The 56,026-nt window shown below is 56.2% G+C and carries 57 protein-coding genes (2 of these 57 only partly in view); 45 read left to right on the plus strand and 12 right to left on the minus strand.

Features of this window, described 5'->3' with window-relative positions:
• A protein-coding gene (locus tag HNR64_RS12960; protein WP_204996871.1) for a TonB-dependent receptor crosses the window boundary here: on the minus strand, positions 1-158 show its beginning. 2,314 nt of this gene lie to the left of the window's left edge; 158 of the gene's 2,472 nt are visible here — the first part of the coding sequence; it begins with the start codon at positions 156-158; its stop codon lies beyond the left edge, outside the window.
• A gap of 330 nt (positions 159-488) precedes the next feature.
• Here HNR64_RS12960 and fabV point away from each other — a divergent pair, with 330 nt between their 5' ends.
• The 20 genes from fabV (at position 489) to HNR64_RS13060 (ending at position 21,574) form a co-directional block, all read left to right on the plus strand.
• Positions 489-1,679, plus strand: coding sequence for an enoyl-ACP reductase FabV (gene fabV / locus HNR64_RS12965; protein ID WP_204996872.1), 1,191 nt, complete (start codon positions 489-491; stop codon positions 1,677-1,679).
• Positions 1,680-1,813: 134 nt separating this feature from the next.
• Positions 1,814-3,196, plus strand: coding sequence for an MATE family efflux transporter (locus HNR64_RS12970; RefSeq protein ID WP_204996873.1), 1,383 nt, complete (start codon positions 1,814-1,816; stop codon positions 3,194-3,196).
• A 52-nt stretch (positions 3,197-3,248) separates the two neighbouring features.
• The gene (locus HNR64_RS12975; RefSeq protein ID WP_239547849.1) at positions 3,249-4,082 is read left to right on the plus strand and encodes an MBL fold metallo-hydrolase; all 834 of its coding nucleotides are present in this window, start codon (positions 3,249-3,251) and stop codon (positions 4,080-4,082) included.
• Positions 4,083-4,195: 113 nt separating this feature from the next.
• The gene (gene ald / locus HNR64_RS12980) at positions 4,196-5,305 is read left to right on the plus strand and encodes an alanine dehydrogenase (protein WP_204996874.1); all 1,110 of its coding nucleotides are present in this window, start codon (positions 4,196-4,198) and stop codon (positions 5,303-5,305) included.
• Positions 5,306-5,437: 132 nt separating this feature from the next.
• Positions 5,438-7,090, plus strand: coding sequence for a FadD3 family acyl-CoA ligase (locus tag HNR64_RS12985; RefSeq protein ID WP_239547850.1), 1,653 nt, complete (start codon positions 5,438-5,440; stop codon positions 7,088-7,090).
• Complete coding sequence (locus HNR64_RS12990; protein ID WP_338061854.1) at positions 7,087-7,599, plus strand: Lrp/AsnC family transcriptional regulator; 513 nt, start codon at positions 7,087-7,089, stop codon at positions 7,597-7,599. Before HNR64_RS12985 ends, HNR64_RS12990 begins: the two co-directional genes overlap by 4 nt.
• 3 nt (positions 7,600-7,602) lie before the next feature.
• A complete protein-coding gene (locus HNR64_RS12995; RefSeq protein WP_204996875.1) occupies positions 7,603-8,094 on the plus strand; it encodes an Lrp/AsnC family transcriptional regulator in 492 nt (163 codons plus the stop codon).
• A gap of 137 nt (positions 8,095-8,231) precedes the next feature.
• Positions 8,232-9,107, plus strand: coding sequence for a CoA transferase subunit A (locus tag HNR64_RS13000; protein ID WP_338061855.1), 876 nt, complete (start codon positions 8,232-8,234; stop codon positions 9,105-9,107).
• Positions 9,108-9,128: 21 nt separating this feature from the next.
• The gene (locus tag HNR64_RS13005; RefSeq protein WP_204996876.1) at positions 9,129-9,932 is read left to right on the plus strand and encodes a CoA-transferase subunit beta; all 804 of its coding nucleotides are present in this window, start codon (positions 9,129-9,131) and stop codon (positions 9,930-9,932) included.
• Between the two features lie 75 nt (positions 9,933-10,007).
• Entirely contained in the window at positions 10,008-11,075 is a 1,068-nt protein-coding gene (locus HNR64_RS13010) for an NAD(P)H-dependent flavin oxidoreductase (RefSeq protein ID WP_204996877.1), read from the plus strand.
• Entirely contained in the window at positions 11,075-11,830 is a 756-nt protein-coding gene (locus tag HNR64_RS13015; protein ID WP_204996878.1) for an enoyl-CoA hydratase family protein, read from the plus strand. The genes HNR64_RS13010 and HNR64_RS13015 overlap by 1 nt, the downstream gene beginning before the upstream one ends.
• Positions 11,831-11,876: 46 nt before the next feature.
• On the plus strand, positions 11,877-13,049 hold the full coding sequence (locus tag HNR64_RS13020) for an acyl-CoA dehydrogenase (RefSeq protein WP_204996879.1): 1,173 nt from the start codon (positions 11,877-11,879) through the stop codon (positions 13,047-13,049).
• 10 nt (positions 13,050-13,059) lie between these two features.
• Positions 13,060-14,109 carry an acyl-CoA dehydrogenase family protein gene (locus HNR64_RS13025; protein ID WP_204996880.1) on the plus strand — a complete coding sequence of 350 codons (1,050 nt, stop codon included), beginning with the start codon at positions 13,060-13,062 and terminating at the stop codon, positions 14,107-14,109.
• A 44-nt stretch (positions 14,110-14,153) separates the two neighbouring features.
• A complete protein-coding gene (locus tag HNR64_RS13030; protein ID WP_204996881.1) occupies positions 14,154-15,302 on the plus strand; it encodes an acetyl-CoA C-acetyltransferase in 1,149 nt (382 codons plus the stop codon).
• Positions 15,303-15,498: 196 nt separating this feature from the next.
• On the plus strand, positions 15,499-16,383 hold the full coding sequence (locus tag HNR64_RS13035) for an SDR family oxidoreductase (RefSeq protein WP_204996882.1): 885 nt from the start codon (positions 15,499-15,501) through the stop codon (positions 16,381-16,383).
• A 35-nt stretch (positions 16,384-16,418) separates the two neighbouring features.
• Positions 16,419-16,958, plus strand: a complete 540-nt coding sequence (locus tag HNR64_RS13040; protein WP_204996883.1) for a YfaZ family outer membrane protein — start codon at positions 16,419-16,421, stop codon at positions 16,956-16,958.
• A gap of 34 nt (positions 16,959-16,992) precedes the next feature.
• On the plus strand, positions 16,993-18,144 hold the full coding sequence (locus HNR64_RS13045) for an acyl-CoA dehydrogenase family protein (RefSeq protein WP_204996884.1): 1,152 nt from the start codon (positions 16,993-16,995) through the stop codon (positions 18,142-18,144).
• 85 nt (positions 18,145-18,229) lie between these two features.
• Positions 18,230-19,420, plus strand: a complete 1,191-nt coding sequence (locus HNR64_RS13050; RefSeq protein WP_204996885.1) for an acyl-CoA dehydrogenase family protein — start codon at positions 18,230-18,232, stop codon at positions 19,418-19,420.
• A gap of 70 nt (positions 19,421-19,490) precedes the next feature.
• Positions 19,491-20,279, plus strand: a complete 789-nt coding sequence (locus HNR64_RS13055; protein ID WP_204996886.1) for an SDR family oxidoreductase — start codon at positions 19,491-19,493, stop codon at positions 20,277-20,279.
• Between the two features lie 92 nt (positions 20,280-20,371).
• Positions 20,372-21,574 carry an acetyl-CoA C-acyltransferase gene (locus HNR64_RS13060; protein ID WP_204996887.1) on the plus strand — a complete coding sequence of 401 codons (1,203 nt, stop codon included), beginning with the start codon at positions 20,372-20,374 and terminating at the stop codon, positions 21,572-21,574.
• A gap of 81 nt (positions 21,575-21,655) precedes the next feature.
• Here the strand turns inward: HNR64_RS13060 and HNR64_RS13065 are convergent, their stop codons facing one another.
• The 3 genes from HNR64_RS13065 to HNR64_RS13075 all read right to left on the minus strand — a co-directional run bounded on the left by HNR64_RS13065 (position 21,656) and on the right by HNR64_RS13075 (position 23,681).
• Complete coding sequence (locus HNR64_RS13065) at positions 21,656-22,036, minus strand: rhodanese-like domain-containing protein (RefSeq protein ID WP_204996888.1); 381 nt, start codon at positions 22,034-22,036, stop codon at positions 21,656-21,658.
• A gap of 27 nt (positions 22,037-22,063) precedes the next feature.
• Complete coding sequence (locus tag HNR64_RS13070; protein WP_204996889.1) at positions 22,064-22,717, minus strand: peroxiredoxin; 654 nt, start codon at positions 22,715-22,717, stop codon at positions 22,064-22,066.
• Positions 22,718-22,904: 187 nt separating this feature from the next.
• The gene (locus HNR64_RS13075) at positions 22,905-23,681 is read right to left on the minus strand and encodes an EAL domain-containing protein (protein WP_204996890.1); all 777 of its coding nucleotides are present in this window, start codon (positions 23,679-23,681) and stop codon (positions 22,905-22,907) included.
• 297 nt (positions 23,682-23,978) lie between these two features.
• On the opposite strand from HNR64_RS13075, the gene HNR64_RS13080 reads away from it, so the two are divergent.
• The 11 genes from HNR64_RS13080 (at position 23,979) to HNR64_RS13130 (ending at position 32,450) form a co-directional block, all read left to right on the plus strand.
• Complete coding sequence (locus HNR64_RS13080) at positions 23,979-24,740, plus strand: SDR family NAD(P)-dependent oxidoreductase (protein ID WP_204996891.1); 762 nt, start codon at positions 23,979-23,981, stop codon at positions 24,738-24,740.
• A gap of 14 nt (positions 24,741-24,754) precedes the next feature.
• Positions 24,755-25,906: an acyl-CoA dehydrogenase family protein gene (locus HNR64_RS13085; protein ID WP_204996892.1), complete on the plus strand. Its 1,152-nt coding sequence runs from the start codon at positions 24,755-24,757 to the stop codon at positions 25,904-25,906.
• A 41-nt stretch (positions 25,907-25,947) separates the two neighbouring features.
• The gene (locus HNR64_RS13090) at positions 25,948-27,126 is read left to right on the plus strand and encodes a thiolase family protein (protein WP_204996893.1); all 1,179 of its coding nucleotides are present in this window, start codon (positions 25,948-25,950) and stop codon (positions 27,124-27,126) included.
• Positions 27,127-27,529: 403 nt separating this feature from the next.
• Positions 27,530-28,030, plus strand: a complete 501-nt coding sequence (locus tag HNR64_RS13095; protein ID WP_204996894.1) for an SLATT domain-containing protein — start codon at positions 27,530-27,532, stop codon at positions 28,028-28,030.
• The gene (locus tag HNR64_RS13100) at positions 28,017-28,805 is read left to right on the plus strand and encodes an SMODS domain-containing nucleotidyltransferase (protein WP_204996895.1); all 789 of its coding nucleotides are present in this window, start codon (positions 28,017-28,019) and stop codon (positions 28,803-28,805) included. The genes HNR64_RS13095 and HNR64_RS13100 overlap by 14 nt, the downstream gene beginning before the upstream one ends.
• A gap of 120 nt (positions 28,806-28,925) precedes the next feature.
• Entirely contained in the window at positions 28,926-29,465 is a 540-nt protein-coding gene (locus HNR64_RS13105; protein WP_204996896.1) for a DUF4145 domain-containing protein, read from the plus strand.
• Positions 29,466-29,573: 108 nt separating this feature from the next.
• The gene (locus HNR64_RS13110) at positions 29,574-30,068 is read left to right on the plus strand and encodes a P-loop nucleotide/nucleoside kinase family protein (protein ID WP_239547851.1); all 495 of its coding nucleotides are present in this window, start codon (positions 29,574-29,576) and stop codon (positions 30,066-30,068) included.
• Between the two features lie 209 nt (positions 30,069-30,277).
• Entirely contained in the window at positions 30,278-30,688 is a 411-nt protein-coding gene (locus HNR64_RS13115; RefSeq protein ID WP_204996898.1) for a VOC family protein, read from the plus strand.
• 646 nt (positions 30,689-31,334) lie between these two features.
• A complete protein-coding gene (locus HNR64_RS13120; RefSeq protein WP_204996899.1) occupies positions 31,335-31,715 on the plus strand; it encodes a DUF4345 family protein in 381 nt (126 codons plus the stop codon).
• A gap of 47 nt (positions 31,716-31,762) precedes the next feature.
• Positions 31,763-32,071 (plus strand): DUF1330 domain-containing protein, encoded by a 309-nt coding sequence (locus tag HNR64_RS13125; RefSeq protein WP_204996900.1) that lies wholly within the window; start codon positions 31,763-31,765, stop codon positions 32,069-32,071.
• Between the two features lie 40 nt (positions 32,072-32,111).
• Positions 32,112-32,450 carry a DUF2834 domain-containing protein gene (locus HNR64_RS13130; protein WP_204996901.1) on the plus strand — a complete coding sequence of 113 codons (339 nt, stop codon included), beginning with the start codon at positions 32,112-32,114 and terminating at the stop codon, positions 32,448-32,450.
• Positions 32,451-32,489: 39 nt separating this feature from the next.
• On the opposite strand, the gene HNR64_RS13135 is transcribed toward HNR64_RS13130, so the two are convergent.
• Positions 32,490-32,990 carry a lactoylglutathione lyase family protein gene (locus HNR64_RS13135; protein ID WP_204996902.1) on the minus strand — a complete coding sequence of 167 codons (501 nt, stop codon included), beginning with the start codon at positions 32,988-32,990 and terminating at the stop codon, positions 32,490-32,492.
• A 108-nt stretch (positions 32,991-33,098) separates the two neighbouring features.
• Between HNR64_RS13135 and HNR64_RS13140 the strand changes: the two genes are divergently transcribed.
• A complete protein-coding gene (locus HNR64_RS13140) occupies positions 33,099-33,956 on the plus strand; it encodes a LysR family transcriptional regulator (RefSeq protein WP_338061856.1) in 858 nt (285 codons plus the stop codon).
• Between the two features lie 71 nt (positions 33,957-34,027).
• Positions 34,028-34,471: an SRPBCC domain-containing protein gene (locus tag HNR64_RS13145; RefSeq protein WP_204996904.1), complete on the plus strand. Its 444-nt coding sequence runs from the start codon at positions 34,028-34,030 to the stop codon at positions 34,469-34,471.
• Positions 34,472-34,513: 42 nt separating this feature from the next.
• On the opposite strand, the gene HNR64_RS13150 is transcribed toward HNR64_RS13145, so the two are convergent.
• A complete protein-coding gene (locus tag HNR64_RS13150; RefSeq protein ID WP_204996905.1) occupies positions 34,514-35,578 on the minus strand; it encodes an SDR family oxidoreductase in 1,065 nt (354 codons plus the stop codon).
• 81 nt (positions 35,579-35,659) lie between these two features.
• Here HNR64_RS13150 and HNR64_RS13155 point away from each other — a divergent pair, with 81 nt between their 5' ends.
• Positions 35,660-36,025 (plus strand): MerR family transcriptional regulator, encoded by a 366-nt coding sequence (locus HNR64_RS13155; protein WP_204996906.1) that lies wholly within the window; start codon positions 35,660-35,662, stop codon positions 36,023-36,025.
• Here the strand turns inward: HNR64_RS13155 and HNR64_RS13160 are convergent.
• Positions 36,022-37,062 carry an AraC family transcriptional regulator gene (locus HNR64_RS13160; RefSeq protein WP_204996907.1) on the minus strand — a complete coding sequence of 347 codons (1,041 nt, stop codon included), beginning with the start codon at positions 37,060-37,062 and terminating at the stop codon, positions 36,022-36,024. The genes HNR64_RS13155 and HNR64_RS13160 overlap by 4 nt on opposite strands.
• A 129-nt stretch (positions 37,063-37,191) precedes the next feature.
• Here HNR64_RS13160 and HNR64_RS13165 point away from each other — a divergent pair, with 129 nt between their 5' ends.
• The gene (locus HNR64_RS13165) at positions 37,192-38,847 is read left to right on the plus strand and encodes an AMP-binding protein (RefSeq protein ID WP_204996908.1); all 1,656 of its coding nucleotides are present in this window, start codon (positions 37,192-37,194) and stop codon (positions 38,845-38,847) included.
• Positions 38,848-38,851: 4 nt separating this feature from the next.
• Here the strand turns inward: HNR64_RS13165 and HNR64_RS13170 are convergent, their stop codons facing one another.
• Positions 38,852-39,874 (minus strand): SAM-dependent methyltransferase, encoded by a 1,023-nt coding sequence (locus tag HNR64_RS13170; protein WP_204996909.1) that lies wholly within the window; start codon positions 39,872-39,874, stop codon positions 38,852-38,854.
• 155 nt (positions 39,875-40,029) lie between these two features.
• On the opposite strand from HNR64_RS13170, the gene HNR64_RS13175 reads away from it, so the two are divergent.
• Both HNR64_RS13175 and hrpB read left to right on the plus strand, forming a co-directional pair.
• Positions 40,030-40,905, plus strand: a complete 876-nt coding sequence (locus HNR64_RS13175) for an alpha/beta fold hydrolase (protein WP_204996910.1) — start codon at positions 40,030-40,032, stop codon at positions 40,903-40,905.
• Between the two features lie 46 nt (positions 40,906-40,951).
• Positions 40,952-43,471, plus strand: coding sequence for an ATP-dependent helicase HrpB (gene hrpB / locus HNR64_RS13180; RefSeq protein ID WP_204996911.1), 2,520 nt, complete (start codon positions 40,952-40,954; stop codon positions 43,469-43,471).
• On the opposite strand, the gene HNR64_RS13185 is transcribed toward hrpB, so the two are convergent.
• From HNR64_RS13185 to HNR64_RS13195, 3 genes are all read right to left on the minus strand, one after another.
• Positions 43,468-44,304 carry a sterol desaturase family protein gene (locus tag HNR64_RS13185; protein WP_204996912.1) on the minus strand — a complete coding sequence of 279 codons (837 nt, stop codon included), beginning with the start codon at positions 44,302-44,304 and terminating at the stop codon, positions 43,468-43,470. The genes hrpB and HNR64_RS13185 overlap by 4 nt on opposite strands.
• Positions 44,305-44,306: 2 nt before the next feature.
• Entirely contained in the window at positions 44,307-44,972 is a 666-nt protein-coding gene (locus tag HNR64_RS13190) for a TetR/AcrR family transcriptional regulator (protein ID WP_204996913.1), read from the minus strand.
• Positions 44,973-45,152: 180 nt separating this feature from the next.
• On the minus strand, positions 45,153-46,019 hold the full coding sequence (locus HNR64_RS13195; protein WP_204996914.1) for a TIGR03619 family F420-dependent LLM class oxidoreductase: 867 nt from the start codon (positions 46,017-46,019) through the stop codon (positions 45,153-45,155).
• Between the two features lie 244 nt (positions 46,020-46,263).
• Between HNR64_RS13195 and HNR64_RS13200 the strand changes: the two genes are divergently transcribed.
• The 4 genes from HNR64_RS13200 to HNR64_RS13215 all read left to right on the plus strand — a co-directional run bounded on the left by HNR64_RS13200 (position 46,264) and on the right by HNR64_RS13215 (position 51,487).
• Positions 46,264-47,025, plus strand: coding sequence for an SDR family NAD(P)-dependent oxidoreductase (locus tag HNR64_RS13200; RefSeq protein WP_204996915.1), 762 nt, complete (start codon positions 46,264-46,266; stop codon positions 47,023-47,025).
• Positions 47,026-47,068: 43 nt separating this feature from the next.
• Complete coding sequence (locus tag HNR64_RS13205) at positions 47,069-47,830, plus strand: SDR family oxidoreductase (protein ID WP_204996916.1); 762 nt, start codon at positions 47,069-47,071, stop codon at positions 47,828-47,830.
• Positions 47,831-47,842: 12 nt separating this feature from the next.
• Entirely contained in the window at positions 47,843-48,940 is a 1,098-nt protein-coding gene (locus tag HNR64_RS13210; protein WP_204996917.1) for an aromatic ring-hydroxylating dioxygenase subunit alpha, read from the plus strand.
• A 186-nt stretch (positions 48,941-49,126) separates the two neighbouring features.
• A complete protein-coding gene (locus tag HNR64_RS13215; RefSeq protein ID WP_204996918.1) occupies positions 49,127-51,487 on the plus strand; it encodes a TonB-dependent receptor in 2,361 nt (786 codons plus the stop codon).
• 118 nt (positions 51,488-51,605) lie between these two features.
• Here HNR64_RS13215 and HNR64_RS13220 read toward each other — a convergent pair whose 3' ends face one another.
• Positions 51,606-52,694: an AraC family transcriptional regulator gene (locus HNR64_RS13220; protein ID WP_204996919.1), complete on the minus strand. Its 1,089-nt coding sequence runs from the start codon at positions 52,692-52,694 to the stop codon at positions 51,606-51,608.
• A 132-nt stretch (positions 52,695-52,826) separates the two neighbouring features.
• Here HNR64_RS13220 and HNR64_RS13225 point away from each other — a divergent pair, with 132 nt between their 5' ends.
• The 4 genes in view from HNR64_RS13225 to HNR64_RS13240 are tightly spaced (at most 11 nt apart) and all read left to right on the plus strand, a layout consistent with a single transcriptional unit that may run on beyond the window.
• A complete protein-coding gene (locus tag HNR64_RS13225) occupies positions 52,827-53,333 on the plus strand; it encodes a hypothetical protein (RefSeq protein ID WP_204996920.1) in 507 nt (168 codons plus the stop codon).
• A gap of 11 nt (positions 53,334-53,344) precedes the next feature.
• Positions 53,345-54,109, plus strand: coding sequence for an SDR family NAD(P)-dependent oxidoreductase (locus HNR64_RS13230; protein WP_338061857.1), 765 nt, complete (start codon positions 53,345-53,347; stop codon positions 54,107-54,109).
• A gap of 4 nt (positions 54,110-54,113) precedes the next feature.
• Entirely contained in the window at positions 54,114-55,130 is a 1,017-nt protein-coding gene (locus HNR64_RS13235) for a Rieske 2Fe-2S domain-containing protein (RefSeq protein WP_204996921.1), read from the plus strand.
• Positions 55,123-56,026 carry the 5' end (the start) of an oxidoreductase gene (locus tag HNR64_RS13240; RefSeq protein ID WP_204996922.1) on the plus strand. It continues 1,235 nt past the right edge of the window, so 904 of the gene's 2,139 nt are visible here — the first part of the coding sequence; the start codon lies at positions 55,123-55,125; its stop codon lies off the right edge, out of view. The genes HNR64_RS13235 and HNR64_RS13240 overlap by 8 nt, the downstream gene beginning before the upstream one ends.

The following is a 56,026-nucleotide window of genomic DNA, read 5'->3' on the forward strand; positions in this document are numbered from 1 at the left end:
GCGGTCAATGAGATAGGCGTGTCCTGCAGTGACTCAGCTTTCTTTTGAGCCGTTACAATAACTTCCTCAAGCGCGGCTTGTGCGTATAGCGATGGCGCAAACGCCGACAAGCCCAGCCCGCCCAGTGCAGCGAGGGATTTAAGCTTACTGACTTTCATATATCACCCTTTTTTTGTAAGACGCAATGCGATTGCGTAGTTTCCCTTGATTATTCGGAATTATGGTTGTTTCTTATTGCGCATAAAGCAGATTTTGTGCAATTAGTTACACTATTGTTACTTTTATGAGAGGGATCATAGCACAGCGTTTCCCGGTAGCTGGGTAGTCTGAAACGATTATGTGCCGCGGTCATTGGCTAGAAAAATTGTGCTCGTTGTCGCCTTAGCCAGTGGGGCTTTCAAAGTTGACAGTGCATATTAGTCGCCGACTAAAGCAGGCCGTATAATGCCCCACAATTCAGGGCTAATAACGATGGAGCAGGACAGCGAATGATCATTAAACCCCGTGTGCGCGGCTTTATGTGTGTAACCACTCACCCCGTAGGCTGTGAGGCTAATGTTCGCGAACAAATTGACTATGTGAAGGCGCAGGGGGCTATCGAAAATGGCCCTAAAAAAGTGCTGGTGATCGGTTCTTCCACTGGCTACGGCCTGGCCTCGCGGATCAGTGCCGCCTTTGGTAGTGGGGCGGCCACGCTGGGTATCTTTTTCGAGAAAGAGGGCACGGAGAAGAAGCCGGGCACCGCAGGCTGGTATAACTCGGCGGCGTTTCACAAGTTTGCCGAGGCCGAGGGGCTGTATGCCAAGAGCATCAATGGCGACGCTTTCTCCGATGAAATAAAGCAAAAAACCATCGCGCAAATAAAGGAAGACCTGGGGCAGGTTGACCTCGTGGTGTACAGCTTGGCGGCGCCGCGTCGTCAGCACCCCAAAACCGGTGAGGTCTATAATTCGACCTTGAAGCCCATCGGCAAGGCGGTCAGCCAGCGCGGCGTGAACACCGATAAAGAAGTTATCGAAACAGTCACGCTGCCAGAGGCTTCACAGGAAGACATCGACAACACGGTGGCTGTGATGGGCGGTGAAGATTGGCAGATGTGGATCGATGCCCTCGATGAGGCCGGTGTGCTTGCTGATGGCGCCAAGACGACTGCCTACACCTACCTCGGTGAGCGCATCACCTGGGATATCTATTGGCATGGCACCATCGGTCAGGCGAAAAAAGACCTGGATAAACGCGTGGTCGACATTCGCCAGCGCTTGGCGGCCAAGGGCGGCGACGCGAGAGTCTCGGTGTTGAAGGCGGTGGTGACTCAGGCGAGCTCAGCGATTCCGATTATGCCTTTGTACTTGTCGCTGTTGTTCAAGGTGATGAAAGCCGACGGCAGTCACGAAGGCTGTATCGAGCAGGTATACGGGCTGTTTCGCAACAGCCTCTACAGCGATGCGCCGGTGCTGGACGACGAGGGCCGGCTGCGCGCCGATGGTCTGGAGCTGCGTGAAGAGATTCAGCAAGCCGTGGCTGAGGCCTGGGATCAGGTTACGACAGAAAACCTCCACGACCTCACCGATTTTGCGGGCTACAAGCACGAGTTTTTGAAGTTGTTTGGCTTTGATATCGACGGCGTGGATTACGACGCCGATGTCGACCCCGTGGTGGCGATAAAAAACATGGTGTAAGCCGCTGAATTAGCCGTGCAACGGGAGCATTAGCTCCCGTTTTTATTTGTACAGAAAAAATTGATTCGGGCGGTTTGCGGCGCCGCGTTGGCTGCGTTAGAGTGCAGGCCGAATCTGTCCCACCGAGAGTCTCAATGTCGTCCTCCCAGCAACAGGAATTGCGCAGCCAGCTGCGTATTGCTCTGCCTATTTTTGGTGGTCAGTTGGCCCAGTCTGCCAACGGATTTGTAGACACCGTCATGGCCGGCCGCGTCTCGGCACTGGACTTGGCCGCTGTGGCAGTTGGCGCCAGTATCTGGGTGCCGGTATTTCTGTTTCTGACCGGCTTGCTAATGAGCACGACCTCGGTGCTGGCCCGCCATATGGGTGCAGGCCAGCACCACCGGGTGAGCCCGATTATGCAGCAGGCGGTGATGCTGGGTTTGCTATTTGGGGTACTGGCCTTTTTCCTGTTGCGAAACACGGCCCCTGTGCTGGCCTGGATGGATGTTGATGAGACGATGCGTCCAATGGTGCGAGAGTACCTGCGGGGCCTGAGTTGGGGCTTGCCGGCCATTGCCGTGGTATTGGCGCTGCGCAGTTACACCGAGGCGAGGGGAGACACCCGGCCCGTATTGTGGATTAGCGTGATAGGGTTGCTCGTCAATATCCCGGTGAACTACGTGCTGATCTACGGCAAATTGGGTTTTCCCGCAATGGGCGGCGTTGGCTGCGGGTGGGCCACGGCGGTGGTGATGTGGCTGATGGCGGCGCTGATGATTTTTTACGTATTGCGCCATCCCAGTTATGCAAACTCCGATGACCGCTTCAAACTGAGCCCGTGGCGGCTGGAACCGGCGACCCTGAGGTACTTATTTGGCTTGGGCTTGCCTGTGGCCTTGGCGATATTTTTTGAAGTCAGCATTTTTGCGGTGATAGCCTTGTTGCTCAGCCAGTCCGGCCCCATCATCGTGGCGGGCCATCAACTGACCCTGAATTTCACCTCGCTGGTCTTTATGCTGCCGCTCAGTTTTGCCCTGGCGGCAACGGCGCGCATCGGCCATGCGCGCGGTCGCGAGGACGAACAAGCGCTGCGCACCGCGATAAACGTCGCCTTTCGCATTACGCTGTTTATCGGTTTTGCGGCGGCGAGCTTGCTGGTGCTGACGCGGCAGTGGATTCCCCGCATCTACACCGACAACGCAGAGGTTATTGCGCTGGCCAGTTATCTGCTGCTGTTCGCCGCGCTCTATCAAGTTTCAGACGCTCTACAAGTGACTGCCAATGGCTGCCTGCGCGGTTTTGAAGATACCCGTGTGCCGATGTTACTCACGCTATTTGCCTATTGGGGAGTGGGTTTGCCGGTGGGCTATGTGCTGGCAACCGGGCAGTGGCAGCTGTCGCCGATGGGGCCAAGCGGCTACTGGTTGGGCTTGTGTGCCGGGCTGAGTTGCTCAGCGCTGTTGCTGGGTGCTCGGTTGCTATGGCGCTTGCGCAGTCCACTGCAGGCGGCGCACAACAAGGCGCCTCTGCTTTGACGGCCCGCTGCGAAATCGACACACTTGTAGCGTGAAAAGCGGAGCACAGACAATGCAAAGTGGAATTCTCGAACAATTGCGACCGACGGTGCACCGAGTGATCGCGCCAAACCCCGGCGTAATGACTGGCCCCGGCACCAATAGTTACTTACTTGGTCGCCGCCGTATAACCCTGCTCGATCCGGGGCCGCCAATGGCCGAACATGTGGAGGCTCTGGAGGCCGCTTTGCGCCAAATTGGCGGCGAGCTTACGCAAATTGTTGTGACCCACACCCATCCGGACCACTCTCCCGCGGCGGCCATGCTGGCAGAGCGTTACGATGTGCCGCTGCTTGGGCGGGCCATTGCTGATGATGGTCATCAGGACACAAGCTTTTCGCCACACATTGAGCTGCAGCACGAGCATGATATTGATGTCGATGGCGAGCGCTTAATCGCCGTGCATACCCCCGGGCATGTCGACAATCACTTTTGCTTTCTCCATGAAGCCAGCGGCCTGCTGTTTACCGGCGACCATATTATGGAGGGGTCGACGGTGGTGATCATCCCTCCCGCTGGCGATATGGCCGATTACATTGCGTCGCTCGAACGCATGCTGGAATACCCGCTCCAGGCCCTGGCGCCGGGGCACGGCCGTCTTATTGACGAGCCCCGCGCGGAAATCGAGGCGCTGATAAAACACCGCCTGGGGCGAGAGCACAAAGTGCGCCAAACACTTGAGTCCCAGCAGCGCCCCCAGGCGCTGGATGGCCTGGTGGTACACGCCTACGACGATGTTGACCCTGCCCTGCACCCCATAGCCCAGCTCTCGCTGTGGGCCCATCTGTTGAAATTGCAAAAAGACGGCGAAGCGATAGAGCGCGACGGTCTATGGCAGCGCGTGTAAATCCGTAAGCCGCGATAAGGCCGTTGCCCTTTCGCCAAATTGGTAATCTTGTAGATATCAGCCATATTTCCTGTGAGAAAGCTGCCCTTTGTGCGGTGTAACGGGAGATCGATATGCGTATCGGCGTGCCAAAAGAGCAAAAAGCGCAGGAATATCGTGTGGGTTTGACGCCCAGCGCGGTGCGTCAGCTCACTGAGCAGGGTCACCAAGTCGTCGTTGAAGAGGGCGCAGGTCAGGGATCGGGCTATCTGGATGACGAATATCGGCAAGCCGGTGCTAACGTGTTGTCAGGCGCTGAAGAGGTCTACGCGCAAGCGGCGCTTATCGTCAAAGTGAAAGAGCCCCAGCCTGGGGAAATTGACCTGCTGCGCGCGGGTCAGCACTTGTTCTGTTATCTCCACCTCGCCCCCGACATTGCGCTATGTGGTGACCTGCTTGCCAGCGGCGTGACGGCTATCGCTTATGAAACGATTACCGACGACGCGGGCCGACTGCCCCTGCTAAAGCCCATGAGTGAAATTGCGGGGCGGCTTTCAGTGCAGGCCGGGGCGCACTGTTTGGAAACTGCGCAGGGTGGTCGGGGTGTGTTGCTGGGTGCTGTTGCCGGGCTGCCGCCGGCAAAAGTGCTGGTGCTCGGTGGGGGCGTTGTGGGCAGTCAGGCCATCGACGTGGCGCTGGGAATGGGCGCAACGGTCGCGGTGGTTGAAAAGCAGCGACAGCGCCGGGATCAGTTGGCCGCTCATTACAACAGCGCGCACCTGGCGGTACTGGCCGAGCTCGATTGCGAGGCCGTGTTGCCCAATGTCGATATGGTGGTTGGAGCGGCCTTGGTGCCGGGCGCGCGAGCGCCGCAGCTACTTAAGCGAAGCCATCTCCCACTGCTGAATGCCGGTGCGGTATTGGTCGACGTTGCGGTCGATCAGGGCGGCTGTTTTGAAAGCAGTCGTCCGACCAGTCACCAGCAGCCCACATTTATTGATCAGGGTATTGTCCATTACTGCGTCGCCAATATTCCCAGTGCAGTATCGCGAACGGCGAGCCTGGCATTGAGTCAGGCAACGCTGCCCTACGTGCAGCGCATCGCCAGCAGTGACTTGCCCAGCATTGCGGCAACGCCGGGGATACGCGACGGTATCAATATTGCCGGTGGTGCCGTTTACTGCCCGGCGGTGGCCGAGGCGCAGCAGCGTCCGCTGGCCGATCTGGCGTCACTCACAGCCTAGGTTAACGTCATCCGAAGGGATTAGTTATCAGTGTTATGCGTAGTATTTAATAGATAATGCTACGCAAAGTCTTGTTGTGTTGCGATTCTGCTTCTAGACTCTATGTTTTCGCCGATGTTTAGGGGCTTGAACATGCCATCGTCTAAATCGCCTTCTTCCAATGCTTCTGGCCGCGCTGATCAGCTTGCTGACCTCAACTTGCCGCCGCTGACTGTCCCCCGTTTGATGGGGTGGGCCGCTCAGCAGTACGGTGCAAAAACGGCAATACAGGCAGAAGACGAGGTGCTCAGTTATCGGCAACTCAATGACCTTCGCCGCAGCGCCGGTCGCGCGTTCATGGCGCTGGGGGTTCAGTCGGGTGACCGGGTGGCTATTTGGGCGCCGAATAGTGCGCGCTGGATTATTGCCGCGCTGGGCTTGCAGTCAGTGGGCGCCGTGTTGGTGCCTCTTAATACTCGTCTGCAGGGCCCTGAGGCTGCCGATATTCTCGCGCGGGCCGGAGTGAGTGTGTTGCTGACTGTCGGTGCGCTGGAGGGGGCGGTTCCCGCCGAGGTGGTGAAAAGCGAAAGCCTACCGGCCTTGCGCCACAGTGTTCGACTGGACAGCGACGGCGACAGCGCGGATCAGTTGGGGTGGGCGGCATTTATGGCGAAGGCCAGCGAAGCCGACGACGCTGCCTTCATTGCGCTGGAGCGCGCGATCAATCCCGAAGACAGTGCCGATATGCTTTTTACCTCGGGTACCACCGGCAAGCCCAAGGGGGTGCTGTGTAGCCACGAACAAAACATTCGCGTATTTGCCACCTGGAGCGACACTGTTGGCCTGCGCGCCGACGACAACTACCTGATTATCAATCCCTTCTTCCACTCCTTTGGCTACAAGGCGGGGTGGTTGGCAGCCTTGATTAGCGGGTGCACGATTTTCCCCATGGCGCAGTTTGATCGCCGCCTGGTTATGGAGGCAATTTCTCGCCACCGCATCAGCATGTTGCCCGGCGCGCCCTCGCTTTACGAAATGCTACTGGCCGACCCCGAGCGGGGTAATTATGACTTCTCAAGCTTGCGCCTCGGCGTAACCGGTGCCGCGACGGTACCCGTAAAGCTGGTGGAAGACATGCGCAGCGAGCTGGGTTTTGAGACGGTGGTGACCGCCTACGGTCTCACTGAGTCGACGGGGGTGGTGACCATCTGCCGCCCCGATGATGACCCCGAGACCATCGCCAACACCTGCGGCCGCGCGATGCCCGGTGTGGAGCTTAAATGCGCCGATCCGCAAACCGGTGAGGCGCGCGCTGCCGGCGAAGAGGGTGAGGTGTGGTTGCGGGGCTACAACGTTATGCAAGGCTACTTCGACATGCCCGAGGCGACCGCCGATGCCATCACCAGCGATGGCTGGCTGCGCACCGGCGATATTGGCGTGATGGATGAGCGCGGCTACCTGCGCATTACCGACCGTTTAAAAGATATGTACATCATGAACGGTGAAAACGTCTATCCCGCGGAAGTTGAAAAACTGCTCTACGGTTTGGATGGCGTCGCCCAGGCTGCAGTCATCGGTGTACCCAAGGCCCCACAGGGTGAAGTGGGTATGGCCTTTATTGTGCGCCGCGCGGGCAGCGAGCTGTCGGCTGAACAGGTAAAAGCCTTCTGTGCTGAGCAATTGGCGCGCTACAAACTTCCTTACTACGTGGCATTCGTCGATGCGCTACCAATGAACGCCTCGGGCAAGGTGTTGAAAACGGAACTGGCTGGGCAGGCCGCCCAGCATATTGAGGCCCAGGCGTGAATATTGGCAGCGATGGTGCCATCCCACCGCTAGCGGGGGATGAGTCCAACCAGGGCATGGACGAGGTGGACTTTCGCATTGTTGCCTTGCTGCGCCGCGACGGGCGCATGCCCTACAAAGCCATTGCTGCGGATCTCGGTCTAACCGAAGCCACTGTGCGCTCGCGGGTGCGTCGCATGGAGGAGGCCGACAGCCTGCGGGTCGTTGCTGTTACCGACTACGAAGCGGTGGGCTACAGCATGATGCTGGCGGTCGGTATTCAGGTGGAAGGCCGCGCCGCCGATGAGGTCGCAGAAGATTTAGCGAGTTTTGCCCAGGTTTTCTCCGTGTGCCAGGTGGTTGGCACGTTGGATATTGAAGCGCTGGCGGTGGCGCGTGATCAGGAAGACCTCAACAAGCTGCTCAGTCAGCTGGCTGCCGTGCCCGGTGTGAGAAAGCTGGAGCCATCCGTCGCGCTGGACGTTCTCAAAAATCAGTCAAATTGGGTGCCCTTCGGGCAGGCGGACTAGGTCATGCAGAAGAAACAGCTAGATGAGCTCGATCTGAAGATTCTCGATGGCCTGGCCCATGACGCCCGCACCAGCAACCGCAAAATTGCTGCAGAGCTCGGGATTACCGAGGGCACGGTGCGCTCGCGCATCAAGCGCATGGAGGCCGAGGGCTTGGTGCGTATCACCGCGATGACCAACATCGCGCGGCTGCGAAATCCGATACTGGCTTACATTTGGGTGGAAGTAGAGCGCAGCGCACAGTGCGACGAGCTGGCCAAGCAGTTGGCGGCGGTGCCGGAAATCGGCTTTGTCGGCAAGATGCTGGGCCGCTTTGACTTGCTCGCCATTACGCTGGTGCAGAACCACGCGGAGCTCGCGGCCTTCTTGCACCGGCGTATCAGCGGCCTGCCTGGTGTACTGCGCACCGAATGCTCGTTGGGGGTTAATTTTGTTAAGCATGATTACCGCATGAGCCGGATCGTCGGCCCAGAGCCTGATAATGGCTCAGAATAAGTTTTTGCGTAATCTATTTGGCTTATGGCTTAGGTTTTTTTCATTGGTAAGCTGTAATTTCTAATGTTATGCGTAGCAGAGCTGCGTATGACGGATTGTCTCAAGCGGCAAACCTCGCTTTGTATTAAGGAGTGGACGTGAATAAAGAAATGGCTTTGCAGGAGCTCGTTGGCGAGCTACGCGATGGCATGACCATCGGTATTGGCGGCTGGGGGCCGCGTCGTAAGCCAATGGCGCTGATTCGCGAGATTCTCAAGTCTGATCTTAAAGACCTGACGATCGTGGCCTATGGCGGTGCAGATGTCGGCATGTTGTGTGCTGCCGGTAAGGTGAAAAAAGTGGTGTTCGCCTTCGTGTCGCTGGACTTTATTCCGCTGGAGCCCTATTTCCGCCAGGCTCGTCAAAATGGCGAGATTGAGGTGATGGAAATTGACGAGGGCATGATGCTGCTGGGCCTGCGCGCGGCAGCGTGGGGCTGTCCTTATATTCCCTCTCGCCTCGGTCTGGGAACCGATGTTGTTAACCTCAACCCAGACATCAAACTGGTCGACAGCCCCTATGATGAGAAAGAGTGGCTGGCAATGCCCGCACTGAAACTCGATGCGGCGCTACTGCATGTTGACCGCGCAGACCGTCGTGGCGTTTGCCAGATCAAAGGCCCCGATGTGTATATGGACGAGTGGATGGCGCGCGCGGCTGACAAGACTATCGTCAGCTGTGAAGAGCTGGTCGACACCGAATACTTTGCTCAGGGCGACGAAGCGCGTTACGTCTTCTGGGAACGCACCATGACCTCGGCGGTTATTCCGGTTGCCGGCGGTGCTCACCCCACATCATGCACGCCTGAATACGGCTTCGATGTGCCGCACTTCCAAGAGTACAACGCCTCGGCGAAAGAGGGCGGCTTTGAAGCCTACTTCGACAAATACATCAAGGGTCGCAGTGAAGCGGAATACCAGCAAGCTGTGGGTGGTATCGACGCCATCCGTCAACTGCCGCTGCCTGTTTACTGATCGGTCTGAGGAATTCTAGTTATGACTACCCCTGCAACAGAATACAGCCTGGCCGAGCTGATGATTTGTGCCAATGCCAGCGCTTATGACAATGACGGCGAAGTTCTGGTCACCGGCATCGGTGTGCTGCCGCGTATCGCCGCCAGCCTCGCCATGCTGAGCAGCAATACCGACATCATGATGACTGACTCCGAAGCGTGGTTGCTGTCGGAGCCCAATCCCGTCGGCAAACGCGATGCCGACTTCCAGCCGAAGGCGGAAACGTGGATGGGCTTTACCCGCATTTTTGACAACGTATGGAGCGGCCGTCGTCACCTGACCGGTGGGCCAACCCAAATCGACCGCTTCGCGCAGGCAAACATCTCAGCGCTGGGTGGCGATCACAGCAAGCCCAAGGTGCAAATGTTGGGTGTGCGTGGTTTCCCCGGAAACTCGATTTGTCACGCCAACAGCTACCTGGTGCCCATGCACAGCAAGCGCGTGTTTGTAGAAGGTGAGTGCGACGTGGTGTGCACCATTGGCTACAACCCGGATCGTCTGCCTAAAGGTTACAGCTTCGACGAGATCGATGTGCGTCAGGTGTACACCAACTTGGGTGTGTTCGACTTCCGTGGTCCCAACCGCCAAATGCAGATCGTTAGCCTTCACCCCGGCGTTACTGTGGAAGAGGTTCAGGAAAATACCGGCTTCCCGGTGCATGTTCCTGCGTCTATTCCAACAACGCCGGCTCCCACCGAAGAGCAACTGGACATTATCCGCCGCATTGACCCGCACAACCTGCGCGCCAAGCAGTTGAAGGATAACCCTCCGGGCGTTCGCGGCTAATACGGCCAGGCGCAACAAGCACCGGCCTGTAATGCAGGTCGGTGCTTTGTCGATTCAACGCAGAGCTAATTATTTATGTCGACGCTACTCGATACCCGCATTACCGAATTACTGGGCTGTAAATACCCCATTATCCAAACCGCGATGGGCTGGGTTGCCGACCCGAAACTGGTTGCGGCCACTGGCAATGCCGGTGGTTTTGGTTTTCTGGCTGGGGCAACCATTCCGCCCGAGCAAATGGAAGCCAATATTCTAGAAGTGAAGTCGCTAACCGATGCGAACTTCGGCGTGAACTTCCATATGTATCAGCCCAACGCCGCTGAGATTATTGATCTGGTGATCAAGCACGGCGTTAAGGCGGTGAGCTACTCGCGCTCGCCAGGTAAAGAGATGGTTGCTCGCCTGAAAGAGGCTGGCGTGGTCTGCATGCCAACCGTGGGTTTGCCCAAGCACGCCATCAAGGCAGTAGAGATGGGCGCTGATGCCGTCGCCGTTCAAGGCGGCGAGGGTGGCGGTCACACCGGTGCAATCCCCACGACCCTGTTACTGCCACAAGTGGTGGACGCCGTGGGTGACAAAGTGCCGGTCCTGGGTGCGGGCGGCTTTAAAGATGGTCGCGGTTTGCTGGCGGCACTGGCCTATGGGGCTGACGGCATCGCCATGGGAACACGCTTCTTGTTGACCAAAGAAAGTCCTGTTCCCGAAGCGACCAAGCAGCGCTATCTCGCCTGCAAAGACCCCGGTGCCATCATTCGCAGTGAAGCCCTCGACGGCCTGCCGCAGCGCATGATTTTGAATGACTTCCTCAGCGAGCTGGAGAAAGCCGGCCCACTGAAAAAACTGATTATCGCCTTGCGCAATGGCTTGGCCTTTCGCAAGTTCACCGGCGCCAGCATGACCTCCCTGCTGCGCTCTGCGCTCGCCATGACCAGCAGCGGCGACATTACTAAGTCGCAGGCCATTATGGCGGCGAATGCACCGATGATTATTCAAAAAGCCATGGTCGATGGCCGCCCGGACGAAGGCGTGCTGCCCTCTGGCCAGGTGGCAGGTGTTATCGATGAATTACTGAGTTGTGAAGACCTGATTCGCAGCATTGTCGACGAAGCCGAGTCGCGCTTCGCAAAAATGGGGAACGCATAATGAGCAAGCCATATACCCTGAGCATCAGCGACAGCGGTGTTGCTGAACTAATCTTCAATAAGCCACCAGTTAACGCCTTTGACAGTAACGGCTGGCTGGCCATCGCTGCCGAGATCAATACCCTGAGCGACAACGACGCGGTGCGCGTAGTGATTATCGCTGCCGAGGGTCGCGGCTTTTGCGCCGGTGTTGATATCAAAGAGCTGGCGGCAAACCCCGCCATGATTACCCGCGTCAACAAGGGTAACTACGACACCTTCAAAGCGATTCACCGCTGCCGCAAGCCGGTCATTGTCGCGCTGCATGGCTTCGTACTTGGTGGTGGTATTGGTATCAGTGGTGCCGCCGACATCATTGTGGCATCGGAGTGTGCGACCTTTGCCGTACCGGAAGTTGACCGCGGGGCAATGGGCGGCGGCGCTCACTTGCAGCGCATGTTCCCGGTGCAGAAAGTGCGCTACATGTACTTCACCGGTGAGGCTATCGATGCGCAAGAGGCCTATCGCCTGGGCGCCATTGAAAAGGTGGTTCCCCGCGATCAACTGATGGCAACTGCCCGCGATATTGCCGACAAAATTGCCGAGAAATCACCGCGCATGATCGAGCTGGCCAAGGAAGCCCTCAACGGTGTGGAAGACGGCAATTTGGAAGACAAATACCGCTGGGAGCAGGGCTTTACGCAAGAGGCCTATGCCGAGCCAGACTCGCAAGAAGCCAAAGACGCCTTTGTTGAAAAGCGCGACGCCAAATTTTGATTAACGGCGGGCACCGCCCGCCGCTGAACCGAGACGAGAATCACCCATGAAACTCGAATACACCGCAGAGCACCAAGCCTTTCGCGAAGAAGTTCGCAGCTGGTTAAAGGCCAATGTTCCCGCCGAGCCCTTGAAGTCCTTCGACACCGAAGAAGGCTTCCAGCAGCACCGCGAGTGGGAGGCCAAATTGTACGAAGGCCGCTGGGGCATGATCACCTGGCCAGAGGAAATGGGTGGCCGCGGCGCCGACCTGATGCAGTGGTTGATCTTTGAAGAAGAGTACTACGCAGCGTCTGCGCCACTGCGGGTAAACCAAAACGGCATCTTCCTGCTTGGCCCCACCCTGATGGAGTACGGCACCGAAGAGCAGAAAAAGCGCTTCCTCAATGGTATGGCCACCGGCAAGGATATTTGGTGTCAGGGTTGGTCTGAGCCGAACGCCGGTTCTGATATGGCTGCCATCCGCTCGCGAGCAGACCTTAGCGAAGACGGTAGCCACTACATTATCAACGGTCAAAAAACCTGGTCGACCCGCGCGGTATGGGCCGATTGGTGTTTTGGTATGTTCCGTACCGACCCAGAGTCAGAGCGCCATCGCGGCCTGACCTTTATTCTGGTGCCACTGGACAGCGAGGGCATTACCGTTCGTCCTATTCCTCAGTTGGACGGCTTGCCGGGATTTGCTGAAATCTTCTTCGACAATGTCAAAGTACCTGTCGACTGCCGCCTGGGCGGTGAGGGTGAGGGCTGGAGCGTGGCGATGGCCACCGCGGGTTTTGAACGCGGTTTGATGCTGCGCTCACCGGCGCGTTTCCAGGAAACGGCCAAACGCTTGGTAGAGCTCTACAAAGCTAACCAAGAAACGGCCGATGAAGACCCCAGCATTCGCGAAGCAGTACTGCGCGCCTATATGGATGCCGAGGCGTACTGCCTGACGACCTACCAAACGGCCTGCCGTCTAATGCAGGGTGGAAAAATCGGTGCCGAGGCCTCGACCAATAAAATTTTCTGGTCTGAGCTCGACCAGCAAATGCACGCCACCGCGCTGAAAATTCTTGAAATCCGCGGCGAGCTGCTGCCCGAGTCGCCCGATGCCGGTGACGTTGGCCGCTGGTTAGACGGTTGGCTGTTTGCCCAGTCCGGGCCGATTTACGCCGGCACCAACGAGATTCAACGCAACATCATTGCAGAGCGTATGCTCGGCATGCCGCGCAAATAAGGAGACTGACATGGACTTTACCTTTAGCGAAGATCAGCTCTTGTTTCAGGAATCAGTGCGCGACTTTCTGGTGAATGAAATTACCCCCGACAAAATTCGTCAGCTGTGGGAAACCGATAGCGGTCGCAGCGATGAACTGTGGCAGCAATTGGCCGAGTTGGGCCTGACCGGGCTGACAGTTCCCGAAGACTTCGGCGGGCTGGGCATGAACGAACTGGACTTCGTCCTGCTGGCTCAGGAAGCCGGATACGTCGCCCTGTCTGAGCCGCTGGTGAATAGCGTGCTAGTGGCTACGCCGCTGCTTAGTGAATGTGGTAACAGCGCGATTGCAGAGCAGTGGTTGCCAAAAATTGCCTCGGGTGAGGCGCGTGCCGTGGTGGGTCTGGCGGTGAACAAGTTGGTCGAAGACGCCCACTGCGCGGATTTGCTGTTGCTCGAAAAAGACGGCGCGATCTATGCGGTAGAGGCCGCCAATGCCAGCCTGCGCGCCAACGAATCTGTCGACCCCGGTCGCAAATTGTTTGCTGTGGACTTCGACCCCGCGGCGGCGGTTTGTCTGGCCGACGGCGATACTGCCCAGGCGTTGCTCAACAAAGCGCTGAATCGTGGCGCACTGGGTGTGGCAGCGCAGTCGCTGGGTCTGGCTCAACGAATGATTGATCTGTCGGTGCAATACACCAGCGAGCGCAAGCAGTTCGGCGTGGCCATTGGCAGCTTCCAGGCCGTTAAGCACCACATGGCGAATATCGCCTACAAACTGGAATACGCCAAAACACCGGTTTATCGCGCCGCCTATGACATTGCCAACGACACGCCGCGCGCAGAATTGTCGGTGAGCCACGCGAAACTGGCCGCCTGTGAAGTGGCCGACCTCGCGGCGAAAAACAGCATCCAGGTTCACGGTGCGATGGGTTACACCTGGGAAGTGGACCTGCACATCTTTATGAAGCGCGCCTGGGCATTTAACAGCAGTTATGGCACGGCGGGCTTCCATAAAAATCGCGTGGCCGCCGCACTGCTGGCCGATAACGCCGCACTCGGTGCTGGCGCAACTTTTTAATTGACGGTTATCGCCTGCTGAGCGGGCAATAAGAGGAAACTATCATGGCAGAAGCCTATATTGTCGATGCAGTGAGAAGCCCCACCGGGCGTCGCAAGGGCGGCTTGGCGCAGATCCACGGCGCCGACCTCGGCGCTCACGTGCTCAAAGCCATTGTTGAGCGCAACGGCATTCCCGATAACGAATACGACGATGTGATCTTCGGCTGCGTCGATACCATCGGCCCCTTGGCCGGTGACATCGCGCGCACGGCTTGGCTGGCAGCGGGCCTGTCGCAAGAGGTGCCGGGCACGACTATTGACCGTCAGTGTGGTTCCTCACAGCAGGCGGTTCACTTCGCGGCGCAGGCGGTAATGTCTGGCACGCAAGATGTGGTAATCGCCGGCGGCGTGCAAACCATGACCCAGATCCCCATTTCTTCGGCCATGACAGCCGCTGAGCCACTGGGCTTTAAAGACCCGTTCTCCGGCTCTGAAGGCTGGGTTGCCCGTTACGGCGCTAAGCCGCCAACGCAATTCAACTCCGCGCAGATGATTGCCGACAAGTGGGAGCTGAGTCGTCGCGATCTGGAAGAGTACTCGCTGGAATCGCACCGCCGCGCATTGCAGGCGATTAAAGAAGGCCGCTTTGACCGTGAAGTGCTGCCCCTGGCTGGCGTTCAACACGATGAAACGCCCCGCGAGACGAGCTTGGAAAAAATGGCCGAGCTGGATTACCTGTTCGGTTGCGACAAAGTCACTGCCGCGGTGTCCAGCCAAACCTGTGACGGCTCAAGCGCCGTGTTGGTGGTGAGCGAAGCGGCGCTCAAGCGTTATAACTTAACGCCGCGTGCACGTATTCACCATATGAGTGTGCGCGCTGACGACCCAATTTGGATGCTGACTGCGCCGATTCCTGCCACGGAGTATGCGCTGAAAAAAGCCGGCATGAGCCTGGCGGATATTGATGTTGTTGAAATCAACGAAGCCTTTGCCTCAGTCGTCATGGCGTGGCTTAAGGAAACCGGCTACGACCACGCTAAAACCAATATCAACGGCGGCGGCATTGCTCTGGGTCACCCACTTGGGGCGACCGGCACGCGCTTGATGACAACGCTGTTGCATGAGCTGGAGCGCAGCGGCGGTCGCTATGGTTTGCAGACCATGTGTGAGGGTGGTGGTCAGGCCAATGTCACCATCATCGAGCGTCTATAGCGGAACGCCATCTGCAAGCGGCTGGCGGCGTTACCAAGCCTTTTTAAGACGGTCATTTACGGCTTTGTAAACTCCCGACTTAAAACGTCTCGGCGCCTTGCCAGCCACACGCAGCTGACGCTCTCAGTAGCGGTGGTCATTCCAATTTAAGCGCGCCGTGTGATCGGCGCAGAGAAGAAACAAGAGAGGATCTGCAATGGGTATTTGTCAGGATCGTGTAGTGATTATCACCGGTGCCGGTGGTGGTTTGGGCGCGGCACACGCCAAGGTATTTGCCAGTGAAGGCGCCAAGGTGATCGTTAACGATATTAATCAAGACGCTGCGCAAAAAGTGGTCGACGAGATTACGGCCGCTGGCGGCACCGCGATTGTTAACACCTCGGATATCACCAACTACGACGATAGCCTCAATGCGGTAAAGCAGGCCATTGATACCTTTGGCGACCTGCATGTGGTGCTGAACAACGCGGGTATTAACCGCGACCGCATGTTCGCCTCAATGACCGAAGCCGATTGGGACGCCATTATGGCGGTTCACCTGAAGGGCCATTTCTGCATCACCTCCCATGCGGTTCACTACTGGCGCGGTCAGTCCAAAGAGGGCAAGGCCGTGGATGCACGCATTATCAACACCACCTCCGGTGCTGGCCTGCAAGGCTCTGTTGGTCAGTCGAACTACGCAGCGGCCAAGGCCGGTATTGCGGCGCTTACGCTTAACCAGGCCGCCGAGCTGGCGCGCTACGGTATTACTGCCAACGCGATCGCGCCAGCGGCCCGCACAGGCATGACAACTGCCGTTGAATCCATGGCGCAGCGCATGGCCAAGCCGGACGATGGCAGCTTTGACTATTGGGCGCCGGAAAACGTGTCGTCATTATTGGTGTGGTTGGCTAGCGCAGAAGCAGCCTCAGTGAGTGGCAAAGTGTTTGAAGCCGAGGGCGGCAAAATTTCCATTGCCGATGGCTGGCGCAAAGGCCCCGAGGTCGATAAAGGCGATCGCTGGGCACCAGCGGAAGTTGGCCAGGCTGTCGAGAAGCTATTGGCAGAGGCAGTTCCCGCGCAGAAAGTGTATGGTAGCTGATTTTCTAGGACATCAATCCACGGAGAATCAACACCATGAAATCACCGCTACTCGCTGCAGTACTGCTTGCCACCACCGCGCATAGCGCCCTGGCGGGAGGCGTTGCCTTCCGCTTTGGCGATGAGAGCTTTGGAGCATCGATTGCCGGCGACATCGGCCCGGAAACCAGTGCGCAGTTCGACTGGTTGCACCACGAAGACGATGCAGACCTGCTGTCTGCCGGCCTGTATGCCAACGGCCGTCGCGGCGCCTTAACCGGCCGCGTGGGTGCCAAAGCCGTGACGCTGACGGCCGACGACAGCGGTTTCGATGGTGGCGTTATGGCCTTTGGCGGTGATCTGAGTCTGCCACTGAACGACGTACTACGTTTGCGCGGCGGTATTTACTACGGCCCTGAAGCTACTGGTTTTAGCGACGTGGACGGCTACAGCGAATGGTCGCTTAGCGCTGAAATATCAATCTTTCAAAACTCAGCAATTCAGCTGGGATTTGGTGACATCGAATTCGACGCCGAGAAGGGCGGTGAGTTCGACTTTGAAGACGGTCCCTTTGTGCGCTTGCAGCTGCGGCTGTAAGGTCACGGGGTCTCCGTCGTGAACTGGAGTCTGTATGGATTTTGCGTTTACCGACGAACAGCAAATGATCCGCGATACGGCGGAGGCCTTTCTTAAAGATACATCCACCAGCGAAGCGGTGCGCACCGCAATGGTGTCTGAGCTGGGTTACGATGCCGAGCTATGGCAGCGCCTGTGTGGTGAGATGTACTGGCAAGCCATTCATATTCCCGAGGCCTACGGTGGTCTCGGGCTTTCCTATATCGAGCTGATCGCCATTGTTGAACAAATGGGCCGCTACCTGCTGTGCGCGCCGTATTTCTCAACCGTGTGCCTGGCCACCAATGCACTGCTGTGTGCGGGTTCCGAAGAGCAAAAAGCCGAGCACCTGGGCGCGATTTGCGAAGGCAAAACAGCCACGCTGGCGTGGAGCAATACTGGCGGCTGGACGGCCGACTCGGTCAGCGCCAGCGTGCGCAAGGACGGCGACGATTATCTGCTAAACGGTGACTACCGCTATGTTATCGACGGCGCCAGTGCCGAATTGCTGATTCTTGCGGCTAAAGAAGAAGGTAACAATGCGGTGCAGCTGTTCGCTGTGGATGCCACAGCGGCCGGTATTGAACGCCAAGCACTACCGACCATGGACCAGACGCGTCGCCAGGCAGCCATACAACTTAAAGACCTGCGCGTGCCTGCCGGTGCCAAGCTGACGTGTGAGTCAGACGATGCGGCCGATGCACTGAATAAAACCCTGCAACTGGCCACTGTTGCCCTGGCAGCAGAGCAAGCGGGCGGCATGCAGCAATTGCTGTCTTCAGCGGTGGAGTACACCCAAGAGCGCAAGCAATTTAATCGCCCGATTGCTAGCTTCCAGTCTATTAAGCACAAAGCGGCCGACATGATGATGCGCAACGAAGTGGCGCGTTCATCCATTTACTACGCGGCCTGTGTTGCCGACGAAGCCCTCACTGGTGGCGAGCTTAGCGCCGAACTTCCCGAAGCCGCCAGTATCGCCAAGGCCTGGTGCTCCGAGGCGTATTTCAAAAATGCTGGCGAAGCCATGCAGATGCACGGCGGTGTGGGCTTCACCTGGGAATACGACGTTCACCTGTATTTCAAACGCGCCAAAGCCAGCGAACACCTGCTGGGTAACAGCGATCAACACCGCGAAAATATTGCCTCCCTGCTGCTCGACGGCGAATAGCCACAAAGTAATAAGCAGCCATTGGCAGGCAAATAGATCGCGCGACGATCTGCGTGTGCAACGAATACGCTAAGCGAGAGCAAGTATGAAATTACAATTCAGCGAAAAAGACGAAGCCTTCCGCAAAGAGATTGCGGGCTGGTTGGCCGACAATCTTACCGGTGAGTTTGCCCAGCTCAAATTTCGCGGTGGCCCCGGCGACGAGCATATGTTCCCCGAGGAGCGCAAACGCTGGGAGCAAAAACTGGCCGAAGGCGGTTGGACCTGTGTGGGTTGGCCAACGGAATACGGCGGCCGTGGTTTGTCGATCGAGCAGCAAGTTATTTTTTATGAAGAATACGCCCGCGCTGGTGCGCCCGGTCGTATGGGGCATATCGGCGACGGCCTTACCGGACCGACACTAATTGCCTTTGGCAGCGAGGCGCAAAAAGCCAAGTATCTGCCGGGTATTCTGGCGGGCACCGAGTTCTGGTGTCAGGGCTATTCCGAGCCGGGAGCTGGCTCAGACCTGGCCAATGTAAAAACCAAGGCCCGCTTTGACGAGGCGAAAGGCAAGTGGGTAATCAATGGCCAGAAGGTCTGGACCTCACTGGCCCACGAGTCGGAATACTGCTTTGTTATCGCCCGCACCGACCCTGATTCAAAAGCGCATAAAGGGCTGGGTTTCTTCCTGGTAAAAATGGATCAACCCGGGGTGACGGTGCGCCCCATCGAGCAAATTACCGGCACGTCAGAGTTTAACGAAGTGTTCTTTGACGACGCCGAGTGCGATGCCGATGACATTGTTGGCGAACCCGGCGACGGCTGGAAAGTGGCGATGGGCTTGCTCGGTTTTGAGCGCGGCGTATCCACACTCGGTCAGCAAATGGCCTTCCAAAACGAGCTCAACGAGGTGGTAAAACTGGCCCGTGAAAACGGCGCAGCTAATGACCCTCAGATCCGCCAGCGAATTGCCCAGGCTCACATTGGCCTGAAAATTATGCGCTACAACAGCATGCGTATGCTGTCTGGCGACAAGGGGGACGGCAGCCTGCAAAAAGAGGCGCTGATCTACAAACTGTACTGGGCGAGCTGGCACCGCGACCTCGGTGAGCTGGCGGTGGATATTATGGGGCCAGAGGCGACGATTTTGCCGGAGGGGCCCTACGAGCTGAACCGTCTGCAGTCGCTATTCTTGTTTACCCGCTCAGATACCATTTACGGCGGCACCAACCAGATTCAGCGCAATATTATTGCCGAGCGCGGCTTGGGAATGCCCAAAGAACCCAAGTGGTAATGCCGTAACAAACAACCACAACGACAGTTAAAAGCGCGCTGCGCTGATCGGCGCGCAATGGAGCGATAGAATGAGTGTGAAGATTCCAGAATACGTGGCAGGCCACGGCCTGCTCAAGGGCAAGTCGGTATTGATTACCGCCGCGGCAGGTGCCGGCATTGGCTTTGCGGCGGCTAAGCGCGCCGTGGAAGAGGGCTGCCGGAGTATTGTTATTAGCGACATCCACGAGGGCCGCTTGAACGACGCCGTGGAGCGTTTAAAAAGCGAAACGGGCTTGGAGCAAGTTGCTGGTAAAGTCTGCAATGTTGCCGTCGAGGATGATGTTCAGGCGCTGATCGGTTTTGCTGAAGAGTTCTGCGGTGGCGTGGACGTACTGATTAACAATGCTGGCCTTGGCACCACCAAGTCATTGATCGACATGGAAGACGCCGAGTGGGACAAGGTCATCGACGTTACCCTAAATGGCACCATGCGTATGACTCGCCAGATGATGCGCACCATGAAGGCTCGCGGTGCTGGCGTGATCGTTAACAATGCCTCGGTACTGGGCTGGCGCGCGCAAAAAGAGCAGTCTCACTATGCCGCTGCCAAGGCGGGTGTGATGGCGCTGACGCGTTGCGCGGCGCTGGAAGCAGCCGATTTTGGCGTTCGTATTAACGCCGTGTCGCCGTCGCTGGCGGTTCACCCGATGCTGAAGAAATCAGCGCCAGAGGAATTGCTGGCCGAACTGGAAGGCCGCGAAGCCTTCGGGCGCGGCGCCGAGGTGTGGGAAGTGGCTAACGTCATGATGTTTTTGGCGTCGGATTATTCCAGCTACCTGACCGGAGAAATCATCAGCTGCTCTTCGCAACGGGCCTAAGGCGCGTTAGGCTATCGCAGCCAGCACAGAGCTAATAGAATTCAATCCCGGCGTCGCACGGACATGCGGCGCCTAAGCGAACGAGGTTCAACATGAAAGAAGCCGTCATCGTCTCTACCGCCCGTACCGGCATGGGTAAATCCTTTCGCGGTGCCCTGAACGACACCGAAGCCCCGGCAATGGGTGGTCACGCGGTAAAAGCCGCGGTGGAAAAAGCGGGTATCGACCCCGCATCGGTTGAAGATGTGATCATGGGCGCCGCTGCACAGCAGGGCACACAGGGCTACAACCTGGGCCGTCTGTGTAGCGTAGCTGCGGGTTTGCCTGACACCACGGCAGGCATGACTATCGACCGCCAGTGCAGCTCTGGTTTGATGACCATCGCCTGGGCCGCTAAGTCGATTATGTGTGACGAAATGGACGTTGCCGTTGCCGGTGGCCTGGAGTCGATTTCGCTGGTGCAAACCAAGCACAAGAACACCTACCGCAACGTTTCAAAAACGGTGACGGAAATCGATCCCACGGCGTATATTCCGATGATCGAAACCGCAGAGATTGTTTCCGAGCGCTATGGCATCAGCCGTGAAGCGCAGGATGAATACGCGCTGCAAAGCCAGATGCGTGTTGCGGCGGCGCAGGAAGCCGGTTTGTTTAACGACGAGATCGTGCCCTTTGCGACGCGCATGTCAGTGTTTAACAAAGAAACCAAAGAAGTTACTTACAAAGACGTGGTGCTGGATCGCGACGAGTGCAATCGCCCCTCCACCACACTGGAAAGCCTGCAAGGTCTGGCGCCGGTTTGGAAAGACGGCCAGTGGGTGAAAGAAGGTCGCTTCATTACTGCCGGTAATGCCTCGCAGTTGTCAGACGGCGCCTCAGCCAGCGTATTGATGGAAGCCAAGCGCGCCGAGCAATTGGGCCTGGCACCTCTGGGCGCTTACCGCGGTATGGCTGTTGCCGGCTGCAAGGCCGACGAAATGGGCATTGGTCCCGTGTTTGCGATTCCCAAGCTGCTTAAGCGTCAGGGTTTGAAAGTCGACGATATCGGCATCTGGGAGCTGAACGAAGCCTTCGCCTGTCAGGTAATTTACTGCCGCGACCAGTTGGGTATCGACAACAACAAATTGAACGTGAATGGCGGCGGTATCTCTATTGGCCACCCCTTCGGTATGAGTGGTGCGCGTCTGGTGGGCCACGCCTTGCTGGAAGCCAAGCGTCGCGGTGAAAAATACGCCGTGGTGACCATGTGTATCGGTGGCGGTATGGGCGCTGCAGCGCTGTTTGAAGTGTTCTAAGAAATTATAAAAAAAGCCAAAACTGGCAGGAAGTAAAAACCGCTATGGTGAGAGCCATAGCGGTTTTTTTATATCAGCGACTTATTCAAAATCCGGCAGGTTTGGCGTGACCACCGCTTGGTCGGCCGCTTGCCAGGCTTCGATACCGCCAGCAAGCGAGACCACCTGCTGATAGCCCATTTCCTTCATTGCTGCGGCTGCCAGCGCTGAGCGGCCACTACTTTTACAATAGAGCACCACTTTCTGCATGCGGTCAGCCAGGGCCTCCTCGCTGCTGAGTTTAAACTCCAGCACACCGCGTGGAATATTGATTGCGCCCTCAATATGCCCGGCGTGAAATTCATCTTCCTCACGCACGTCTATAAGGTAGTCAGCATCGGCTATCGCCTGCTTGGCCTCGTCGACATTAACTTCCTGAATGTGGCCTTTTGCCTCTTCAACCATATCGTGAACGGTTTTCATGGTTTCTCCCTTACACGTGGCCGCGTTTTACAAAGACTTGGTACAGAAGTAGAAGTCGGTGCAGTCATAGTCGTTGGACGCCATGCGGGCATTTACATCAGCGGCGGTTTTGGCAGGTGGAACAATCACCTTGTCGCCTTTTTTCCAGCCTTCGGGGGTGGCTACGCCGTGTTCTTCACTGGTTTGCAGTGCTTCCAATAGGCGCAAAAACTCGGGAATTGAGCGGCCGTTACTCATCGGGTAGTACACCATTGCACGCAGCACGCCGTTGGGGTCGATGATAAAGGTCGCGCGTACCGCCGAGGTATCGCCCGCACCCGGATGGATCATGCCGTAGGCTTTGGCAACGTCCATCTTCAGGTCTTCGATAATCGGGAAGGGAATTTCCACACCGAAGTTCTGCTGAATATTACGCATCCAGGCAATGTGGGAGTGAATACTGTCTATCGATAGACCGAGTAATTCACAGTTGAGTGCGGCAAAGTCGGGGGCCGCTTTGGCAAAGGCGATAAATTCCGTTGTGCACACCGGGGTAAAGTCGGCGGGGTGGGAAAACAGCACCAGCCATTTACCGCGGTAATCGCTCAACTGCTTTTGGCCGTCGGTCGTCAGGGCATTAAAGTCGGGAGCAGGTTCGTTGATCCGTGGTAGTCCGGCCACGGGCTGTTGGGTGTCTTCCATCGCAATAGGCTCCGGTAGTGAAAAGTGAGTCTCTAACGTAGCGCCTTAGCGTAATAACTTCAAGGAATATGGTTATTCTAATTTGGAATATATGATTTTACATTTGCTGAGGCCGTGTCGGTGGGGGCGGCTAAATCAACGCTAAGGACAGTATTTATGCAGGGGGAATACCAGCGAGCTGGCAGAGTCAGCGCTTGCTGAGCTGGGAGTCCAGGAGTTGTCGCGCGGCCTCGAGGGTCAGGCCTTCGCCAAAGTAGCGGCCTTGTACAATACGGGCACCCTGCGCGGCGGCGGCGTCCAGGCAGTGTCGGTTGCCAATACCGTCCACCACGCAACGCCATTGCTGGCTTGTGGCCGCGTCAACGAGTTTGCGTAAGTTGTCGGAGGCTTTGGTGCTGGTGGTCAGCCGTTGGCCGAGGCCCGGAGGTGTCACCACTTCGTGAATAACATCCCTGCTTACTTTGCTCAGGGTGTTTGGGTCTTGATAGAAATCCCGAATCGATATTTTAAAACCAAAGTCGATGAGTCGGCCAAGTGTTGGCAAGTGGTTGTAGAAGTCGTCGAACAAGGTGGGGGGCAATTGCAGAGTGATGTCCCGTGCTGAGGCACCGCTGTCGTGAAATATCTGTGTCACAGCATTAAAAAAGCCCTCGCTGGCCAGCTCGCTGGGCCGCAGGGTGATACTCAAGGGAAAGTGATGGCCCATACGCAGCAGCTTGGCATGGGCTTTGAGCGCGCGCAGCAAATAGTAGAGGAAAAAGCCGATACGCTTATTGTGGCGATCAAGAATGCCCAATATGGCTGACTTGGTTAAGGTCTCGTAGCCATCTTTTGCCCAAACCAGATTGGTGTCCATGCCGGTGACCACGCCCTTACCGAGGTCAACCTGGGGAGAGAAGCGCAATTCGAACTCGTGCTTGTCTACCCCGTTAATAATGTCATCAATGCTGATGTCGGTGTTCATCGGTGGCCGGGCTCTCCGTTTGCCAATGGAGCAAAACCGAGGCTGAACAGGCGCCACTACTGCTATGCCAATGCTGAGCCGAACGGGTTAATACACATAAAGTATATATGGGTATTAGTATATTGCCTAACGCTTCCCGTTTGTTGAAAGGCCTAAGCTGCATTTTTTAACAAATTTCCTGCCGCAATATGTCATGGCTTGCCGCTGGGGGCTGGGCGACACTGCTGTCACTGAAAATTGGCCGCCAGCGGTGGTGCTGTATGCGGCCAGCATAACGAGAGAGCAAAGAGGAAGATCATGGAGTTTAACGGCGTTGCAGCAGTAGTGACCGGCGGGACATCGGGTTTGGGTGAGGGGGCCGCACGTGCCCTGGCAGCAGAGGGATGTAAGGTCGCCATTTTTGACCTGCAGGAAGAGCGCGGTCGCCAGGTTGCCGATGAACTTGGCGGTATTTTCGTGCGCTGCAATGTGTCGTCTTCAGAAAGTGCTGAGGCCGCTTTTGCCGCCGCGCGCGAGGCCCACGGCCCCTGCGGTATTGCCGTGAACTGTGCGGGCATTGCGCCGGGTTCACGCATTCTGGGGAAGAGCGGCCCCATGCCGCTGGAAAATTTCGACAAGGTGATTCAAGTAAATTTGGTCGGCAGCTTTAATGTTATGCGCTTGGCGGCGGCAGATATGGCCAGTCGCGAGCCCAATGCCGACGGTGAGCGCGGCGCAATCGTCAATACCGCCTCAGTGGCAGCGTTTGAAGGCCAGATCGGTCAGGTTGCCTACAGCGCCTCTAAGGGCGGTGTTGTGGCCATGACTCTGCAAGCCGCACGTGAATTGGCGCGCGAGGGCATTCGTGTAAACACCATCGCGCCGGGTTTGTTTATGACGCCGATGATGGCGGGCTTCACCCAAGAGGTGCAAGACAGCCTCGCCGCCACACTGCCGTTCCCCCAGCGCCTTGGGCAGCCAAAGGAATACGGTATGTTGGTTGAGCAGATCGTTAAAAACCCCATTCTCAACGGTGAAACCATTCGCCTGGACTGCGCGCTGCGCATGGCCCCGCGTTAATTCGGAGAAGCGCAATGACAAACGAGGTAAATCGCGAAGAACTGGCTATGTTTGCCGACATGCTCGGCAAAGTACTGGAAGCCGAAGTAGCGCCCCATTACGAGCGCTGGGACGAAGCGGGCATTGTACCCCGCGAGCTCTGGAACACCCTGGGTGAAGCTGGCCTGCTATGCGTCGATGTAGAGGAAGACTGCGGCGGTTGCGGCGTTCCCTTTGAATACTCAACACTGGTTGCCAGCGAAATTGCGCGCATGGGCTACGGTGCCCTGGCCACGAACGTGATGGTGCACTCAGATATTGTTGCACCGTATATCAGCCACCTTGCCAACGAGGAGCAAAAGCAATACTGGCTGCCGAAAATGGTCAGCGGGGAGGTGGTAGGCGCCATTGCCATGACCGAGCCGGGGGCGGGTAGTGACCTGCAAGCCATGCGCACCACCGCCAAAAAAGACGGTGACGACTATATTCTCAATGGCTCCAAAACCTTTATCACCAACGGCCAGCACGCCGGCATGGTCATTGTGGCGGCGAAAACTGACCCCACGGCCGGTGCCCGAGGCATTAGCCTGTTCCTGGTCGATACCTCCTTGCCGGGCTTTGAACGCGGCCGAAACCTCAGCAAGATCGGCCAGCACTGTGGCGATACCTCAGAGCTGTTCTTTGAAGACTGCCGCGTACCCGCCTCGGCGCTGTTGGGGGAAGAGGGCAAGGGCTTTGCCTACCTGATGCAAGAGCTGCCGCGCGAACGCTTGGTGATCGGCGTGATCGCTTGCGGGGCGGCGCGCGGTGTGCTGGATCTGACCATCGACTACGCCAAAGAGCGCGAGCTGTTCGGACAAACGCTCAGCCAACTGCAAAACACCCGTTTCCGCATTGCCGAAATGGAAAGTGATGCCCAAGTAAATGCGGCGTTTGTCGAGCAGTGCATACAGCAATACAAGCGTGGTGAACTGGATACCGCCACCGCCTCGATGGCCAAATACAGCGCAACGGAAATGCAGTGCCGGGTTGCCGATGGTTGCTTGCAGTTGTTTGGTGGCTACGGTTACACAACGGAATACCCGGTATCCCGCGCCTTTACCGATGCCCGCGTACAGCGAATATACGGTGGTACGTCAGAGGTAATGAAAGAAGTGATCGCTCGCTCGCTGCTGGGTAGAGGCTAGTGGCCCACCCACGCTAAACGCACACGAATAGGAAACCAATTATGACAGATAACGTTGTTATTCTCGGTGCTGCGCGCACCGCTATGGGCGGCCTGATGGGAAGCTTGAGCAGTGTCGCCTCGCCGACGTTGGGCGCGGCATGTATCGCCGAAGCCGTGTCGCGAGCAGGCCTGGACGCATCTGCTGTGGAAGAGGTGATTATGGGCTGCGTGTTGCCCGCTGGCCTGGGCCAGGCACCTGCCAGACAAGCCTCGCGGGCGGCCGGCCTGCCCGACGCCACGCCCTGTACCACTGTTAACAAAATGTGCGGCTCCGGCATGCAAGCCGTCATCGCCGCACACGACTCCATCAAAGCGGGCAGCAACGGCATTATGGTTGCTGGCGGTATGGAAAACATGAGCCAGGCTCCCTACCTGTTACCCAAAGCGCGTGGCGGTATGCGTATGGGCCACGGCGAAGTGATCGACTCCATGTTGTTCGACGGCCTGCAAGACGCCTACGAGGGCGGCTTAATGGGGGTGTTTGCTCAGCGTAGCGCTGACGACTACAATATCAGTCGCGAAACCATGGACGACTTTGCCATCGCTTCGCTAAGCAAAGCCGTGGCAGCAATGGAAAGCGGCGCCTTCAACGATGAAATTGTGCCGGTCACCGTTTCCGGTCGCGGTGGCGACACGGTCGTCGATGCCGACGAACAACCGCCCAAAGCGAAGCCTGAAAAAATCCCCAGCCTGAAACCCGCCTTCGCGAAAGACGGCACCGTAACGGCGGCAAACTCCAGCTCCATTAGCGATGGTGCCTCTGCCTTGGTGTTGGCATCGGAAAGCGCGGCGGCAAAAGGCGGTGCAACACCCATTGCGCGGATCGTCGCCCACGCCAGCCATGCCCAACTACCGGCAGAATTTACCCTAGCTCCCATCGGCGCCATCAATAAAGTGTTGGATAAAGCCGGTTGGCGTCTCGACGACGTGGACCTGTTTGAAATTAACGAAGCCTTTGCCGTGGTCACGCTGCTGGCTATTCAAGAGCTCGGTTTAGATGCCGACAAGGTCAACATACACGGCGGCGCCTGTGCACTGGGCCACCCCATCGGCTCCTCCGGCTCACGAATAATCGTTACCCTGATCAACGCGCTTAAACAGCGCGGCCTAAAGCGCGGCATCGCCTCCCTGTGTATCGGTGGTGGTGAGGGCACAGCAGTCGCGATAGAACTGCTGTAACCGCAAACCCCACCAACGTAGTACACCCCCACAAGGCCTCTTACCATGAGGCCTTTTTATTGCCAACAAAAAGCCGAGTGTTGCGCCTTCCGCGCTGCGCGATAATCCCGTATATTTTGACTCAACGAGCAGGCTTGCTCGTTTTTCCAGCAAGGAATGCGCGTTAATCCTGAGCGATTTTCAAAAACGTGCCGCAAAACAGCCACATAAGGAAATATGGGCAATATCTATGAGATCCCGCCTTCAAGATTTACACGCATGCGCGTTATTCCTGTCGCGTATTTTCAGAGGCAGCACTGATTTTTCCGTTGATTCAAACTCTTATGGCACTTTTCGTCAGAGTAGCGCATGGGCAAAACGATTGTGCGCGATATACGTATTTTAGACGACAAGGAAACGGTAGATGAGAGATCAAGCGCAAATGGCCCTTCAAGATGAAATGCTTCGACTAGAAGAGGACTGCCAACACTCTGCTAAAGGCCACTACGCAGCGTCGGAAATTTGGGGAGTGGCGCATTACATTGTTGGCCTCCCGGCTACTGTGCTTGCAGCTGTCGCAGGCCATCAAGCGCTAAACTCTAATGAGCAGTTAGCTGGCTCTATCGCTTTGCTCGCGGCAGCAATTACAGCCGTCCTCACATTTCTTGACCCGGCATCTAAGCGTCAGTCGCATTTGTCATCTGCCAATCAATACAACACCCTTGAGAAGGCTTGTCGGCTAATCAGAACAGTTAAGTCCTTGACGCAAGGGCATTCTGGTTGTTTGTCCGAATTTGAAAAGCTAGCTGAAGAACGCAAGCATTTGAATCTTTCCTCCCCCCACATTCCTTCCGTTGCATATGTGATTGGAAAGCGGCGTATTACCAAAGGGCAAACAAAGTACAGGGTGGATGATGTCGGTTAAGTCGCATTTAGACTCCATCGCCTATGGCGCAATACTACGGGACGTTGAGAAGGACTCGATTCAAACATCGATCTCAACGATCCAAACCAGGTTAGGAATATGGTTTTCTGGGGAGCTGGATACACACTTTGCATTTGGCTCATATACCCGCGGAACGATTTTGCCGAGGGCTTATGATCAAAAGTCTGACATCGACTACATGGTCGTCTTCAGCGATGCTTCATACAAGCCACAAACGTACATCGCAAAATTGAAACGATTTGCAGAGGTGTACTACTCGACATCCGAAATTTTCCAGTCTAGTCCAACGCTGGTTCTAAACCTCAATCACATAAAGTTTGAATTGGTCCCGGGCAAGAAGGGGTGGTTGGGGGATCTGGAAATTTCTGCACCAGCGAGCGACTACAGTGAATGGATCGAAACGAGTCCGAACACATTCAATACTGAACTATCGGAAAAGAACAAGCAGCACGACTACAACATAAAGCCGATGATAAGGGTTTTGAAGTATTGGAACGCTAATGCGGGTTATGTGTTTCCTTCGTATGAATTGGAGCAACACTTGGTGCGGCAGTGGTATTGGAGTGGTAATGACCTCAAGAGTTTGGTTTACACCGCGTTTGACTCTCTCGAGCTAGATATTTTCGCACCATCGTGGAAACAACAGAAAGTCGCCCAAGCTAAGCAGGTCATAGCTAGTACAAAGTACTACGAAAACGCGGGCTTGCCGGTTTCCGCAGAATCAGAGATCACGAAAATACTGCCGGATGTCTAGAAAGTTGCCGTACAACAAATCGTTGCAGGTGACGTTTAATCCGCCACCCACTTTTGATACCGCAAAAGTGGGTGCGTCTCAAATGCACTTGATCTCATGCGTTAAGCGTCAAGGAGAGATATGAAGATTATCGCTGGTTTCGTTACTCTACTATTTCTAGGGTTGGCATTCAGTCATCTCTTCGTAGATAGCTTTAAAGTTGATGCAATTGCCATTGCGCTTTTAACGCTAGCTGTACTACCTTGGCTCTTTCCGTATTTGAAGTCACTCGAGTTACCCGGTGGAGTAAAGATTGAACTCAAAGATGTTCAGCAGGCCTTTGAAAAGGTGGCCTCCGAGACGGACGGCGAGGAAAGTTCATCACCTCAGAATATCGACCCTCAGCTTGCACTTGTAGCTCTACGAATTGATATCGAAAAGCTTATTCGCTCCTATCAAACAGACATAGGCGACAAAAACAGCTCACTATCTATTCGGCTACAGGTTCTTGCAAATGAAGGTGTGCTAACTCGAGAGGTGGCTGATGGTGTACTCGAGATAATTAAGTTAGGAAACTCTGCAGCTCATGGCGTAGAAGTAGACAAAGATGCAGCAGAGTTCGCTTTGTTTAAATCAAACTCAATTATCAAACAGCTAGAGGCACAGCTAAAAAGTGCTTAACAATGCAAAACAGCGGTTGACCCGCCACCCACTTTTGCTGCCGCAAAAGCAGACGTCGCCTCAAGCGTACCTGGGCTTAGGCGCTAATAATCAAAATAGGAAGCAATGATGAACAAAGGAAAATTGACCTTCTTCTGTGGGAAAATGGGGGCAGGAAAGTCCACCAAAGCAAGCGAAATCGCACAGAAAAGCAATGCGGTATTGCTTTCAGAAGATGAATGGCTTGCGTCACTTTACCCAGATAAGATTTCGTCACTAAATAACTATATCGAATATTCAAATCTACTTAAGCCGCAGATTAAAAAGCTTGTTCAATCCATATTATCTACGGGAACCGATGTGGTGATGGACTTTCCGGCAAATACGCTGTCACAAAGAGATTGGTTTCGGAGTATTTTCTCCGAGATTGAGGCGCCACATAATTTGATATACATAGACCTGACAAATGCGGGTTGCTTAAAACAGATTGAAAAACGGCGCAAAGAACAGCCAGAAAGATGTGCAACAGATACACCAGATATGTTTGAGCAGGTTACAAGGTATTTTATGGCTCCTACGCCTGAGGAAGGCTTCAATACAACCACAGTTGCGCAGAGTCCATAGTAAGCCACCGCTGCGGAAAATATACTCGTCGGGTGCCTCCTGGCGCTTCTAAATTTCTGCAGAGCGCAGCGTTTAAAAGTATATTAATTGGTTTTCAAATATTTATTCGCAACGTCGGTCATATTGCAGTGGCTGCGACCTAGGGCAATAGGCAAACCACTCCGTTAAGTGCAATTCGATCGGATCGCCTATGGGCGATAGGAGATAAAATGGACGTTAAGTGTATTGCAGGGTTTGCGGCAATAACGAAAGACCCGGCAGCGAGCGCATCCCTTTATCAAGATGCTTTAGGTTTGCCATTGGAAGCGATGGATGACTATCGTTTTATGGACAGGTTTCCCGGCGCGAATCACTTTGGCGTATGGCCGCTGGCGATGGCAGCGCAGTCCTGCTTTGGTCAGGATGAATGGCCGGCGGAGTTTGCTGAGCCTACCTCAACCATAGAGTTTGAGCTGGCCGATGCAGCGGCGGTCGAGGCGGCCGTGTGTGAAATGAAGGAGAAAGGGCAGGCTTTTATTCATGAGGCGCGCAAGGAGCCCTGGGGGCAGACAATTGCTCGCTTTATGAGCCCTGAGGGTGTGTTAATTGGGCTTAGTTACGCCCCTTGGCTTCACGAATAACTTATAGTCACCACTGCCCAGCGGGTGCTGGGGCAGGGGTGGGCCGCTTGACTTTGCGAGTCTTCGCTGACTGTCTACAGGCCGGGGCATCGAACCCCGGAAGGTGTAACGACTTTTATCGAGCCTTGAATCGCTTTTGGCTGCGAAGCTTGAGTAGCCACGAGGACCGGTTCTTTTCTGCGTCGTGGAATACGGCGATGGTGAAGAAAAACATCAGTAAAAGTATCACGTGAGCCGCTAAACTGATGCCAAAGTAGATGATGCTCCCTACGTACATAGCGAAACTGAAGCTCCACATAGCGGCCAGGATCGTCATGATATAAAACCGGCTAACAGGGTCTGGTATGTGTCTTAGCGGATTTCTGTTTGAGTCAAAAATGTAGGTGTAACCGTCGTATATGCGAAGTAGTAATTGTTTCATGGCGGATGCTCTTATTGTGATTTATGGTAAGAGCTTTACGGTTCGTGGTTGCCTTTGGATTCGAGCCCATCTGCGCGACGCACCGGCTTTAGGCAGCGTAGCCGGAGGCGTAGAGGTATCTAGCGCTATTTTTCGAAAGGCTTGCACCGCGCATATCGGATAACGGCTATCAGGCGAGAGCCTTTTTTTGTTAGCAGCCTGACTACGACAGGAGCACTGATTACTATGAGCAAAGTCTTTGTACTTGCCACGGCCTTGATTTTCTTTGTATACGGCCTGCTGTTCTTTGCCATGCCACTAGAGACCTTTGGCTTTGTTGTTGATGGCTCGGTGACATCCAGTTCTGCGGTTATCGATTTGCGAGCGACCTACGGCGGCATGTCGGCAGCAGTGGGGGTGATCTTGTTGCTGCTGGCCAGCAACGTAAACACTCTGCGGGTTGCTGTGGTTAGCGTTTTTTTGTTGATGTTTGGCATGGCGTTTGGACGCTCTTTGGGCATATATCTTGATGGCGGTGCAAACGCTTATATGTACGGCTATCTCATTTTGGAGTTGGCAGCATGCGCAATTGCGCTGCTGTTAATGAGAATTGATGCAGGAAAATAGCGGCAGTTGTCCGCTGTTTACAGGCCATTAGCGATGTGGAGGAATCTATGAGCCACTATACATTTGCCACGCTAGCATTAACGGATTTTGCCTGGACAGAGCGTTACCAGGTTGAGGTGCCAAAGATCATTGAGCAGTACAACGGGAGGATATTGGCCCGCACAACGAATGTAGAGGTTGTTGAAGGTGACGCTCCGCAGCCGCACGTGGTGTTGTTAGTAGAGTTCCCTAGCCGGGAACACAGCGAACGCTTTTACAACAGCCCCGAATACAAGCCGTATTTACAGGCGAGACAAAGCGGGGCGAAGGCAAATCTATTCAGCTTTTCGGGCGAGGACACGATAGCAACGTCGTAATACACTGGCTCGCTAAAAATAGAAATAGTCAGGGGGCGTGATGACAGAGTCTGTTTTCAGGGGGCTGCTGGTTTTGGCTGCGGTATTTTTCACCGTGTTCTTCTCTGCGGTGGTTGTGCCGCCGTTGTTGGAAAACCCGGATATTATCGGCGCGTTCGCGGCGGGTTTTGTAAACCCATTTTCAACGGGCTACTCAACCGATGTATTGGTGTGTTGGGCGGTGTTGGCGGTCTGGGTGGTTTTTGAGGCCAGGCAATACGGCGTTCGGCATGGTTGGGTGTGTTTGCTTGTTGGCGTGGTGCCAGGTGTCGCGGTGGGATTTGCCGGGTATCTACTGCTGCGTGCCAGGCAGGTGAGGCAGCAGGCGAATGAAGCTTGACGCTTACCGATAGCCCCCGATAGCGGGGGCGAGCACGTGTTAATAGGCGCCTTCGCTGTAAATCAATTCATAGCTGTGGCTGTAAATTTCTAGAATATTGCCGAAGGGGTCTTCCATGTAGATCATCCGGTAGGGCTTTTCTCCGGGATAGTAATAGCGGGGTTTTTCCATACGTTTTTTGCCCCCGGCAGCGACGATACGTTCCGCGAGTTCCTCTACGTTCGGGTCTTGGACGCAAAAATGGAATACGCCGGTTTTCCAGTATTCAAAGTTATTGTCGGGGTTGCTTTGGTTATTGAATTGAAACAGCTCCACGCCAATGCGGTCGCCCGTTGACAGATGGGCAATGCGGAAGCAGCCCCAACCTGCGCCAAATACGTCTGTGCACATTTCTCCAATGGCGCTCTCGTCTTCCACAATCTCGGTCGGCGCCATAATCAAATACCAGCCCATCACTTCGGTGTAGAAGCTAACGGCCTCATCGAGATTGGGTACGGAAATGCCAATATGCGAAAAATTGCGTGGGTAAACCTGCTTCATCTTTCCTGCTCCTAGTGGTGAACAACGAGGGCAGATTACATAGTGAAAATAATAACGTAAAATTATCATTCGTCATTTGAATGATTAATAAATGTAATGATAAATGCAGTGTGGTTACGCAGTTTTTGCACGCTGGTTGACGTGGGCCATTTCACGCGCACGGCTCAGCAGCTGCATATGACGCAGTCTGGTGTTAGCCAGCATATTCGCAAGTTGGAAGAGCAGCTGGGAGTGGAATTGCTGGTGAGAGAGGGCAAGCAGTTTCGGTTATCGCCGGCAGGGGAGCGCCTTTATGCCGAGGCCCAGGGGATTTTACTGTCGCTGGCGAACTTGGAGCATGCGGTCAGTGAAGACCCGCCCTTCGAGGGGCGGGTTCGCGTGATGTCGCCGGGTAGTGTTGGCTTAAAGCTTTACCCCAAACTTTTGGCGCTGCAGCGCCAACACCCTAAGCTTATTATTGAGTATCGCTTTGCGCCCAACTCAGAAGTAGAGCAAGCACTTGCCGAGGCGAAGATTGATATCGGCCTTATGAGCGCCAGGCCGACCACTGCCGAACTGAGCGCCAGACCAGTGACTGAAGAGCCGTTATTGCTGGTCACGCCAGCCTCGCTTAAGAAACCGAATTGGCAGTCGCTGCTTGCCCTCGGTTTTATTGATCACCCCGATGGAAGCCATCACGCGAACTTACTGCTCGGCGCTAATTTTCCCGAGTTCCAGCACTGTGGTCAGTTTGAGCGAAGGGGGTTTTCTAATCAAATTGGCCTGATTTTAGAGCCGGTGAGTATGGGCCTGGGGTTTACTGTTTTACCAGCGTATGCGGTTGAAGCCTTCCATAACCAGAAGAAGATTCGCATTCACCGCCTTGCCCAGCCCGTCAGCGAAAGTCTATACCTATGCGTGCCACGGCGTGGTGCACTGGCCCGCCGAACGGAAACGGTCATAGCGGAAGCGGAGCGCTGGCTGTAAAACGGCGATAACTATCTTATTGCGCTCTTGCCGTGCTGAAGGTGATGGCGATGGCGTTACGGAGGTTGCTTATGTTTCGGAAGATTTTCTATTCCACGCACATTGATATTAATGCTGATGCGGACGATGTGTTTGCAGTGATAGCCGATTTTGATGGTTACCACCGCTGGAATCCGTGGTTGATTCAGGCGCAGGGCCAGTGTCGCGAGGGCGAAATTGCCGATGTAACTGTTCGCTTGGGCGCCAAGACCATGAAAGTGAAACACAAGGTGCTGGAAGTGGTTCCCGGAAAGCGTTTGCGCTGGTGCGATATGGGGTGGTTCACCCTGTTCGCTTACGGTGAGCGCAGCCGCTCGATAGAAGCGTTGCCCGGCGGAGGCGTGCGTTATAGAAATGAGCTGCTGATAACAGGGCCACTGCGCGCACTGGCCGATATGTTTACCGGTAAGGCAGTGCGCGAGGGCATGGCGGCCGAGCATCTCGCCTTGAAGCAGTTTGTTGAAGCCGCTGCTTGAGCGGCATCGTCAACGGCAACACGGCGTAGCGGGAAGGGCGTGTCAGCTCGCGGCAGGGGACAGCGCAGCGTGTTGAAGGTGGTGATAGAACTGCGCCGAGTGAGTAATCACTTGCGTGATATCCGGCGTTTTAATGCCCTGTTGCTGCATGAATTGCTGAGTGTCTCGGGTATCGAAACGGGTGGTCTGGATAAAATTGAGTGCCTCTGGTGAGGTGTTCATTACCGTGGGCATGCCGGGAATGCGCAGCAGCCATGCCAGTAGGCGCAGGGGTAAGTGACGTTTAGGCGCAGTCATGTCGAGCGCCTGCGCGGCAATTGCCAGTGTGCCTCGCAGGTTTGGCGTATTGGCATCCAGGGCCAGCAATCGCCCGGGGGCATTTTCGCTGGTCGTGGCATGGGCAATCAGCGTTGCCAATACATCAACAGCGACCACCGGCAGCCAATGTTCGGGGCTGCCCGGCACCATGGCCAGGCGCCCATGAGCCAGGTTATCCAGCAAATTAAACAGCGGCTGCTGAGCATCCAACATGCCGGTTTGGCTATGGCCCGCAACAGTGGCGGGTTGCACTTCGACAAGATCCATATCGTTGGCTTGTGCAAAAGCGCGAACGCGGAACGCCGCTTCCAGCTTGCTGGCCTCGTAGGCGCCGGCGCGGCGGTATACCCTGCGCCAGTCGGTGCGCTCGGGATCGGTTGGGTGGATGCCGAGACGGTTTAGGTGTTGGTGATTTTCCAGCATAAAACCGCTGATAAAAACCAATCGGCACTGATGTTGCCGCGCCAGTTCGGCCGCCGCCAGGCTGCCGCCTACATTGCTGTTGTGGGCGGTGTTGGGGGCTAACTTCCAGGCGAAGCGGGCGGCGAGATGGATGACGGCGTCTAGCGTGGGCAGCGAGTCTTTAATTCCCAGCTTCGGCCGCTCCAGATCGCCAGCGACCGCCCGGATGTGGGCGCCGTTGCCACCCAGTGCATCGACCTGCTGGCGAAGTAAGGGCAGTTGTTGCTCGGGTTGGCGCAGCACCGCGATAAGGGTTTGGTTTTTCGATAATTCAGCGCAGACGTGGCGGCCAATAAAACCCGTGGCGCCGGTAATCAGTATGGTCATGGTATTGCTCCTTGCTAGACGGTGAAGCTACCCTAAGGTGTAGAGTGCACTCTAATGTCAAACCCTGTTGTGGAGAGGTAGATGCGAATAGCCGAGCTGGAGCAGCGCACCGGTGTTAGCCGTCATACGCTGCGCTATTACGAGAAGGCGGGCCTGTTAAAAGAAGTGCAACGGCGCGGCAACAACTACCGCGACTACCCGGAAAAAGCCGTGGCGCGGGTGGCGATGGTTCGCCAACTGAAGGAGCTGGGGTTCTCACTCGCCGAGATTTCCGATGTGCTGGACGCGCTGCGCAGTGACCGTATCGACTGTGAGCAGGGCGCGTTGTTGATGGCGGAGAAAAAAGCCGCGGTGGATGCCAAGATTCGCGAGCTAAAGCAGGTGAGTCGTATGCTCGACCGGGAGCAACAACGCTTACTCGCCAGCGCAGCGGCGGCCCGGGCTTAGTGGTCTTGCTTGCGGTAACTGAGGGGGCTGAGCCCCGTCCAGTGTTTGAAGGCGCGGGAAAAGGCACCCGGTTCGGCAAAACCCAGTTTTGTAGAAATATCGCTAACGCTGAGATTTTGCCGGGTGAGCATCACAATGGCCTGGTCGCGGCGCAGGTTGTCTTTAATTTTTTGGTAGGAGCTGCCCTCACTTTTTAACTTGCGACACAGGGTGTAGGAGGTCATATGCAGCTGCTCTGACACCCATTCCAAGTTGGGTAGACGCGACTCTTCCTGGGCTTCGAGAAGCTGGCGCACACGGGTGCTGAGGCTGTTGTCTTCGTCGGTCCAGATCAGCAGGTCGCGGGGGGAACTCAGAACAAATTCATCGACCTCTTCCTTGCTGCGGCATACCGGCATGCTCAGGTAGTTTTTGCTGAAGAACAGGCTGTTTCGCTCGCGCTCAAAGTGGCATTCGCAGGGGAAAATAAAGCGATACTCGTCAAAATGCGCAGGCAGGGCATGTTTAAAATTGGCGTGGCTGAGGACGATTTTTCGGCCGATCATCCAGCCTACCAAGCGGTGCCAAACCAGTAGTAACCATTCAACCAGAAAGTTATCGGGGTCGAGTTCGGGGCGCAGGTGGTTGAGGCTCAGTTCCACTTCGTCGCCGCTGTGTCGCAACTCGATACGGACATCGTCGGAAAATAGACTGTAGGCGCGAATGCTCTGTCTGAGCACTTCCTCAAGGTTGTCGGCGTGAACAACCAGGGCGCTCATCAAGTGAAAGTGGCCGACGCGGCAGGGCAGGGTACTGCGCCCCATAAACTCGTCATCAAGGACCTTCCAGCACAGTCTAAACAGGCGAATAAATTGGTCGGTAGGCACGCGGGCTTTTGGCTGGCGCACCAGCTGAGGGTCGATGCCGCGCTGTTGCAGCAGGGCGTCGGTATCCAGCCCCTGCTGTTCTAAACCCCACAGGATCGCGCGGGCATAGTGTGACGAAAAGGTGAGATTTTTCATCAAATGGCGGCCGTCCTGTGCTGCAAAACTTGTCAAATTATCTGCTGGAACATGTCATTCTGTTCGGGCGGTGCATTGCCTAAGCTGAGTTTTTTCTTCGCGGTCTGGCGCGTTGGCGCTAGCACACAATAGTTATAAAACACGCATTAACAAACGGGCAGGAACATGAACGCGAGCAATTATCAGGAATTCGCTAAAAACTTTTCCATGGAGCAAATAGTACAGAATTTTGTCGGTGATTTTAACGACGGTCTGAACGTTTGCGAGGAGATCTGTGACCGCTATGCCGCCGACGAGAGTCGCGTGGCGCTGCGCTATGAGCGCGTTGATGGTCAGCCTGGAGAGATGACCTTTGCTGAGTTGCAGCGCCGATCCGCGCAGTTCGCCGGCTTTTTGCAGGCCCGCGGAATTGGCCGTGGCGATCGCATTGCCTGTTTGTTGCCGCGCACGCCTGAACTATTGATATGTGTGCTGGGTGCACTGCGTGCGGGTGCGGTTTATCAGCCTTTGTTTACCGCCTTCGGCTCCGGTGCAATTGAATATCGCCTGCAAACCGCGAAAACCAAGCTGATTGTTACCAATACCGAGCAGTGGCCGAAATTGCGCGAGGTTAAGGGCTTGCCGACATCGCTGTTATTGGCAGATGAAGGTGATGCGCTGGCCAGCGAAGCAGACTTTCTCTACTGGCCGGAAATTGAGCGCCAGAGCGAAGAGTTCGCGCCGGTTAAAATTTCGGCTGACGAGCCTTTCCTGCAGATGTTTACGTCGGGAACCACCGGCAAGTCGAAGGGCGTAGCGGTGCCTGCCCGCGCACTGGCGGCATTTTGGATGTATATGCGCTACGCCGTCGGCCTGCGTGAGGACGACAATTTCTGGAATGTGGCCGACCCCGGCTGGGCTTACGGCTTGTATTACGCGGTGGTGGGCCCGCTGTTGTTAGGCTGCACCACACACTTTAACGAGGCCAGCTTTACGGCCGACAATACCTTTGAGTTTTTACGCAAATATAAGATCAGTAATTTGGCGGCGGCGCCCACTGCCTACCGCCTGCTGATGGCGAACGACAAGCTGTTGGCAGACTACCCTGAGATCGATCTGCGAGTGGCCAGCAGTGCCGGCGAGCCGCTAAATCCTGAGGTGATTAGCTGGGTAAAACGCGCCTTTGATTGCACGGTGTGTGACCACTACGGCCAGACGGAAACGGGCATGACGTCGGCCAATTTCCACGAGCTGTCGCACCCTCAGCGCGAGGCCAGCATGGGCTACCAAATTCCCGGCTATCGACTCGTGGCGCTGGACGAAAACTTTAATGAAGTGGCGCCCGGGCAGACGGGCGAGCTGGCGATTGATATGGAAAATTCGCCGCTGTACTTCTTCCAGGGCTACACCTGGGATGAAAAACGCCCCTATCACGGCAAGTACTACCTAACGGGTGATGTGGTCATCAGTAACGGTGACGGGTCGCACGCTTACACCGGTCGCGATGATGACATTATTGCCTCAGCGGGTTACCGCATCGGCCCTGCCGAAGTGGAGAGCAGTCTGCTGGAGCACGAGGCCGTGGTAGAGAGCGGTGTTGTGGGCAAGCCCGATGCCAAGCGTAGCGCGATTGTGAAAGCCTATGTGGTATTGGCTGAAGGTAGCACTGGCGACGACGCTCTGGTGGAAGCCCTACAACAACATGTGCGCAGCCGCCTGTCGACGCATTCCTACCCGCGTGAAATTGAATTTGTTGACGCCCTGCCGAAAACCTCCAGTGGCAAAATTCAGCGATTCGTGCTGCGTCAACGCGCTGAGCAGGAGGCTCAACTCAGCGCCTAATGGCTCAGTCGGCTTGCTGCCCAGGGGTGAGCAAATAATGGCCCACCAGCCATTCATTGCCGCCCTGATAGGCGAACAACTCCGCGCAGGCCAACATAAACATGCGCCAGCGCTGGAATTGAATGCGAGGGTTGGGTGCATCGGCGAGAATTTGCATTGCCCGCGGACGCTGCTGGTCTAACTTTTCTAGCCAAGCCTCTAACGTTTGCGCGTAATGCAGGCCGTTCACGCGCCAACTATCGGCGACACGCATATGCTCCGAGAAGTGCATAAGCGTGTCGAAGGCGGGCATCTGACCACCGGCGAAAAAGTTGTCGGTCATCCAGCCGCCATCAAAGGGGTAGTGCAGGTAGGCATGGCAGAAGATGTGCACAAACATCAGTCCCTCTGGCTCCAGCCAGCTTGCGACGTTTTTCAGCAGCTCGCGGTAGTTACGCACATGCTCCAGCATTTCAATGCTAACAACGCGGTCGAAACGCTGGTCGAGCGTTAGGTCGGCGACATTGCAGGTGATTACCTTCAGGTTATCCAGCGCACGCAGTCGCGCCTGTGCCTCGATGTATTCGCGCTGTCCGTGGGAATTGGATACCGCAGTAATATGGCTACCGGGGTAGCGCTCGGCGGCCCACAAACAGAAACTTCCCCAGCCGCAGCCGAGCTCCAAAATACGCTGGCCACCGCGCAGTTGAGCTCGCTCTGCGTAGAGCTCAAGCATGGCTTCTTCGGCATCGTCAATATTGTCGATACCATCGCCCCACCAGCAGCTTGAGTATTTCAAGCGGCGACCAAGCATCAGCTCAAAGAGTGCCGCTGGCACCTCGTAGTGCTGGTCGTTGGCATCGTCGGTATTGATGGCAATTTCTGAGTGACGCAGCGCTTCGCGAAATTCTCTGCGACGCTGCTCGCTGGCATCGATGTCATCGCGGCCCTCTTGCGCGAGACGGTCTTGAAGTTGGCGGCGGATGCCGCGGCGAATAAGGGGGTCAGGGATTAACCCGCGCTCAGCCAGTGAAATGGGATCTAGCATAGCGACGCTCCATTGGGTTTTAGGTTCATAAATCGTGTACGGTAAAAGCGCCCGGCTGGATGTTAACAGGCCCTAGTTTCATTTAGTCTTGCGTCCTATGATGGTCAGGGCCTCGGGTGGCAGCCCGCCCGGGGCCATTGGATAAGGAGAGAGTGATGATTCCCGATTTACATGGCCCGACGTCGCATATTTATATTTCCCAGCGCCTGAGGCTGCATTACGTGGACTGGGGCAACCCGGACGCGCCGCCACTGATCTTGATTCACGGAGGCCAAGACCACTGCCGAAATTGGGACTGGATCGCCGAAGAGCTGCGCCACGACTGGCATATTATCGCGCCCGATTTGCGTGGCCACGGCGACAGTGCCTGGTCTCCCGATGGTCACTACAGCTTTGAAGCTTACGTGTGTGATATCGCGCAGCTGATTAATCAAAAGAAATTAGGCCCGGCGACCATTGTTGGCCATTCGATGGGGGGCAATATCGCCAGTCGTTACGCGTCTATTTATCCAGAGAACGTAAAGAAGCTGGTCAACATTGAAGGCATTTTGCCGAACAAAGATGAGACCGAAGTGTGCGATACCATGAGTTATCGCCAGAAAATGCGCGACTGGGTGAAAGTACGCCACGGCATGTCATCGCGCCTGCCGCGCCGCTACGCTAACCTCCACGACGCCTTTGAGCGTATGCACGAGGAAAACCCCCACCTCACCGAGGCGCAGGCTCGGCACCTGACCTGTCACGGTGCCAGCCAGAATGAAGACGGTACCTACAGCTGGAAGTTTGATAACTACACCCGCAAGCTGAACCGGCTGGAAAGTGGTGAGGAGGAGCTGAAGGAAATTTTCACCAATATCGAATGCCCGACTTTCCTGGCTTGGGGAACAGAAACCTTTGTTGAGGACCCGGAAGAAAGCGGTCGTTTGGCCTACTTCAAAGATGCGATAATCAAACGCTACCCCGGCGCCAGCCACTGGGTACACCACGATAAGTTGGAAGACTTTCTGCGCGATTTGAAAGCCTTTATCTAAACCCTTGCTGCGGCGGCATGCCGCCGCCTTGCCTGAACCGTTTTCTATGGCCGACGTGCTGCCCATTTTTGCCTTGCTCGACGAGCTCAAAGACACGCTGTCGCAGCGTGATGAGCTGGTGCTGGAAGCGCCGCCAGGCGCGGGTAAAACAACCCAAGTACCCCTGTCGCTGCTCGATGCCCCTTGGCTGGCCGGGCGCAAAATTCTCATGCTGGAACCGCGCCGTATTGCTGCGCGGGGCGCCGCCGAGCGCATGGCGCAGCTGTTGGGCGAGGCGGTGGGCGAGACCGTGGGTTATCGCGTGCGCCTGGAGAGCCGAGTCTCCGGCAAGACGCGCATTGAAGTGATCACCGAGGGGATTCTGCAGCGCATGCTGCAGGATGACCCGAGCCTGGAGCAGGTGGGCCTGCTGATCTTTGACGAGTTTCACGAGCGCAGTCTGGATGCCGATCTGGGCTTGGCGCTCGCCCTGGAAGGACGGCGCTTATTTTCCGAGCTGCGCGATGCGCCGCTGAAATTACTGCTGATGTCGGCCACCCTGAATGGCGACGCACTGAGCGAGTATTTAAACAACGCCCCGGTGCTGCGCAGTGAGGGGCGGCAATATCCGGTCGATATTCACTACCAGGCACTGGCAAAGCGGCGCGACGGTCGTGCCCCGGATTATCTGGAGCAGATGCAGAGCTATATCCTGGCGGCTCACAGTCAGCATGCCGGCAATATCTTAGCCTTTCTGCCAGGGCAGGCAGACATTCATCGTCTGGCCAGTCGATTAGCGCCAGCGCTCGACAAGCACACCTTGATCGCGCCGCTGTATGGCAATCTGAGTCTGGCCGAGCAGCGGCGGGCCATCGCCACACCGCCGACGGGTCAGCGCAAGTTGGTACTGGCCACCAATATTGCCGAGAGCAGTCTGACCATCGATGGCGTAAACATTGTCATCGACAGTGGTCTAGAGCGGACAATGGTGTTCGATGCGCGCAACGGCAGCAGCCGTTTGCACACTCAGCGAATTTCCGCGGCGTCGGCAGCGCAGCGCGCCGGTCGCGCCGGTCGGCAGGCGCCGGGGGTGGCTTACCGCTTGTGGAGCGAAGCCGAGCAACAGCGTTTGCAGGCCCACAGCGAACCGGAAATTCTGCAAAGTGACCTGAGTGCCCTGGTATTGCAATGCCTGCAGTGGGGCAGTTCTCCAGAGGCACTTCTGTGGTTGGATGCGCCACCGCCCGCGCATTGCGAGCAGGCGCTGGCATTACTGAAAACCTGCGGCGCGGTGGACGAGGGCGGCGCGGCGCTGAGCTTGACCGAGCACGGCGAGGCAATGGCGCGCCTGCCATTGCCACCGCGACTGGCGCACATGTTATTGCACGGCCATGCGCTGGGTGTTGCCGAGTCGGCGTGCTTGTTGGCAGCGCTGTTGGGTGAGCGTGATCTGCCGGGCATGGCGGGGGCTGACATTGCCTTGCGCATGGCCGAGGTATCTCGCGAGCCCAAACGCTACCGCCGTATCCTGCAACAGAGTGCACAGTATCAGCGCTTGTTGGCGGGCGCGAATAGCGACGGCGTCTTTGATGGCAACACCGAGCGAGCGCTGGCAATCGCGACCGCCAGGGCCTTTCCCGACCGCATTGGCCGTCAGCGCGCTGCAGGCAGCCATGAATTTCAATTAAGTAACGGCCGCTCGGCATTCCTGGCCAGTGATGATCCGCTGCGCGGCAGCCCTTACCTAGTGGCCATTGAGCTCAGTGCCAATGTCGGCGACAGCAATGACCGCATTCGCCTGGCTTGTCCACTGCCTGAGTCGGTATTAGAAGACGCGCTGTCGCCGCTAATCAGCGAGCGGGTGTCGGCAGATTGGGATGATGCTCAGCAGCGTTTTGTTGCCGAGCGCCAGCGCTGGCTGGGCAAGTTACTGCTCGACAGCCGACCAGAAACCGCGTTGGACGAGTCCTTGCGCGAGCAGGCACTGATGGCCTTGTTGCGTCGCAGAGGATTGGAGTTGCTGCGCTGGTCGGAGGCAGCGCGTCAGCTTCAGGGGAGGGTGGCCTTGCTGGCCGAGCACGACTGCGTGCCCGGGCAATGGCCTGACTTTAGCGACAGCGCGCTGTTGGACTCGCTGGAGCAATGGTTGCCACCGTATCTAAACGGGGTGAGCAAATTACGTGATATTCAGGCCCTGGATGTTGAGGCCATGCTGTTGGCGCAGTTGGACTGGCCGCAGCAGCAGGCCCTGCAGCGCGCCGCGCCGGAACGTATTAGTGTGCCGTCAGGCTCGAAAATTCGCGTCGATTATTGTGCTTCGCCGCCGGTGTTGGCGGTGAAGCTGCAAGAGATGTTTGGCTGCGAAGATACCCCGCGCGTTGCCGAGGGCAGGCAGCCATTGTTGGTGCATTTATTGTCACCGGCTCAGCGACCGTTGCAGGTTACCAGTGATCTGGCTGGCTTCTGGCGCAGCAGTTACGAGGCGGTAAAAAAAGAAATGAAGGGGCGCTATCCCAAACACCCCTGGCCAGACGATCCGCTGTCGGCACAGGCCACCGCCTATACCAAGGCGCGAGCGGCTCGCTAGGCGTCGGTTTTTGCCGCTTGCTCGGGCTTGGGCAGCAGCGGTTTACGCACCACTGGCCACAGCAATTCCTCAGCCCAGTGCAAGCGCGGGGAAATGGGCAAGCCGTAGCGGGTTTGGCGGCCATTGGGAATTTTGGCGGTGCCAAACAGCATATCAAACAAGAACACGGTGACGGCATAGTTGCCATTGGGGTGGGCAGACTTGCCATAGGCATGGTGGGCGTGATGCGTGTCGGGCAGGGTCACGACGCGCTCAATCACCTTCCATACGGGTTCCAATACGGGGGCTTTGTTGCGCAGCCACAAGTCCCAGCGATAGCTGCTATGGGTGCCAAGGTTCACCATGTAGGTGACAAACACCGCTGCCAGGAAGGCTTCTCCCAGGCCGAAATACACTGCAAAAGCGCCCATCCAGGTTTGCGGCAACATGAATACCCAAAAGAAATTGTAGCGGTAGACCACGGAAATATTCAGGTGCTCGGCACTGTGGTGGGTGCGGTGAATTTTCCATAGCCAGCGCCATTCATGGGCGGCGCGGTGCAGCCAGTAATGGGCAAATTCCTCAATAAAGAAAATAACCGGAAAGGCCAACCAGAAGGCCGTGCCAGCGAGGCTGCCAGCGCTGTCTGGAAATTGCTTGGCTAGCAGCCAACCGATCACACTACCGATGACCGCGCCAGCCAGAAGTAGGTTGGAAAACATGCCAAATAACATAAACACAAAGTCGCGCAGCGGCCGTGGCGATTTTTTAAGGCGGCCTCCCGCCAGCTCAACAAGGAAGGCGATCAGGAAAATACTGAGAATAACGAGCTCGATGTGCGGCATGAGTTCCATGCTTAGTTCCTCTTATTATGGTTGGCGGTCAGGCCGCCTATCGCGTATTCGATCAGGTTTTGCAGGCGCCACTCCAAGCTGCTTTCGTCCAGTGCGAGCTGGCCCTTGTGCTGCAAGTTGTCCCACTCGGCAATGCTGTAAATAATCTGACTACCCAGCAAGCGAACGCGCTCGTTGTAGATCTCACTCGGCAGCGTATCGGCCAATTGCGCGGCCATAAGCTCACTGATTTTGATCAAGGCCGAAGAGCGCGAGCGATTGCGCAGGAACAGCTCGCGCCAGTGACCGCGCGATAGCAGCTGAGCAATTAAACTCAGGTAGCGGCTCTCGCCATTGCCGCGAAGCAACTCACTGGCCAGTGGTCTGGCCATTAAATCGACCAGCGCGTAAAGCGTTGGCTGTTGCTGTTGTTCCAGCAAGGCGGTGAGCAGCACTTCCCGCTGTTGATTAATCGGCCGCACCCGATAGTCGATGATCGCTTCTATCAGGCCGTCGAAGGAGCCGAAGTTATAGTTCACCGCAGAGTGGTTTTTGTGACCGGCGGCGCGGGCAACTTCGCGGCTGGATACCCCGTCTATGCCCTTGTCGGCGATCAATTGTTCGGCGCTGAGTACGAGCTGCAAGGCGCCGCTGCTTAAGCTGAGATTGTCGTGCTGGTCTGTTGTCATGCTGGGCAAGATAAGACGATCGTCTTAATAAGTCAAGTGTCTTATTTGGAGTGAGGGGTTTTTGCTTTCGCCATTTTTCGCTTTGGCAGTGCGCCGAGCAAAAAAAAGCCGGCATACGCCGGCAAGCGGGACGCACCCATCGCTGGGTGCAAGAGTGAAGCTTGCTAGGGTTTACAGGCCCTATGAAATAAAGCGCTGCGCGAAGCTCGCCAGTTGGTCTTGTTTCTGTGCAAGGCTGCCTCGGTCGACGCCATCTTCATAGGCATTGCGGAAGGCGATGTGGCACTCATCCACGCCCATTTCAGTGAGCGCGTCGAGTCCTCGTGGGCTAAATACATCACCCGAGGCCACTTGAATACGAAAGGGCAGGTGCTCGCGCTCGTAGACTTTGCGGTATTCCTTAAGCTTGTCGATAAGCTGGCGGTATTCGTCGAGGCTGGCGCCTGCGCCAATCCAGCCATCGCCAAGTCTTGCGGCCCGTTTTAAGGCGGCGTCGGAGTGGCCGCCAATCAAAATCGGCAAGGCGAATTCGGGAGTGGGGCAGAGCTGCATGCTGTCGATCGACAGCTGTTGCCCTTGGTAGCTAAAGAAGTCGCCGCTGAGCAGGCCGCGAAGAATATCGATTTGCTCGTTCAGGCGCTGACCGCGTTTTTCCCAGGGAATTTGGCAGCCTTCAAAGTCTTCTGGCCAGGGGCTGATGCCAACGCCGAAGTCCAGCCGGTCACCGCACAGTGACAGCAGACTCGACAACTGTTTGGCCACCACCAATGGTTGGCGAATCGCCAGCTTGTAGACCGAGGTGACAAAACGCAGTGTTTTGGTATGTGCCGCAATAAAGGGAATAGCAACCATGGGTTCGACAAATGGCTGACCCTTCAGAAAATCTCGCGAGCCGGAGCCGTTATAGGGGTATTTCGACGATGAGTGTTCGGGAAAGCTCAGGCTGTCTGGCAGTGCCAAGCTGTTAAAGCCGAGCTGCTCGGCGCTTTGTGCGAGCGCTGTGTATTGGTCTACCGGGCACATACTTGGGTTGTAGCAAAACTTCATAATTTGCGCTTCTCATTACTCGTTGCGGGATAGTCGTCGAAGGGTCACGGCGAGCTCACCGCGATGGGTGGCGCCCATAGTAGAGAGGCGCACTACACTTGCTGAGCACATTTCCAATCAGATTCGTTGGCCAAAAAATTCAGCACCGATGGGGTGACGAAAATGTGCATAAAAATAGTGTTTTTTGTCGTCGGGTTCGCCGAGACAGGGGGCTACCATCCTTAAAAAATGCCAAGGGGGAGTTATGGCAGAACAGTTTTTGAAAAATAAAGTGGCACTGGTAACGGGTGCCGGGCAAGGCGTTGGTCAGGGTATTGCGTTGGCGCTAGCCGAACGCGGCGCGGCGGTCGCGCTGCTCGGGCGCAGCCTCGATAAGCTCGAATCAACACGCGAGCGCATTGCGGCAGCGGGCGGCGAGGCCTTGGCGATTAGCGCCAATGTAAAGAGTGCAGAGGAGTTAGCCGCCGCGGTTGAACGCTGCGTGGCGGAGCTGGGGGGTATTCAGATTCTTGTGAACAATGCCCAGGAAGTGCCATTGGGAAATTTGCTCGACGTGAGCGAAGACGCGATTGAGGCGGGCTGGCAGTCCGGGCCGGTGGCAACACTGCGCCTGATGAAGTTGTGCTACCCCCATTTGAAAGGCGATGGCGTGATTGTGAATTTGGCGTCGTCGGCGGCGATGCGTTGGGATATGTCCGGGTACGGAGCTTATGCGGCAGTGAAGGAAGCGATTCGCGCCTACAGCCGGGCCGCCGCCTGCGAGTGGGGGCCAGAGGGTATTCGCACGAATGTCATTTTGCCCCACGCGATGTCGCCGGCATTGCAATGGTGGACGGAGAACCGGCCAGAGGAAGCTGCTGAGTTTGTTGCCACTATCCCCATGCGCCGCATCGGTGAGTGCAAAGAGGATATTGGTGAGTTTGTCGCCAGCTTATGCAGTGATGCCTGCCGCTACGTGAACGGCCAGAGCATCGCGCTGGACGGCGGCCAATCAAGAGTCGGCTGAGGTTTGCCTCAGCCAAGCAATCAGAATAACAAAGGGGAAGATCATGGGCGGATACGTGGTAACAGGCAGTGCATCAGGCATTGGTGCGGCGGTGTGTGAGCGCTTGGTGAGCGATGGGGAGCGGGTGGTCGGCCTGGACCGCCAGGATGCCGATATTGTCGCTGACTTATCGACGGAGTCGGGCCGTCGCGGTGCGGTCAGCCAAATATTGAGTGCCTTCCCCGATGGTCTGGATGGCTTGGTCTGTTGCGCAGGCATCGGCGGAACCAGTCCGCGTGTAGAGCTGATCCCCGAGGTGAATTTTTTTGGATCGGTCGCGCTAGTGGAGGGCCTGGCTGATGCCTTGGCGCAGCGCCACGGCGCGGTGGTTCTGGTGTCCTCTAACTCTGCGCCCCAGCCCAGCGACGACGCGTATATCGAGGCGCTTATCGCCGGTGATCATGCGGCGATGGCGGCGCGCTTATCGGCGGTGAGCGGCCATGCCGCGTACAGCGGTTCCAAGCAGGCATTGGCGCGGTGGATGCGTCATAAGGCGCCCGATTACGCACGCCGCGGCGTGCGTTTGAATGCAGTGGCACCGGGTTACACCCGCACCGCGATGACAGCCGAGACGGAAAACCACCCGGAATACGGCCCGGCGATCAAAGAGTTTCTGGCCAGCATCCCCCTGGGGCGCGCGGGTGAGACAAAGGATATAGCCAACGCCATCGGATTTTTACTGAGCGGGGAGGCGGCGTTTGTCAGCGGCTCTCTGTTGTATGTGGACGGCGGTCATGACGCCATGTTCCGCCCCGATAGCATTTAAAAGGAGTAAGCAATGGCGAAGGCCGCAGACTATGGACTGGGTCCAAACACCTTTCCCAGAGGTTGGTTTTTAATTGCAGAGTCGAGCGAGCTTGGACAGTCGCCGCTGGCCTTGCGTTTTTTTGCCCGCGATTTTGCACTCTATCGCGGCGAGGATGGCAAGCCGGTGCTGCTCGACGCCTATTGTCCGCATATGCAGTGTCACATCGCCGCCAGCGATACCGCGGTTATCGCTAAAGAAGGCGCGCAAATCGAAGGTTCGTCGATTCGCTGCCCCTACCACGGCTGGCGCTTTGGGCCGGATGGGATTTGCGATGACATTCCCTATCACGACGGCCCCATGCCGCGCTCGGCAAGGCTTACAAGCTACCCGGTGGAGGAGGGCATTGGCGGTATCTGGATGTGGTTTGACGAAGACGGTAGCCAGCCGCAATACCCGGCACCGGCGTTGGACCAGTGGCACCAGCCGCAGTGGATTCAGTGGCAAATGGATCACCTCGGTGAGCTGCCCGTTCAGCCTCAGGAGGTGATCGATAATATGGCGGATGCCCGGCACTTAGGGCCGACCCACGGTGCACCCTGCGAATACTTCGAGAATGAGTGGCGCGACCACATCTACATTCAGCGTCAGGGTGGTTTTCACAAGGAATACCAGGCGATGCTGCAAACCACCACGTGGTACACCGGCCCCGGCCTGTTGCTGTCTCACCAGTTATTTGCCGAGGTGGAGAGCATTGAATTCATTGCCAATACACCGGTGGAAGACGGTGTGACCAAACTCTGGCACGGCGTGTTGGTGAACAGTGGCAACAGCTCGCCGGGCGAGGCGGAGCGGGAGCAGGCCCGTCAAATTCAGGCGGGGGCCTTGGATTCGTTGGCATCCGATTTTGGCATTTGGCAAAACAAGCGGGCGGCGACGCGGGTATTACAACTAAAAAGTGATGGGCCGTTTGCCCGAGGGCGGCGTTGGTACAAACAGTTTTATCAGCCTGTGGATCAGGCGAAGGCCAGCAGCAGTGACGTGAATGGCGTCTGCCATATTCCCGGTTTAGACGAGCCGCCCGCTGGGAGCCGAGCGGTAGAAGAAGGGTTCTCGAGCTTACATCAATGACTCAAACTGCAATTTTTGTGCTGTACAAAAAATGAACGCTTCGGCGCATTTTTATGAATGATTTTGTTGTCGTTTTTCACGGCTGCAGGCGTAAGCTCTGACTTGGAAAACACGTAAATGCACGACTACAGTGCATAGTAGCGAGAGTGAATAAACATAATAACTCGGTAAAACGGAAGAGAAAGCATGACTCATAGACGTCTTATTTCCAGCCTCATGTGTCTGGGTATCGCCACACCAGCCCTGCCCGTCTTGGCGAATAACTCGCCGATAGAAGAGGTGCTAGTCACCGCCCGTAAGCGCGCTGAAAGCCTGCAAGAAGTGCCCATGGCGGTGAGCGCTTTCAGCAGTTCGCAGTTAGAAACCGCACAGGTTGACGATATTACTGACCTGCAACGCATGACGCCCAATGTGACCCTCAACGAAACCAGTGGTTTGGTTGCGGGCGCGGTGCAGGTGTTTATTCGCGGTATCGGTAATGACCCCGGCTTCGATCAGGGGGTGGGAATCTATCTCGATGATATTTACCTAAACCGCACAACGGGGGCGCTGCTGAAGTCCTATGACATAGAGCGTATCGAGGTGTTGAAAGGCCCCCAGGGTAACCTCTATGGCCGCAATACTATTGGTGGTGCGGTGAAGTATGTGACGCGCAAGCCTGGCGACGAGTTAATGGGTGATGTCAAAGCCTCATACGGAGCGTTCGGCGCAGCAGAGTTAAGCGGCAGTGTCTCTGGGCCGATTAGCAGCGATGCCGGTTTATACGGCAGCGCCGGGTTCCTGCGCAGTGAGCGCGACGCGCTGCAACGCAATCGCAGTAATGGCGAAGGCTATTGGGATGAAGACGTTACCGCGTTGCGCGGTAGCCTGCTGTGGCGCATGAAAGAGGGCCATGAACTCACCCTTGCCGCCGATATTATGCAAGACAACTCAGCGGCGCGCCTGCCTGAGCGCTTGGCGGTTGACGCTGCTACCCTGGCGGGTATCGACTTTGTGATCTCGGGGGCAAACAATTTCTTCGGCCCTGGAACCGGGCTGGTCAATAGCGCCAACGATACCTCGTTTAATCGCCGCGATGTGGTGAATACCGAGTTTGGCGATGGCTTTGATGATTATGAAATTGAAACGACCACGCTGGCGGCAACCTACCAGTGGGACATCAACGATACGTGGTCGTTTAAGTCGGTGACCGCCCGTCGTACGATGGATAACACGCAGGTGTTTGACTTCGATGGCACCGACCAGCAATTCATTACCACGTTACGCCCGGTTGAGAGCGAAGATTTCAGCCAGGAATTCCAATTTAATTACAGCAGCGAAACGCTCAGTGGTGTGATCGGTGCTTACTACCTCGATGGTAAGCAGGACTACAACAATATTACTGAGCAGTATGAGCGCCTGCGCGCGGTGCAAACTCACCGCAAAGAGGACTTCTACGACCGGCAGGAAGTTGAGTCTAAATCGGTCTACGGTTCGCTGGACTGGGATTTTGCCTCCGACTGGCAGTTGTCGACCGGTCTGCGCTTCACAAAGGACAGCAAGGCTATCGAGCAGCGTTCGACAATCGATCAGCGCTTCTTTGCTCTCGCCTTGATTCAGGGGTTCCCGCCCAGTGCCATCGTGGCCATTGCGCCGGGGCAGGAAGCGACTGTTGAGACAAGCCCTGCGTTCGCCGGTTGGGCGACGCCGTTCACCCGTTCGTTTACAACGTCAAATGACATCAACCCCAAGGCCAGTGAATCCTGGCACGAGCTGTCACCCACGGTGAAGTTGTCGCACTTCGTCAGCGAGGACACCCTGGTATACGGCGGTGTGGCAAGTGGCTTTAAAGCGGGTGGCTTCCAGAATCAGGGCGGCTTAGTGACAGAGTTTGATCCTGAAACGGTGATGGCTTACACCCTTGGTGTGAAGACCACCATGTTGTCAGGTCGACTGCAGATGAACGCCGAGCTGTTCTACAACGACTATCAGGACAAGCAGTTTGCTATAACCGTGTTGAATGGTGCGAGCCTTGATCAGTCGGTGGATAACGTCGGTGAAATGACCACAGAAGGCGGCGAGCTGGAAATGCGTTTCTCAGCCACTGACAGCTGGTTGCTAGGACTAAATGTGGGCTATCTGAATAGCACCGTTAAGTCATATAAAACGCAAGATAGCGCCGGTAACGACGTGGACATCGCGCCCTTTACCGAGATCGGTTTTTCTTCTGAGTGGAATGCCCAGCTGAACAGCCAGTATGTTGTCGACATTCGTGACTACGGTACCTTGACGGCGGCGGCAGATGTATCGTGGAGAACATCGTCCTACACCAACTCTCCAATAGATAAGCGCGATGCCTTTGCCGACGTGCAGCAACAAGAAGAGCACCACATTGTGAATGCCTCGGTCGCTTTTGAGACCCAGGATCGCAAATGGCGTGTCGCGGTGGAAGGTAAAAACCTTGAAGACAAGCGTGTGTTGACTAACAGCTATGTGGTCGGCCCCTTTGTGAGCGGCGGCTACAATAGCCCGCGCACATGGGCTGTGTCGCTGAGTTACAGCTACTAAGGTTCAGCGACAGGGTTCAGCGCCAGGGCGACACATGGTGTTGCTCTGGTTTGCGCGACTCTCGAATATCCCCTCTATGGCGAGCTGCGGCTCGCCTTTTTTGTGTCCGGGATACGGTTCAGTCGTCGATAAATTCAGAACGGTATTGTTTTGGCGTTAGGCCGGTCCAGTTGCGGAATGAGCGAATAAACGAGCTGGATTCAAGAAAGCCTAGTAGCTCGCCGATTTCGTGAATTTTTAGTTTGTCATCGCGCAGGTGGCGCATGGCGATGTCGCGGCGATAGTGGTCTTTCAGTTCCTGGTAACTGGTGCCCTCACTGTTTAACCGGCGGCGCAGGCTGGATGGCGACATGTGAAGGTTTTCGGCCATATCTTCAAAGCTAGGCAGTGCCCCTGCGCCGCTTTTGGCCAACAGGGAGCGGATAGCGGCGCCGGTACTTGCAGGCCGCGAGTCTTGTGAAATGAGGGCGTAAACCGCGTTGCGCAAAAAGGCTTCCAGCGATTCGCTGGTGTGAACTGTGCGGTAGCGCAGGCACTCAGCAGGGAAACAAATCGCGGTGTAGTCACAGTCATATTGCGGCGGCACGCCCATCACGCTGTTCACGCTGTCTGAGTAGGCGTAGGAGAATTCTGGCGCGGCAATTTTCAGGCCGCTTAGCTCAATGTCGCGCCCGACCAGCCAGCCCATAAAGGCGTGCCATACCCGCATACCCGATGCTTTCGCAACGGTGTCTGAAAACTCCGTGCGATCCCAGCTATCAGGCAAAAACTCCGGACTGATTTTGTCGGCATCAAAGTGATAAATAAGCTCCGCAGTACCGGCATCAACAATCAGCTCTATGCGATAGCCGGTCATGCTGTAGAGCATTTCCTGGTAGCGCTGTGCGCGGTGCAGGGCATCTTCAAGGGTTTGGCAATTGATAATGCTGTAGCACATAAAGCGAAACACATCGCTGCCTATTCCCGAACCCCAGGGCACCGCAATATTGAGTTGTTGCATGGCTTCGGCGGCCAATTCATAGAGGCTGGAATAACGGTAGCCGGGCAGCATTTTATCGTCGTCGGCTGCCATTAAATCGTCGATATTCAAGCCAGAGCGTTTGGCGATGGCGCGCTGGTCGATGCCGACTTTGTCCAAATAGTCGAGCAATCGCAGAAATTTGCGCACGGGCATTTCGTGCATGGCTGTCGGTTGAGGCATGGTCATAAGACACTCTTTGCGCCGCGTTATTGGTATTTAATGTCGGCGTTTCTGAAAGTTTTTGTGCTTTAGCAAATGCGTGTGTCCAACAATACTAAGAGCCTAATAATTAAAAGCAATTACGCAATTGGAGTAGGTATGACTTCAGATAGCCGCCGCCATATTTATAAGGAAGCCTCCACCAACGGTGTGATCAATGGCTGTGTAAACGGTGCCTTTGCCTGGTACCTCAGCGAGGAAAAACCCACCCTTGCGGTGTGGGGCGGTCAGGGCGTGATCGTCGACTTTATCGCAACGGCCGCCATTCTGGTTTTTATACTCAGTTTGATCGTACTGCCTCTGCAGCGCCGCAAAGTTGCCAAGCTGGGCTTGGCGGCAGTGCAACCGCCATTCGCATTTATTCGCTACCTGGGCTGGCTGGCGCCCCATCGCGATGCGCTAAAAGCCCTAGCGCTGGCGCTACTGGCGGCCTTGTTGAGCGTGCCGGTGCTCGCCGCATTATTTTCCGTGGCAGGCGTGGACACGCTTAGCCGAGTCGATTTTACCTTGTTGAAGTCGGTGTATACCGGGGTGGTCGCCGCGCTGGTGGTGCCACTTATTGTTTTATTCGCGATGCACCCTGTGCGCCGCGTTCATGCTTCCTAAGGAGATAGAAAGTGTCTATAGCATTGCAGGATAAAGTCGCATTAGTTACCGGCGGCGCAACGGGAATTGGCCGCGCGATTTGCGAAGAATTGATCGCTCAGGGAGCCAGGGTCGCGGTTTTGGATGTGAATGATGAAGCCGGTCAGCGTTGTGTTGCTGAGCTAAATCAGGAAGGAGAGCGTGCGGTATATATGCACTGTGACGTCAGTGCCGAGGACGAGGTAAAGCAAGTTGTCGCCGCCATCCTGGCGCGCTTTGGCAGACTCGATCTGGCATGTAATAACGCGGCGGTGAGTCGCGGTAGCGGCCCCATTCACCAGTTTGAGCGTAAGGTGTTCGACCAAACGCTGGAGCTGTGCCTGACCAATACCTGGCTGTGTATGAAGTATGAGATCGACGCCATGCTCGCTAACGGCGGTGGCAGCATTGTGAATATTTCGTCCAACGCCTCGCTGCGTGGTCAGGCGTTTAATACCGCTTACGCGTCGGCAAAGGGCGGTGTGAATATTCTGACGAAAAGTGCTGCCACTGAGTACGCCACTCAGGGTATTCGCATTAACGCCGTATCGCCAGGGGTTATTCGCACTCCAGGCTTGGAAAAGTATTTTGAAGAGCAGCCCAAAATGGCGGAGCAATTGCGGAAGGTCGCCCCGATGCAACGCCTGGGTGAGCCTGCAGAAATTGCCAATGCCGTGGCGTTTTTGCTCTCCGACAAAGCCTCTTTTATTACCGGTCAGCTGCTGTCTGTCGACGGCGGCGGTGCAGTGCGAGGATAGGTTTATGACGATTATTGCTTCTACAAAACGCCCTCGCGTCGAGCTGCCCATGCCCTACGGCTGGTTTCAGGTGTTGTACTCCCAGCAACTGGCAGTGGGGCAGTCGCTGCCGCTGGAATACTTTGGCCAAGAATTGGTGATTTTTCGTACCGAAGCCGGTGAAGCCAAAGTGCTGGATGCCTACTGCCCGCACATGGGGGCGCATTTGGGCTACGGCATACGCGACCAGGCGGGCGGCGGCTCGCGTGTGGTGGGCGACAATATTGTCTGCCCCTTTCACGGTTGGCAGTTTAATGGCGACGGTCAGTGTACGGGTATTCCCTACGCTGAAAGAATGCCGCCGCGGGTTGCCAAGTGTGAGCAGGTGATACCCAGTTGGCAGGTGCGCGAGCAAAACCAGTGTATTTATGTTTGGTATCACCCTGAGGGGATCGAGCCACTGTTTGATCCTCCGCAGATTGATGAAGCGATGCCCGATACAGATGATTGGGGAGAGCTAAAAATCTACGAATGGGATATTGCGACTCACCCGCAAGAGATTGGCGAAAATGCGGTGGACGCTGCCCACTTTCGCTTTGTGCACGGCACACCGGAAGTGCCTGAGCCGACGGTGATGCGCTTTGAAGAACACTGCCGTTTTGGTTTGCTCGAAACGGCAATGGAAACTCCCAAGGGGCGTATCGAAGGCCGGATTGAGAACAGCAGTATCGGCCCGGGGATCTCCACCGTGCGCTTCAGCGGCATTTGTGAAACGGTGCTAATGGCGAATCTAACGCCGATTGATGCCCACAACACCAAGGCGATGTACGCCTTTATTCAGCGCGATGGCAATGGCCAAAAAGTGGGCCGCGTGGGGCAGGCGATAATTGATGATATTCGCCAGCAAATGGAAGAAGACCGCATTATCTGGGCGCGCAAACGCTATCTGGAAAAACCAATGTTGTGCGATGGCGACGGCCCCTTTGCCAAGTTTCGGCGCTGGTACGGACAGTTTCTGGTAGCGGAGACCCGCGATGATTGATGTGCGTGAAGTGGGCGAGTGCCGCCATCCACACTTAATGTCTGAGGGTGATATCGCCGGTATGCGGCTGCGCAACCGCACCATATTAGCCGCAATGGGCACCGAGTATATTCTGGAAGATGGCAGCCTCGGTGACCGAGCGATGGACTACTACGAAGCGCGGGCTGCAGGCGGCGCGGGTATGATCGTGCTGGAAACCAGCTCGGTGGCGTGGCCGTTGGGAATGTCGATGCCGCGCATGTTGGGCCTGTCTTCAGATGAGTTTCTACCGGGCTTGCGCGCCCTCGCTGAGCGGGTTCACCGTCATGACTGCCGCATTGCCGCGCAGCTAAATCACAGCGGAAAAGTCTCTGCTTACGATGTGGTCGAAGGGCGGCAAATACTGGTGCCGTCTATACCCAAGCCCGCAGCCAACGATATGGGTAACGGTCTGACGATGGCTGAGATGGCCAATTTTGTTCGTGCTGCGGGGCCTGATGGCAAGGGCCCGCGTTTCAAAGAAATGGACCAGGCGGACATCGATTGGGTAATCGAATGTTTCGCGTCTGCCGCTACGCGTGTTGCTAAGGCGGGTTTTGATGCGGTGGAAATTCACGCCGGCCACGGCTACTTGCTGTCGTCTTTCTTATCACCCTATGCCAACCGCCGAGAGGATGAATACGGCGGTGAGCTAGCCAACCGAGCGCGTTTGCTGCTGCAGGTGGTGGACGCGATCAAGCTTGCTGTGGGGGATGATTTTCCCATTATGGTGCGGCTCGATGCCTGTGAGTATCGCACCGAGGGCGGGATAAAGCTCGACGATGCCGTGCAGGTGTCGCAGTGGTTGGACAAAGCCGGGTGCCACGCAATAAATGTGAGTGCGTATTCAAACAATAGCGCCATTGGCTTTACCGAGG

It is taken from the genome of Spongiibacter marinus (assembly GCF_016906995.1).
Taxonomy (GTDB): domain Bacteria; phylum Pseudomonadota; class Gammaproteobacteria; order Pseudomonadales; family Spongiibacteraceae; genus Spongiibacter; species Spongiibacter marinus.

Excerpts from the sequence above, each read along its gene's own strand:
- HNR64_RS13060 (WP_204996887.1), top strand. The coding sequence starts at position 20,372 with ATGAAAGAAGCCGTCATCGTCTCTACCGCCCGTACCGGCATGGGTAAA.
- HNR64_RS12985 (WP_239547850.1), top strand. The coding sequence starts at position 5,438 with ATGCCATCGTCTAAATCGCCTTCTTCCAATGCTTCTGGCCGCGCTGAT.
- fabV (WP_204996872.1), top strand. The coding sequence starts at position 489 with ATGATCATTAAACCCCGTGTGCGCGGCTTTATGTGTGTAACCACTCAC.
- ald (WP_204996874.1), top strand. The coding sequence starts at position 4,196 with ATGCGTATCGGCGTGCCAAAAGAGCAAAAAGCGCAGGAATATCGTGTG.
- HNR64_RS13125 (WP_204996900.1), top strand. The coding sequence starts at position 31,763 with ATGAGCCACTATACATTTGCCACGCTAGCATTAACGGATTTTGCCTGG.
- HNR64_RS13110 (WP_239547851.1), top strand. The coding sequence starts at position 29,574 with ATGAACAAAGGAAAATTGACCTTCTTCTGTGGGAAAATGGGGGCAGGA.
- HNR64_RS13195 (WP_204996914.1), bottom strand. The coding sequence starts at position 46,019 with ATGAAGTTTTGCTACAACCCAAGTATGTGCCCGGTAGACCAATACACA.
- HNR64_RS13045 (WP_204996884.1), top strand. The coding sequence starts at position 16,993 with ATGGATTTTGCGTTTACCGACGAACAGCAAATGATCCGCGATACGGCG.
- HNR64_RS13095 (WP_204996894.1), top strand. The coding sequence starts at position 27,530 with ATGAGAGATCAAGCGCAAATGGCCCTTCAAGATGAAATGCTTCGACTA.
- HNR64_RS12975 (WP_239547849.1), top strand. The coding sequence starts at position 3,249 with ATGCAAAGTGGAATTCTCGAACAATTGCGACCGACGGTGCACCGAGTG.
- HNR64_RS13200 (WP_204996915.1), top strand. The coding sequence starts at position 46,264 with ATGGCAGAACAGTTTTTGAAAAATAAAGTGGCACTGGTAACGGGTGCC.
- HNR64_RS13070 (WP_204996889.1), bottom strand. The coding sequence starts at position 22,717 with ATGGAAGACACCCAACAGCCCGTGGCCGGACTACCACGGATCAACGAA.
- HNR64_RS13215 (WP_204996918.1), top strand. The coding sequence starts at position 49,127 with ATGACTCATAGACGTCTTATTTCCAGCCTCATGTGTCTGGGTATCGCC.
- HNR64_RS13220 (WP_204996919.1), bottom strand. The coding sequence starts at position 52,694 with ATGACCATGCCTCAACCGACAGCCATGCACGAAATGCCCGTGCGCAAA.
- HNR64_RS13010 (WP_204996877.1), top strand. The coding sequence starts at position 10,008 with ATGTCGACGCTACTCGATACCCGCATTACCGAATTACTGGGCTGTAAA.
- HNR64_RS13080 (WP_204996891.1), top strand. The coding sequence starts at position 23,979 with ATGGAGTTTAACGGCGTTGCAGCAGTAGTGACCGGCGGGACATCGGGT.
- HNR64_RS13170 (WP_204996909.1), bottom strand. The coding sequence starts at position 39,874 with ATGCTAGATCCCATTTCACTGGCTGAGCGCGGGTTAATCCCTGACCCC.
- HNR64_RS13205 (WP_204996916.1), top strand. The coding sequence starts at position 47,069 with ATGGGCGGATACGTGGTAACAGGCAGTGCATCAGGCATTGGTGCGGCG.
- HNR64_RS13115 (WP_204996898.1), top strand. The coding sequence starts at position 30,278 with ATGGACGTTAAGTGTATTGCAGGGTTTGCGGCAATAACGAAAGACCCG.
- HNR64_RS13235 (WP_204996921.1), top strand. The coding sequence starts at position 54,114 with ATGACGATTATTGCTTCTACAAAACGCCCTCGCGTCGAGCTGCCCATG.
- HNR64_RS13225 (WP_204996920.1), top strand. The coding sequence starts at position 52,827 with ATGACTTCAGATAGCCGCCGCCATATTTATAAGGAAGCCTCCACCAAC.
- HNR64_RS13175 (WP_204996910.1), top strand. The coding sequence starts at position 40,030 with ATGATTCCCGATTTACATGGCCCGACGTCGCATATTTATATTTCCCAG.
- HNR64_RS13020 (WP_204996879.1), top strand. The coding sequence starts at position 11,877 with ATGAAACTCGAATACACCGCAGAGCACCAAGCCTTTCGCGAAGAAGTT.
- HNR64_RS13035 (WP_204996882.1), top strand. The coding sequence starts at position 15,499 with ATGGGTATTTGTCAGGATCGTGTAGTGATTATCACCGGTGCCGGTGGT.
- HNR64_RS13190 (WP_204996913.1), bottom strand. The coding sequence starts at position 44,972 with ATGACAACAGACCAGCACGACAATCTCAGCTTAAGCAGCGGCGCCTTG.
- HNR64_RS13185 (WP_204996912.1), bottom strand. The coding sequence starts at position 44,304 with ATGGAACTCATGCCGCACATCGAGCTCGTTATTCTCAGTATTTTCCTG.
- HNR64_RS13120 (WP_204996899.1), top strand. The coding sequence starts at position 31,335 with ATGAGCAAAGTCTTTGTACTTGCCACGGCCTTGATTTTCTTTGTATAC.
- HNR64_RS13065 (WP_204996888.1), bottom strand. The coding sequence starts at position 22,036 with ATGAAAACCGTTCACGATATGGTTGAAGAGGCAAAAGGCCACATTCAG.
- HNR64_RS13145 (WP_204996904.1), top strand. The coding sequence starts at position 34,028 with ATGTTTCGGAAGATTTTCTATTCCACGCACATTGATATTAATGCTGAT.
- HNR64_RS12995 (WP_204996875.1), top strand. The coding sequence starts at position 7,603 with ATGCAGAAGAAACAGCTAGATGAGCTCGATCTGAAGATTCTCGATGGC.
- HNR64_RS13085 (WP_204996892.1), top strand. The coding sequence starts at position 24,755 with ATGACAAACGAGGTAAATCGCGAAGAACTGGCTATGTTTGCCGACATG.
- HNR64_RS13210 (WP_204996917.1), top strand. The coding sequence starts at position 47,843 with ATGGCGAAGGCCGCAGACTATGGACTGGGTCCAAACACCTTTCCCAGA.
- HNR64_RS13055 (WP_204996886.1), top strand. The coding sequence starts at position 19,491 with ATGAGTGTGAAGATTCCAGAATACGTGGCAGGCCACGGCCTGCTCAAG.
- HNR64_RS13150 (WP_204996905.1), bottom strand. The coding sequence starts at position 35,578 with ATGACCATACTGATTACCGGCGCCACGGGTTTTATTGGCCGCCACGTC.
- HNR64_RS13105 (WP_204996896.1), top strand. The coding sequence starts at position 28,926 with ATGAAGATTATCGCTGGTTTCGTTACTCTACTATTTCTAGGGTTGGCA.
- HNR64_RS13165 (WP_204996908.1), top strand. The coding sequence starts at position 37,192 with ATGAACGCGAGCAATTATCAGGAATTCGCTAAAAACTTTTCCATGGAG.
- HNR64_RS13040 (WP_204996883.1), top strand. The coding sequence starts at position 16,419 with ATGAAATCACCGCTACTCGCTGCAGTACTGCTTGCCACCACCGCGCAT.
- hrpB (WP_204996911.1), top strand. The coding sequence starts at position 40,952 with ATGGCCGACGTGCTGCCCATTTTTGCCTTGCTCGACGAGCTCAAAGAC.
- HNR64_RS13015 (WP_204996878.1), top strand. The coding sequence starts at position 11,075 with ATGAGCAAGCCATATACCCTGAGCATCAGCGACAGCGGTGTTGCTGAA.
- HNR64_RS13155 (WP_204996906.1), top strand. The coding sequence starts at position 35,660 with ATGCGAATAGCCGAGCTGGAGCAGCGCACCGGTGTTAGCCGTCATACG.
- HNR64_RS13090 (WP_204996893.1), top strand. The coding sequence starts at position 25,948 with ATGACAGATAACGTTGTTATTCTCGGTGCTGCGCGCACCGCTATGGGC.
- HNR64_RS13050 (WP_204996885.1), top strand. The coding sequence starts at position 18,230 with ATGAAATTACAATTCAGCGAAAAAGACGAAGCCTTCCGCAAAGAGATT.
- HNR64_RS13075 (WP_204996890.1), bottom strand. The coding sequence starts at position 23,681 with ATGAACACCGACATCAGCATTGATGACATTATTAACGGGGTAGACAAG.
- HNR64_RS13030 (WP_204996881.1), top strand. The coding sequence starts at position 14,154 with ATGGCAGAAGCCTATATTGTCGATGCAGTGAGAAGCCCCACCGGGCGT.
- HNR64_RS13005 (WP_204996876.1), top strand. The coding sequence starts at position 9,129 with ATGACTACCCCTGCAACAGAATACAGCCTGGCCGAGCTGATGATTTGT.
- HNR64_RS12970 (WP_204996873.1), top strand. The coding sequence starts at position 1,814 with ATGTCGTCCTCCCAGCAACAGGAATTGCGCAGCCAGCTGCGTATTGCT.
- HNR64_RS13100 (WP_204996895.1), top strand. The coding sequence starts at position 28,017 with ATGATGTCGGTTAAGTCGCATTTAGACTCCATCGCCTATGGCGCAATA.
- HNR64_RS13130 (WP_204996901.1), top strand. The coding sequence starts at position 32,112 with ATGACAGAGTCTGTTTTCAGGGGGCTGCTGGTTTTGGCTGCGGTATTT.
- HNR64_RS13025 (WP_204996880.1), top strand. The coding sequence starts at position 13,060 with ATGGACTTTACCTTTAGCGAAGATCAGCTCTTGTTTCAGGAATCAGTG.
- HNR64_RS13135 (WP_204996902.1), bottom strand. The coding sequence starts at position 32,990 with ATGAAGCAGGTTTACCCACGCAATTTTTCGCATATTGGCATTTCCGTA.